Source organism: Streptomyces sp. NPDC014907 (assembly GCF_055562975.1).
In genome coordinates this window covers 113,514-169,560 of the sequence record NZ_JBVHEG010000012.1, presented here as the reverse complement: position 1 = coordinate 169,560, position 56,047 = coordinate 113,514, and the positions used below count along the sequence as shown (strand labels likewise).

The window sequence follows — 56,047 nt, the reverse complement described above, 5'->3', positions numbered from 1 at the left end:
TCCCGTGGCTGGGACCCCAGGAGCGGTCGGAGGTGGCCCGCGCCTTCGCGCGGGAGCACCTCGCCGTGCGGCGCCGGATGTTCGAGGACACCGTCGCGCGGGCGGGCGAACTCCGGCACGAGTACGCCCGCCGCTACGAACTCCTCCGCCGCCGGCTGGTCGCCGCCGCGCTGGGCGCGTGCGGAGCGGTGACGGTCGTGGTGTCGTTCCTGGCCCGGAGCGCGGTCTAGGAAGTGCGCCGGTGCGCGCCCCGGTCCGTCCGGTGCGCGCTCCGGTCCGTCCCGCGGCGGTCCGTCCACCAGACCGCCGCGGACAACAGGCTCAGGACCACCAGGACGCTCCCCATCACGATGTCGAGCGTGCGGGTCCCCGTGTCGAGGGCCGTGTCCTGGGCGTCGAGGGCGAACGGCGAGAGGAGCAGCCACACGCCCGCCAGGCCCACCAGCGCGTCGGACAGCACGCCTCCGCCGCGGTACACGCGCGTGCCCGCGGCGAAGGCGACGACGAGCCCCACGACCCACTCGTTCACCTGGGCGTCCTTGGGCCCGTCCTGCGTCGCCATGAGGAAGACCAGCAGGACGACCGACGCCAGCAGCATCAGCAGGCCCAGGATCTGGTCGTGGACGCCCTTGCGCGTCGCGTGCGCCCGGTCCGGGGCGCGGAAGGCCGTTCCCCGGTCGATGTCGATCGCCATGATCTCTCCTCTTCTCCCGATCGGAACAGGGGCCGCGTGCGACTACCCACGACGCCCGGCCCCGACTCCTCCCGGGGCGGCCGTCACGCGCGCACCGGGGCCCGCCTCACTCGGCGTTCTTCTGCAGGAGGCAGTCGTAACCGAGCTGCAGGGTGTCGGCGGCCGCCAGGACGGCGAGACCGCCCGTCACGGTCCGCGTGGCGCCCGGCCACAGCAGACGGGCACCCGTGAAGGTGGCCGTCAGCCAGACGCTCAGGCAGAACGGGCAGGTGGCCAGCTCGCCCACGGTCGACCTGAAGGCCCCTCCCCGGGGGCTCTCGCCCACCTCGGCGGGGCCCGTCGCCGACTCGTAGCGCGTGAAGGGCGCCCGGAGGGGGCTGGTGACGGACCCCTTGCTGAGCAGTCGCCCCAGCCGGAACACGGCCGCCGCCGTCATCAGGACGTCCAGGGGATCGTGGCGCTCCGGGAGCCGTGCCCCGCGCACGCGGGCCGCCACGCCCCACGCGGCGGTGTACGCGCCGAAGGCGGCGACGGCTCCCAGGTGCCCGCCGAGCCGGCGTTCCTCCTGCGGCGAGTAGGCCCTGCCCACACGCCGGAACGCCTCCCCGAACCGGCGCAGGGGGGCGGCTTTTCCAGGTGTTTCACGGTTCACGTGAGAGTCTCCGTCGAGTAGGGGTGAGGAGCGGGACCGTCCCGTACGGGCGGCCTCAGACCTCGTCGCGGGAGGAGGCGGACGGGTCCCCGGTCTCGGGGGAGCGCAGCCTCGCCTCGACCCGGCCGCCGGTGATCCGGGTGTCGAAGACGGGCTGGGGGGCCGTGGCGGGACCGCGCACGTTCCACCCGTCCTCCAGGCGGAAGGCGCTCCCGTGCCACGGGCAGCGCACGCAGCCGTCCTCGACCGTGCCCCCGGACAGGGGACCCGCGGCATGGCTGCACGCGTCCGCCAGGACGTGCACGCGGTCGGCGCTCTCACGGACGACCAGGACGGGCACGTCGCCGGCGTGCCGCCGGACCGCCCGCCCGAGGGGGAGGTCCCCGGCCTCGCCGATCTCGTGCCACCCCGGTTCCACCAGCTCCGGGACCGACGCCGCGTGGTTGACGCCGGAACCCTGCCGGTATGCCAGGTGGCCGCCGATCGCCCCGCCCAGGCCGACGGCGGTCAGCCCGGCGAACCCCAGGACCCTGCCCAGGGCGGCCCGGCCCCGCACCCGCGCGGCCAGGGAGCCCGCGTACAGCGCCACCCCCGTGGCGTTCGCCGCCGCGTGCACCAGCCCGACCCGTGCCTGACGGCGTTGCAGCTCCGCCCAGTCGACCCAGCCGGCGACGGCGGCGGGGAGCGCGGCCACGAGCCCCACGCCGATCAGCGTGCCGGCCGCCCGCCGCTGTCCCGGCACCGCGTCGAGCACGGCCGCCGAGAACCAGGCGCCGATCGGCACCTGCACCATCACCGGGTGGACGGGGTGGCCCAGCCAGCGCCCGTGCAGCACGTCCCTCCCGCGGCCCAGGGGGACCGAGCGGACCGCGTCGCGGAGCCGTCCGGCACAGGCGTCGAGGGCGGTGGCGCGTTCCAGGCGGTCCATGCCCCGGAGGACCCCGCCGGGGCCCGACGCCGACGGCAGGACGCGTTCCAGCACTCGTCGTACGGCGTCGCCCGCGGGGACACGGTCCTTGATGTCCGGTTCATGAGTCATGAACCGCCTCTAACCGTTCGGGCACCGGCGAAACGGTCCGGAGGCCGTTCCCCGTCGCGCGCCCGTCCGCCGCGCGCCCCCCGCCGTACGAGGAGCGCCGGACCCGCCGGAACCCGCCGGCCCGGACCCGGCCCGGACCCGGCTCGGACCCGGGCCGGCGCCGGGACGGACCGGCTCCGGCCCGCCGGACGGTACCGCTACGCGGTCCCCTCCTCGCTGTCCGGCTCGCGTTCTCCCTCGGCCTGCGACGGCGTCGTGCGCTCGGGTTCCGCGTCCCGGTGGCCCGCCTCCTCCGGGGGGTCGTCGTCGGGGCGCTCGCCCTCCGCCTGTGACGGGGTGCTCTCCCGCATGGTTCGCTCCTTTCCTCGGTGTGACGCGTACGGACGTGCGGCACCGCGCGTGTGCCCGGGGAACGTCTACCCGCCGGAGGCCATCGCGGACCGCACGAGGCGAAGACGCTCCCGAACGGGTCACCGCGCCGGGTTCTCCCCGGCGCGGTGACGGAACAGGAGCCGGGACGGTGCCTCCCGGAGCGCCTCAGGCGCCCGTCTCCTCCTTCGGCTCCGGGGTCCCCGCCGCCGGGTCCTGCGCGCCCGGGGTCCTCGCCCCCGGACGGCGGCGGCGCCGGGCCGCGACGGCGGCGAGGACCACCGCGAGGGCGAGCACCACCGAGCCGCGCAGCCAGACACCGGCCTCCACCTGGGTGGCGAGCAGGACGCAGGAGGCGGCTCCGAGGACCGGCAGCACGGTCGGAGCGCGGAAGTGGCCGGGTTCGCCCGGGTCGGAACGCAGGACGAGGACGGCCGTGTTGACGATCAGGAAGACCACCAGGAGCAGCAGCACCAGGGTGGACGCCAGCGTGGCGACGCTGCCGGTCAGGGCCAGCAGGAGGGCGGGGACGGTGGTGGCGGCGATCGCGGCCCAGGGGGTGCGGCGGCCGGGCAGGACCCGGGTCAGGGCGGTGGGCAGCAGCCCGTCGCGGGCCATTCCGTACGCCAGGCGCGACGCCATGATGCCGGTGAGCAGGGCTCCGTTGGCGACGGCGATCAGGGCGACGGCGCCGAACAGCCGCGGGGGGACGCCGCCGGCCTCGCGGACGACCTCCAGGAGGGGGCCGCTGGAGGAGGCGAGGACGCCGGTGGGCACGGTGGCCGAGGCGGCCACGCCGACCAGGACGTAGACGGCCCCGGCGGTGGCGAGCGCGGCGAACAGGGCACGCGGGTAGGAGCGCCGGGGATCCCGGGTCTCCTCCGCGACGTTCACCGACGTCTCGAAGCCGACGAAGGAGTAGAAGGCGAGGACGGAACCGCTGAGCACGGCCGCCGCGGCGCCCTTCCCGGGCGTGCCGAGCTGGACGAGGCGGCCCGGGTCGCCCTCCCCGCGCAGCAGCAGCCGGGCGCCCAGCACCACGATGACCACCAGGCCGCCGACCTCGATCAGGGTGGCGACCACGTTGGCGCGGGTGGACTCCCGGATGCCCCGGGCGTTGACGAGGGCGAGGAGGACGAGGAAGACCACGGCGACCGGGGCGACGGGCAGGGTGACGAAGGCGGCGAGGTAGTCGCCGGCGAAGCCGCGGGCGAGCGCGGCGACCGAGACGACGCCGGCCGCCAGCATGCAGAACCCCGCGACGAACCCGACCGCCGGGCCGAACGCCCGGGTGGCGTAGTGGGAGGCGCCGCCGGCCCTCGGGTACTTCGTCACCAGCTCGGCGTAGGAGGCGGCGGTCAGCAGGGCCAGCGCCAGTGCCACGGCGAGCGGCACCCACACCGCGCCCCCGGACGCGGCGGCGACCTGCCCCACCAGTACGTACACCCCGGCGCCCAGGACGTCACCGAGGATGAAGAAGTAGAGCAGGGGAGTGGTCAGGGCGCGCCGCAGTCCGGGCGGGGACGCGCCGTCGGTTCCGGCGCTCACCGCGCGCCCGGCCCGGATCGCAGCGGCGGGCGCGCCGGGCCGCCGCGGGCCGTCCCCGTCCCGGTGGCCGGGCCGCCGGCCGAGGGGCGTGCGCCGGCGCCGCGGCGCGATCGCGCGGGCACCGCTCCACGGGCGGCGATTTCGCCGGCCCGTTCCTTCCACTTCTGCATCGTCCTCCGCTTTCCGTGCCGGGCGACCGGTTCCGTCGCCTCCTCCTCGCCGGACACGGTCCGGGAGGGCCCCCGGGACGGTCCGGACGCCGAGGTCCGTGTTCCGGTGCGGGCCCTGCCCCTCTCACCCGTGGGCGCACGTATATGCAGAAACGTTCCTTCCGCCGGACGGCGCCCTCCCGGGGCGCCGGGGGCTTCCCCGGGGCCGGAGCGCAGTCGGGGCCGGGCGGGCCCGTCCGCGCGTCAGTAGCGCAGGACCGCCGCGACCCGCCCGCACGCGTCCAGCGTGCCGTCGGGGACGAAGCGGACCGAGGCGTCGGCGTCCAGGGCGTTCTCCACCAGGGTGTCGACCAGGTCGGTCACCACCCCGTCCGGGGCCTGCTCCCGGCCGGCGGTGCCGCCGTCGGTGATGCCGGGTTCGTCGGGCAGCGGGACCAGACGCAGACCGCGGCCGTCCTCCGCCACCGCGCCGGCGGCGCGCAGCCCCTCCTCGAGGACGAGGAGACGGACCCGGCGGTCGGCGACGGCGACCCACACGTCCTGCAGGCCGGCGGCGTACTGCTTGCGGCCGCGGGCGTCGTCGAGGTCCTGGAGCGCCTGCCGCGCCCTCCGTTCGCGGAACTCGGAGAGGACCGGTTCCAGGCGTTCGGCCAGGACGGCGGGGGAGACCTCGTCCAGGCCGGCCAGGTCGAGCCGGCCGTCCACCTGGCCGGTGTGCCGGCTCACGCCGTCGAACTCGGCCAGGAGCTTCGTGCCCCCGACGAGGAAGAGCGGCTGCCGCCGCGCGGCGAGGGGGGCGGACAGCTTCTCGTCCACGGCGCGCATGTACTGCTGGATGCGTTCGTCGCGGGCGGGTGACGGGAAGTCGGTGATCGGCCCGGGGATGGCGTCCTCGTGGTCCGGGATCGCGGGCTCCGCCGGGAAGCCGTACTCCTCGACCTCGAACAGGCGCCCGCCCGACCCCTGGTGGAGGCGGCAGGTGTCCAGGCCGAGGACCAGGACCCAGTAGGACGCCGAGCGTTCGCGGGCCGCCACCAGGTAGCGGGTCAGGAACGTCGGGGCGAACTCGACGCGGGTCGGGACGTCCTCCTGGCCGTCGAGCTCCCACACCTGCGTCTCCTCGCCGGGGGCGAGCAGGACCTGCAGGCCGTCCCCGGCGTGCAGGAACACGTCGTCCCGGCCGAGGACCTCGGTCTCCTCCAGCCTGGCCCGCAGCTCCAGCCGCTCCTCGCGGCCCACCCGCGGATCGGCGTCGAGCTGCGCGCGCGCCTCGGACAGCAGGTTCTTGAGCCGCACCCGGTCCTCGTCCACCCCCCGGCGCGGATGCGTCCGCATGACCAGGGAGATCGCCGGGTACGGACGCGGCCGCCGCAGATCGGCGAGGACGGCGGGAGTGAGTGCGCTGACGTGCATGATGCGGACCTTCCGGTGCGAAGGGGGATCGCCTACAGGAAATCAGTCACCGGGGAACCCCGCGAGTCCACGGGGAGTCCCCCGGGCGCGCGGGCCGGGGCACGCCCGCCCCCCTCCGCCCCGCCGGACGCCCGGGAGTTCCCCGGGCGCGGGCCGGGGCGTGCCGGCGCCGGAGCCGCCCCGGCCCGCCTGGGGGCCCGCCGGACGGGACGGGGGCGGGGTCACCCCCGGTCGAAGAGCGCCGCCAGGGCCGTCCGCAGGGCCGACCCGGGGTCCTCCGAGGGGCCCTCGGAACGCCAGGCGACGAAACCGTCCGGACGGACCAGGACCGCGCCGGCCGGTGTGACGCCGTGCGGCCCGGACCAGTCCGCGTCCCCCTCGGGGGACAGCTCGGCGCCGGGCCCCCCGCCGATCCGGTACGACACGAGGGGGATCCCCAGCTCCTCCGCGACGCGCACGGCGGCGTCGTGCCACGCGCCGGCGGCGCCCGCGGAACTCAGGAGCACCGGGGTCCGCTCGTACAGGTCCAGCGTGGAGATCCGGTCCCCGGCGCGCTCCAGCCACATGTGCGGGGCCCGGGTGCCGGGTTCGCCCGTCAGGCGCAGGCCGTCGGGCACGACCGGAAGCTCCCGGTCGGCGCCCAGGACCGCGCCCCGCGGATAGCGGTAGCCCAGGACCACGGACAGGATTCCGCCCTTCCTCCCGCGGCCCTCCGCCTCGGGACCGGGGGCGTAGCCGGGGTGGCTGTGCTCGACCGAACGCGACGAGGCGCGGGCGCTCGTCGCCTCCGCGACCGGGCGGCGCTCCGCGTCGTAGGACGCGAGCAGACCGGGCCCGGCCCAGCCGCCCAGGACGGCGGACAGCTTCCAGGCCAGGTTGTGCGCGTCCTGGATGCCGGTGTTGGAGCCGAACGCGCCGGTGGGCGGCATCTCGTGGGCCGCGTCGCCGACGAGGAACACCCGGCCGTCCGCGTACCGTTCGGCGATCCGCTCGGCCGCGTGCCAGGGGGCCCGGCCCGTGATCTCCACGTCGAGGTCCGGCACGCCCACGGCCCGCCGGATGTGCTCCCGGCACCGCTCGTCCGTGAAGTCCTCCAGGAGTTCGCCGCGCTCGGGGTGCCAGGGCGCGTGGAACACCCAGCGCTCCCGGTTGTCCACCGGGAGGAGCGCCCCGTCCCCGTCCGGGTCCGTCAGGTAGCAGACGATGAAGCGCCGGTCGCCGACGACGTCCGCGAGACCGCGCGAGACGAAGGTGACGCTCACGTTGTGGAACAGGTCGCCCGGGCCGGTCTGCCCGATGCCGAGCCGCTCGCGCACGGGGCTGCGCGGCCCGTCCGCCGCGACGAGGTAGTCCGCCCGGACGGTGGTGTGCTCGCCCGTCTCCCGGCTCTTGAGCCGGGCGGTCACTCCTTCGGAGTCCTGCTCGAACGACAGCATCTCCGTCGAGTACCGCAGGTCCCCGCCCAGCTCCCGGGCGCTCTCCAGGAGGACCGGTTCCAGGTCGTTCTGGCTGCACAGGCACCATTCCGCGGGGCTGAAGCGGGCGAGGCCGCCGCCGGGGTCGATCTCCCTGAACAGCCACTCGCCCGTGTCGCCGGTCAGCGCCGGAGCCTGGAGGATGCCGTTGTTGGACGACAGGACCGAGGCGGCCTCCCGGACGCGCTGCCGCACCCCGGCGGTGCGGAACAGCTCCATCGTGCGCACGTTGTTGCCGCGTCCGCGCGGATGGATCGAGGTGCCGGCGTGCCGCTCGACGAGCGTGTGCGGCACGCCGAGGCGACCGAGGAACAAAGAGGCCGAGAGGCCCACCAGAGAGCCGCCGACGATGAGGACGGGCGTACGGTGCTCGGCCTCGCCGGACCCTTCGAATCGGTTCATCGAGTGCCTCCAGCGTCACCTGTGACGCGAGTCGGGGGTGGGGTGGAGATCCATGCCCTCGGGGAACCGGTTCGCGTGTCCGGGGCACCCGAATGACGCGCAGTTCACTCATCCGCCCCGTGGGACTCGCGCGACCCGCGGGGACGCACCGACGATCGGCATATGACGACCCCTGCCCTCCGGCACGGCGGTCTCTTCCGCCTCCCACGAAGAAAGAAGAGGTGCGCCGGATGACCATCTCGGCACGTATCTCGCAGTCGGCGTTCGACGGCTCCAGACTGCGGGTGATCCTGCTGCTCGACCTGTACGAAGGAGCCCAGCAGCAGTTCCTGGAGGCGTACGAGCTCATGCGCAAGCAGGTCGCCTCGATCCCCGGACACATCAGCGACCAGCTCTGCCAGTCCATCGAGAACCCCTCGCAGTGGCTCATCACCAGCGAGTGGGAGAGCGCCCCGCCGTTCCTCGCCTGGGTGAACAGCGAGGAGCACGTCGAGACCGTCCGGCCCATGCACAGCTGCGTACGGGACACCCGGTCGATGCGCTACAGCATCCTCCGGGAGACGGGCACCCGGGCCGTGACCCCCGAGTTCACGGAGGTCGCGGCCCGCGTGGGCGACGGGGTGGCGCGCCACGCCCTCACCTTCACCGTCAAGCCCGGCAGCGAGTCGAAGGTCGCGGAGCTCCTGGCCGGGTACGACTCGCCCGAGGCCCGGGTCGACGAGACCACCCGGCTGCGCCGCACCTCGCTCTTCATGCACGGCAACCGCGTCGTGCGGGCCGTCGAGGTGGAGGGCGACCTCCTCGCCGCCCTGCGCCACGTCGCCCGCCAGCCGGAGGTGCGCGCGGTCGAGGAGGCCCTCAACCCGTACCTGGAGCAGGACCGGGACCTGACCGACCCCGACTCGGCGCGCGTCTTCTTCACCCGGGCCGCGCTCCCGGCCGTGCACCACGTGGTCGCCGACCGCCCCGCCCCGGCCGGCCTGCGGCGCCACGCCCTGTACTACCCGGCCAAGGAGGGCCGGGGGATGGAGCTCGCCCGGCTGCTCGCCCACCAGGACGAGGCCGCGGCGGAGGACCCGCGCAACCCCGTGCACAGCAGCACCGTATTCCACCGCGACGACCTCGTGGTGCGCCTGATCGACATCACGGGCGACATCGACCTCGACCCCGCCGCCTCCCTCGGCCTCAGCGGCCCCGGGAAGGCCGAGGAGCTCGAAAGCCTCCTCGACGGCGCCGCGATCGGCGTCGAGGGGTCCCTCACGACGGACCGCAACATCAACCGGCTCCTGTCGCACGCCGACATGCTGCCCGTCACCGACCGCACCTCGGCGGACTCCTGACGGACGGCCGAAACCCCGTCCGGACGCCCCCGCCACACCCGGAGGTATCAACCATGCTCAAGCAGCATCCCCGCATCGTGAGCCTGAACGAGACAGAGCCCAACCGCAGGCGCGGAGGTGACCTGCGGGCCATGCTCACGCCGGCCACCGTGGGTTCCACCAGCGGCTTCATGGGCCTGGCCATCGTCCAGCCCGGCGAGCGCATCGGGGAGCACTACCACCCGTACTCCGAGGAGTTCGTGTACGTCGTCTCCGGCACCCTCGAGGTGGACCTGGACGGAGAGACCCACACGCTCGGGACCGATCAGGGGCTCCTGATCCCCGTCGACATGCGGCACCGCTTCCGCAACGTCGGCGGCCAGGAGGCCCGCATGGTCTTCCACCTGGGTCCGCTCGCCCCGCACCCGAGTCTCGGCCACGTCGACACCGAGGTCACCGGGGACGCCGGGCCCGCCGCCGGACCCCAGCTGACCGTGGGCGGCCCCGGACAGGTCCCGGAACGAAGCGGGGCCATCGAGTGAACCGGCGAGTGGCCGTCACCGGGATCGGTGTGGTCGCTCCGGGCGGCACCGGAGCGGCGGCGTTCTGGGACCTCCTCGCCGAAGGCCGTACCGCGACCCGCGGCATCACCCTGTTCGATCCGGCCGGGCTGCGGTCGCGCATCGCCGCCGAGTGCGACTTCGACCCGTCGGACCACGGTCTCGACCCGGAACTGAGCCTGCACGCCGACCGGTACATCCAGTTCGCGGTGGTCGCCGCCGGGGAAGCGGTGCGCGACTCCGGGCTCGACACCGGCACGGAGGACCCGTGGCGCGTCGGCGTCTCCCTGGGCAGCGCCGTCGGCGGCACCACCCGGCTCGAACACGACTACGTCCTGGTCAGCGCGGGCGGACAGCGGTGGGACGTGGACCACCGCGCGGCCGAGCCGAAACTCCACCTGGCGTTCTCGCCGAGCACGCTCGCCTCGGTCGTGGCCGAGCGGTTCGGGGCCAGGGGTCCGGTGCAGACCGTCTCCACCGGCTGCACCTCCGGCCTCGACGCGGTCGGCTACGCCTTCCACACCGTCCAGGAGGGCCGGGCGGACGTCTGCATCGCGGGGGCGTCGGACTCGCCGATCTCACCGATCACCATGGCCTGCTTCGACGCCATCAAGGCGACGTCCCCCGACAACGACGACCCCGCGCACGCCTCCAAGCCCTTCGACAACCGCCGCAACGGCTTCGTCATGGGCGAGGGAGCGGCGGTCCTGGTCCTGGAGGAGTACGAGCACGCGCGGGCCCGCGGCGCGCACGTCTACTGCGAGATCGGGGGCTACGCCACCTACGGCAACGCCTACCACATGACCGGTCTGACGGCCGAGGGGATCGAGATGTCCCGGGCCATCGACGGCACGCTCGCACAGGCCCGCGTCGACCCCACGCTGATCGACTACGTCAACGCGCACGGCTCGGGCACCCGGCAGAACGACCGGCACGAGACCGCCGCCGTCAAGCGCTCCCTGGGCGCCCACGCCTACGACACCCCCATGAGCTCCATCAAGTCCATGGTGGGACATTCGCTCGGGGCGATCGGCGCCATAGAAGTGGCCGCGTGCGTCCTCGCGCTGAAGCACCAGGTGGTCCCCCCGACGGCGAACTACGAGGTCCCCGACCCCGAGTGCGACCTGGACTACGTGCCGCGCACCGCCCGCTCCCGGAAGCTGAGGAACGTGCTCTCCGTGGGCAGCGGCTTCGGGGGCTTCCAGTCCGCGGTGCTCCTGACGGAGCCGGCAGGGAGGACACGATGAGCACGGAGCAGCCGAGACGGGCCGCCGTCACCGGCATCGGGGTGATCGCCCCCAACGGCCTGAGCGCCGACACCTACTGGAAGTCCGTCCAGGAGGGCGTCGGCGTCCTGGACCGGATCACCCGCGAGGGGTGCGAACACCTCCCGCTGAAGGTGGCGGGCGAGGTCAGGTCCTTCGACGCCTCGGCCCTCATCGAGGACCGCTTCCTCGTCCAGACCGACCGGTTCAGCCACTACGCCATGGCGGCGGCCTCGCTCGCCCTCGACGACGCCGGCCTCGGCCGGGACGCCGCCGAGGACCCCTTCTCCATCGGGGTGGTCACCGCCGCCGGCTCCGGCGGCGGCGAGTTCGGCCAGCGCGAGCTGCAGAAGCTGTGGGGCCGGGGCTCGAAGTTCGTCGGCCCGTACCAGTCCATCGCCTGGTTCTACGCCGCCAGCACCGGCCAGATCTCCATCCGGGGCGGTTTCAAGGGTCCGTGCGGGGTCGTCGCCAGCGACGAGGCGGGAGGCCTGGACGCCCTCGCCCACGCGGCCCGCGCCGTACGGCGCGGGACCGGCGTGGTGGTCGCCGGGGCGGCGGAGGCACCCCTCGCCCCGTACTCGATGGTGTGCCAGCTCGGCTACCCCGAGCTCAGCACCGCCGGGGAACCGGACCGCGCCTACCGCCCCTTCACGGCGGGCGCCCGCGGCTTCGTGCCCGCCGAGGGCGGCGCGATGCTCGTCGTGGAGGACGAGGACCGCGCCCGGGACCGGGGGGCGGCCGTCCGGGCCGTCGTCGCCGGTCACGGCGCCACGTTCACCGGCGCCTCCCGCTGGGAGGAGTCCCGGGAGGGACTCGCCCGCGCGATCCGGGTCGCCCTGGACGAGGCGGGCTGCGCCCCGGAGGAGGTCGACGTGGTCTTCGCCGACGCCCTGGGCGTGCCGGAGGCGGACCGCGCCGAGGCGCTGGCGCTCGCCGACTCCCTCGGGGCCCACGCCGCCCGGGTGCCCGTCACGGCGCCCAAGACCGGCATCGGCCGCGCCTACTGCGGGGCACCCGTCCTGGACACCGCCGCCGCCGTGCTGGCGATGGAACACGGTCTGGTGCCCCCCACCCCCTATGTGTTCGACACCTGCCACGACCTCGATCTGGTGGTGTCCCGCGCCCGCCCCGCCGAACTGCGGACGGCCCTCGTCCTCAGCCGGGGCCTCATGGGTTCCAACGCCGCGCTGGTCGTGCGCCGCGGCGACGAAGCCGCCCGGTGAACGGGCGGGAAGGAGAGTACAGATGAGCACCACCGAACTGACCTTCGACGAGCTGGCCGCGCTGATGAAGCAGTCGGCCGGCGTCACCGTCGACCCCGGAGAGCTGGCCGCCGCGCCGGACGTGCCCTTCGGCTCCCTCGGCGTCGACTCGCTCGGTCTGCTGGGCATCGTCGGCGAACTGGAGAACCGCTACGGCGTGGCGCTCCCCCCCGACGCGGAGCGCAGCAAGACCCCGGCCGACTTCGTCGGCCTCGTCAACAGCACCCTCAAGGCCGGAGTCTGACATGACGGGACACACCGACAACAGCGTCGTCATCGACGCCCCCCTGGACCTCGTCTGGGACATGACCAACGACATCGAGAACTGGCCCCGCCTCTTCAGCGAGTACGCCTCCCTGGAGGTGCTCTCCCGCGAGGGCGACACGACCACCTTCCGCCTGACCATGCACCCGGACGAGGCCGGGAAGGTCTGGAGCTGGGTGTCGGAGCGGACCGTGGACCGCGACGGGCGGACCGTCCGGGCCCGCCGCGTCGAGACCGGGCCCTTCGCGCACATGGACATCCGCTGGGAGTACGTGGAGAAGCCGGACGGCGTCCACATGCGCTGGGTCCAGGACTTCGCGATGAAGCCCGACGCCCCGGTCGACGACGAGTGGATGACGGACAACATCAACCGCAACTCCCGCACGCAGATGGCCCTCATCCGCGACCGCATCGAGCAGGTCGCCCGCGAGCGCCGGCAGACGCCGGTCGTCCCCGGCTGATCGCGGAACCAGGAAGGACACCCGATGCACCACGCCCTGATCGTCGCCCGCATGGCGCCCGGTTCGGCGCCGGCGATCGCCGACGTGTTCGCCGCCTCCGACCGCGGCGAACTGCCCCACCTGGTGGGCGTCTCCCGGCGCAGCCTCTTCCAGTTCGGCGACGTCTACCTGCACCTCATCGAGTCCGAGCGGGACCCGGCGCCCGCCATCGCGAAGCTGACCGGGCACCCGGAGTTCCGGAGCGTCAGCGAGCGCCTCTCGGCGTACGTCAGCGCGTACGACCCGGAGACGTGGCGCGGGCCCAAGGACGCCATGGCGCAGTGCTTCTACCGCTGGGACCGGGACGCCGGCTCCTGAACGGGCACGACGAAAGACCCGAGGCCGCCGGCCCCGCGACGAAGCGGGGCCGGCGGCCTCGGGTTCCGGCCCTTCTCCGGGCCTTCCGGTCGGACGGGTCCCCGGGCCTCCGGTCAGGCGGGTCCCCGGGGCCCCGGGCCTCCGGTCAGACGGGAACGGTGCACTCGAAGGCGTGCAGGTAGGCGTTGACGGGGTGGACCCCGCCGATGACCAGTCCCGCGTCCTCGAGCCGTTCCGTCATGCTCCGCCGGGTGTGCTTCGCCCCCCCGACGTTGAGGAGCAGCAGCAGGTCCATGGCCGTCGTGAACCTCATCGACGGGGTGTCGTCCACCAGGTTCTCGATCACGACGACGCGGGCGCCGGGCCGCGCCGCCCTCCGGACGGCGGCCAGCGCCCTGCGGGTGCTGTCGTCGTCCCACTCCAGGATGTTCTTGAGGACGTACACGTCGGCCTCGACCGGGATGTCCTCGCGGCAGTCCCCGGCCACGACCCGGGCCCGGGAGGCCAGCGCGCCGCCCGGACGCAGCCTCGGGTCGGGGTTCTCCACCACGCCCGGCAGGTCGAGCAGCGTGCCGTGCAGGGCGGGGTGCCGCTCCAGCAGGCTCGCCAGGACGCGGCCCTGGCCGCCGCCGATGTCCGCGACCGTCGACGCGCCCTCCAGGTCCAGCAGGTCGGCGACGTCCCGCGCGGACTGCTCGCTCGACGTCGTCATGGCCCGGTTGAACACGTACGCGGACTCCGGCGCGTCCTCGTTGAGGTAGGGGAAGAACTCCTTGCCGAACACGTCCTCGAAGACGTTGCCGCCGGAGCGCACGGCCTCGTCGAGCTTCGGCCAGACCTCCCACGTCCACGGCTCGGTGCACCACAGCGCGATGTACCGCAGGCTGTGCGGGTCGTCCTCGCGCAGCAGCCGGGACATCTCCGTGTGCCCGAACGTGCCGTCGGGGAGTTCCGTGAAGACCCCCTGGGAGGACAGGGCGCGCAGCAGCCGCCGCAGGGTGTGCGGCGGGGTCTTCACGGCCGCCGCCAGGTCCTCGACGGCCGCGGGCGCGTCGCCCAGGGCGTCGGCCACGCCGAGGCGGGCGGCCGCGCGGACGGCGGCGGCGCACGCCGCGCCGAAGACGAGCTCCCGCAGCCGCATGGGCGGCGGGGGAGCGGTGTCGGCGGTCCTCACCGGGTCAACGGTCGTCATGTGTCGCTCTGCCTTCTCTGTCGTGCCGGGGGTGGGGGTCGTGCGGGAGGAGGGGTCGTGAGGGAGGGGCGGCGGTCCGTTCAGCACATCCCCGCGGGCTCCGAGACCCCGCAGGTGTTGCCGCGGAAGGTGTTGCCCGTGCCGGTGTCGCGGACGGCCAGGTCGGCCGCGCCGTTGCGGAGCACGACGTTGTCGCGGATCTCGTTGCGCTCGTTGAGGGCGCCCACGAAGCTCTTGAACAGCACGATGCCGCCCGACAGCGGGGAGGTGCCCCTGTTGTCCTCGATCCGGTTCCCCGTCACCAGCGTCTCCTCGGCGCCGGTGAGGACGAGCCCGGAGCCCTGGAGGAAGGGCAGCCGGGGAGTCTTGGGGCAGTACGTGTTGTTGGCGTGGAGGTGGTTGCGGCGCAGGCTCATCGCCCCGGCGCGCGGCGTGGACTCGTCGCCCACCACGAACACCCCGGCGCAGTTGCCGGTCGCCTCGTTGCGGTCGACGGTCAGGTTCCGGAGGCGCCGCACGGTGAGGCCGATCCGGTTGCCGGACAGACGGTTGTCGCTGATCACGGTCCCCCCGGTGTCGACGGCCCCCTGCTCCGTGTCGGTGGTGTTGGACACGAAGAGGCCGGCGTCGCCGTTGTCCCGGGCGGTGTTGCGGCTCAGTACGCTCCGGGTCGAGCGCTCCTGGGCGATGCCCCAGTTGCCGTTCTTCTCGGCGGTCACCCCCTGGACCCGCAGCCGGTCGGTCCGCGACGCCCACAGGCCGTTCCTGGCGAAGCCCCTGAGGGTCAGGGAGCGGACGGTGACGCGTTCGACGGGCCGCCCCTCCGTGCCGGTCACGCAGATGCCGTGGCCCGCCCCGGCGCACGCGCCGCCCGCTTTCGCGCCGGGCACGAGGACGGTGGGGAAGACGCTCGAACCCCGCAGGGTCAGGCCCGGCGTCGTGAGGGTGACGCTTTCGCGGTAGGTGCCGGGGGAGAGGACGACGGTGTCCCCGGGCCTCGCGGCGTCCAGGGCCTTCTGGATGGATTCGCCGGGCTTCACCCGGTGCACGGTGGGGCCGGCGGCCGACGGGGCGGCGGCCGACGGGGCGGCGGCGCCCAGGCCGGCGACCAGGAGCGCCGCGGCGCACGCCAGGGGGGCGATCTGTCGTTGGGTCATGTGCCGAAGCTATGAGCGGGTCACCCGGCCCGCCACCGTTGATCCCCCGGCCGGGCGGGCTGTCCCCCGGATGATCCCCCCGCCCGTCCCGGCGGGTCGCCGGAGGGGAACCGGAATGATGAATTCCGCACGTCGCGCATGTCCGTGGACCCCCGTGGGTAGCGGCCGCCCCGAAAGCCCCACCCCGAGGCAGGAGCACCATGACGACGACCGATCGGTTCCCGCCCGCGCCGCACGGAACGCGGACGTCCGCTGCCGCAGGGACGGTGCGGGTCGCCTCGGTGCCCGCCGGACACGTCTACGTACGGCACTGCTCGGACGACTCGGAGCCGGACGGCGTCGTCCGGCTCGCGGACCCCCGGCCCAACGGGGCGCCCAGCACCTCCCAGCGCTGGTGGCCGCCCGTCATGCTCGACCCCGGCTGGGTCCGTGCCCACCACGTCGACTTCGACGTGTTCCACCTGCACTTCGGGTTCGACGCGCAGTCCCCGGAGGACCTCGCCTCGCTCGTACGGACCCTGCGGCGGTACGGCAAACCGCTGGTGTACACCGTGCACGACCTGCGCAACCCCCACCAGCCCGACCCCGCGCCCCACGACGCCGCGCTGGACGTCCTGGTCCCGGCCGCCGACCACCTGATCACGCTCACCCCCGGCGCCGCCGCCGAGATCCGGCGGCGCTGGAACCGCGCGGCGACGGTCCTGCCCCACCCGCACGTCGTCGAGGAACCCCGCCTCTCCCGGCCGCGCCCGCCGCGCGACGGGTTCCGCGTGGGAGTGCACGCCAAGAGCCTCCGCCCGAACATGGCCCTCCTGCCCGTCGTCCGCACCGCGGCGGCGGCCGTCGCCGGCCTGCCGGGGGCGGAGCTGCACGTGAACATCCACCGCGAGGTGGGCGACCCCGGCGCGCGCGCCCACGCGCCCGACGTGCTCGCGGAGCTGCGGACGCTCTCCGGCGCGGGCCGGCTGCGCCTCCACGTGCACGACTACTTCGACGACGACCAGCTGTGGGACTACCTCACGGGACTCGACCTGTCCGTGCTGCCCTACGCCTTCGGGACCCACTCGGGATGGCTGGAGGCCTGCCACGACCTCGGCACCCCCGTGGCCGCCCCCACCTGCGGCTTCTACGCCGAACAGCGCCCGTGCCTGTCCTACGGCCACACCGTGGGGGACGGCCTCGACGAGACGTCCCTGTACGAGGCCGTGCGCGAGGCGCACCGCACCCGTCCGGGATGGCGCGCCGCCCCGGCGGACCGGGCCGCCGAACGCGCCGGGGTGGCCGCCGCCCACCGCGCGATCTACCGGGGACTCCTGGGATGAACGGACCCCTGCGCGTCGCCCTGGTCGCGTCCGCCCGCTTCCCGATCAGGGAACCCTTCGCCGGGGGCCTCGAAGCGCACACCTGGTCGCTCGCCCGCGTCCTGAAGGCACGCGGCCACCACGTCGAACTCTTCGCCGCGCCCGGCTCCGACCCGGCCCTCGGCGTCACGGAACTCCCGGTCCACCGGCCGGCGCTGAGCAGGGCGGCCCGGTCCGACGCCAGCATGCCGGCGAGGGTGTGGATGGACGAGCACCACGCCTACCTCCGCCTCATGCTGGACCTGGCGCGGGACGGCGGGGACCGCTTCGACCTCGTCCACAACAACAGCCTCCACCACCTGCCCGTCGCCATGGCCCCGGTCGTCCGGACACCGGTGGTGACCACCCTGCACACGCCCCCCACCCCGTGGCTGGAGTCCGCCGTCCAGGCCGACCCGCGCTGCCCGGTGACCTTCACCGCCGTCAGCGAGCACACCGCGGCCGTCTGGCGCCCGCTCGTCCCCGACGCCCGCGTGATCCGCAACGGCGTCGACACCGCCCGGTGGCCGGAGGGACCGGGCGGCCCCTACCTCGTGTGGTTCGGCCGCGTCGTGCCCGAGAAGGGACCGCACCTCGCCGCCGAGGCCGCCCGCAAGGCGGGACACCGCCTCCTGCTGGCCGGGCCCGTCGGCGACGCGGACTACTTCACGACCTGCCTGGCGCCGCTCCTGGACGACGACATCGCCTACGTCGGCCACCTCGACCACCGCGACCTGGCCCGCCTGGTGGGCGGCGCCGCCGCCGCCCTGGTCACGCCGTGCTGGGACGAGCCGTACGGCCTGGTCGTCGCCGAGGCCCTGTCCTGCGGGACGCCGGTGTGCGGCTTCGACCGGGGCGCCCTGGGCGAGATCCTCGACCCGGAGTGCGGCTCGCTCGCCCCGCCGGACGACGTCGGCGCCCTCGCCGGACTCGTCGACGCCACGACACGGCTGGACCGCCGCGCCGCCCGGCGGCGCGCGGAACGCTTCTGCTCCCTGGACGCCATGGCGGACGGCTACACGGCCCTGTACGGGGAGCTGACGGCGTGATCGGCTACTACGTCCACCACCAGGGGCGCGGCCATCTGCACCGCGCCGTGTGCGTCGCCCGGCACACGCGGGCCCCCGTCACCGGCTTCTCCTCCCTGCCCCGGCCGGACGGCTGGACGGGGGAGTGGCTGCGCCTGCCGATGGACGACCGCGCCGGCGCGGGCCCCGGCGAACCCGATCCGGACCCGACGGCCGGTGGAAGGCTCCACTGGGTGCCCCGCCACCATCCCGGCCTGCGGGGCCGCATGGGCACGGTCGCGGACTGGATCGCCCGGACCGGGCCCCGCCTCTTCGTGAGCGACGTCTCCGTCGAAGTGGCCCTGCTCGCACGGCTCATGGGCGTCCCCGTGGTCGTCGCGGCGATGCGCGGCGACCGCTCCGACCCCGCCCACCGCCTGGCGTACGACATGGCCGACGCGCTGCTCGCCCCCTGGCCCGGGACGGCGCCGGAACCGGACTGGCCCCGCCGCTGGCTCGACAAGACCCTGCACACGGGAGCCTTCTCCCGGTACGACGGCCGGTCCCGCCCCCCGGCGCGCCCCCGGACGGGCACCAGGGAGGCCGTCGTCATGCTGGGCGCCGGCGGCACCGGGATCGGCGCCGCCGACCTGCGGCGCGCCGCCGGGGCCACCCCCGGCTGGTCCTGGACGTTCCTGGGCGGCCCGGACGGCGGCCGGTGGACCGACGACCCGTGGCCGCTGCTGTGCCGGGCCGACGTGGTCGTCACCCACGCCGGACAGAACGCCGTCGCCGAGTGCGCCGCCGCCCGCACGCCCGCCGTGGTCGTCCCGCAGGACCGGCCCCACGACGAGCAGCGGGCGACCGCCCGGGCCCTGCGGGCGGCCGGCCTGGCGACCGTCCGCCCCGACTGGCCCCGCCCGGGAGAGTGGAAGGACCTCCTCGACCGCGCGGCGGAGCGGCCCGGGGAGCGCTGGTCCGTCTGGGCCCCCGGGGACGGCGCCCGGCGCGCGGCCCGGCTGCTCGACGAGCTGTCCGGGGCGGTACCGGGGGAACGGGAGGCGCCGTGCGCGTCGCGGTGATCACCCTGGTCGCCGGCCGGCACCGGCACCTCCGTCTGCAGCAGGACGGGCTGGCGGCCGGGACGCGGCGGCCGGACCTCTACCTGGTCGTCTCCATGGGCGACGAGGGCGCCGGAAGGGCGGTCGCGGGCAGACGGCCCGCCGCCGGGACGGTCGGGGTCGCCACGGGCGCGGACGGACGCCTGCCCCTCGCCGCCGCCCGCAACGCCGGCGCCGCCCGGGCGCTGGCCGCCGGGGCCGACCTGCTGGTGTTCCTCGACGTGGACTGCGTCCCCGGTGAGAACCTGCTGGCGCGCTACGCCGAGACGGCCGCGGACGGCGCGCTGCTGTGCGGCACGGTCGCCCACCTGCCGCCCCCGCCGCCCGGGGGCTACCGCCTCGGCGACCTGCCCCGGCTCGCGCCGCCCCACCCCGCGCGGCCGGTGCCGGAGGACACCGAGGTGCTGCGCGGCGGCGACCACCGGCTCTTCTGGTCCCTCTCGTTCGCGCTCACCGCCGCCACCTGGCGCACCGTCGGGGGATTCTGCGAGGAGTACACCGGGTACGGCGGCGAGGACACCGACTTCGCCCGCACCGCGGCCGCGCGCGGCGTCGGCCTCTGGTGGGTCGGCGGAGCCCCCGCCCACCACCAGTACCACCCGGTGAGCAGACCGCCCGTGGAGCACCTGGACGACATCCTGCGCAACGGCGCGGTCTTCAGGGAGCGCTGGGGGACGTGGCCGATGGAGGGCTGGCTGCGCGACTTCGAGGCCCTGGGCCTCGTCGTCCACGACCCGCGCACCGACACCTGGCGGAAGGCGCGGGCCACCGGTTAGGGCCGTCCACGGGCCCGTTCCGCACCGCGGGGCCACCGGGGTCGCGTTCCGCGGCGCCGCGCGCGGACCGGACCCCGGGCTCCGGGCCCGGGGCCGTCGCGCGGGGACCGGCTCCGGCCCCCGCGCGCGGGCCGGCCTCCTCAGGCGGGGTGGTCCGGCTGCTGCTCGGGAGGCGTGCCGCCGCCCTTCCCGCCGCCCTTGTTCCCGCGGTCGGTGCCGTGGGCGCGGCCACCGCTCCCGGTGGGCTCGGCGGCCTTGCGGGCCTGACTGTCCTGCGGGGTGCCCGCCCCCTTGTCGCTGCGTCGCAGTTCGGGCTGTTGCGGATTCGACATCGGTGCCGCTCCTTCCTCGGGTGCGCGCCGAAACGCCGGTCGAACAGGCGACTAACCGCCCGGGCCCACGGGAAACGTCCGTGTCGTCCCGTTTCGGGCGAATGTCTTGCCCCCTCGCGCGACCCTCGCGCCGGCCCCGCCGTCCGGGGGTCCCCGACCACCGTCCGGCGGCGGTCCCGGCCCCCCGGATCGCGGAGGGCGGGGATGTGGGGGAGGCTCGTGGGGCAGAGCGCCCGGACCCCGGGCACCCCGCGCGCTCCCGCCCGTTCCCCGACGCACCGGAGGTCAGCCCGTGCCGGCAACGAAGCACTCCAGGGTCCATCTGGTCGGCGGTGGCCTCGCCTCCCTCGCCGCGGCCGTCCTCCTCGTGCGGGACGCGGGCGTCCCGGGGGAGAACGTGCGCGTCCTGGAACAGCTGCCGGTCCTCGGCGGTTCCCTGGACGGCGTCCCCGCCCCGACGCGCGCGGGCGGACGCGTCGCCCGGGGCGGCCGGATGGTCGAGGAGGCGCACCACGTCTGCCTGTGGAACCTCCTGGAGACGATCCCCTCCCTGGACGACCCGGCGGTCCCGGTGCGCCGGGAGGTGCTCGCCTTCGCCGCCGAACGCCCCACGTACGCCAGGGCCCGGATCATCGAGGACGGCCGCACGGTCGCCGACGCCTCGGAGTTCGGCCTGGACGCCGGTGACCGGACCGACCTGGCCCGCCTGCTCGCCCTGCCCGAACGCCTCATCGGGACCCGGTGCGTCGAGGACTTCTTCCGGCCGCACTTCTTCACGACCCGCTTCTGGTGCCTGTGGCGCACGACCTTCGCCTTCCACACCTGGCACTCGGCCGTCGAGTTCAAGCGGTACCTCCTCGCCTTCGCCCACGAGTTCACCGGCCTCCACACCCTGTCCGGGCTCCGGCGCGGCCGGTACAACCCGTACGACTCCGTCGTCCGCCCGATCCACGCGTGGCTCACCGAACGGGGCGTGCGGACCGAGTTCGGGACCACCGTCACCGACGCCGACTTCTCGGGCCCCGCCGCCCGCCGCCTCTCCCGCCTGCACCTGCGGCGCGACGGGACCGGGGCGGGGACGATCGAACTGGGCGAGGACGACTACGCGTTCCTCACCCTCGGCTCGGCGGCCGCCGACACCACCTACGGCGACGACACCACCGTGCCCGAACCCGTCCGCGACAGACGGGACGGCTCCTGGCGGCTGTGGGAGTCGATCGCCGGGAACGCCCCCGACTTCGGCCGCCCCCACGCCTTCTGCGGCAACATCGACGAGACCGTGCGGGAGTCCTTCACCCTCACCACGACCTGCCGCGCGCTCCTCGACCGCATCCAGAAGCACACCGGCAACATCCCCGGCGAGGGCGCCCTGACGACCTGGAAGGACTCCCGCTGGCTGCTCTCCCTGGAGGTGCCCGCCCAGCCCCACTTCCCCGGCCAGGGGGAGGACACGTACACGCTGTGGGGGTACGCCCTCTTCGGGGACGTCCCCGGCGACCACGTGCCGAAGAGGATGGGGGACTGCACCGGCGCCGAGGTCCTGGACGAACTCCTCGGCCACCTCGGCTTCGACGACATCGCCGACGAGGTCCGGGCCACCACCGCGGTCACCACCGTCCGGATGCCCTACGCCGGTGCCCCGTTCCAGCGCCGCGCCGCCTCCGACCGCCCTCTCGTCGTCCCGGACGGAGCGCGGAACTTCGCCTTCCTCGGCCAGTTCGTCGAGATCCCCGAGGGCGCCGCCTCCACCGCCGAGTACGCGGTCCGCTCCGCGATGCTGGCCGTGCACCACCACTTCGGCGTCGACAGGGAGATCCCGCCGGTGCACCACGGCCTCTCCGACCCGGAGACCGCCCGGTCCGCCCTGAGCACCGTCTTCGCCTGACGGGGGGAGAGCGCATGAACACGGCCACCGGCAGGTCCCCGGAGCCCCACGAGCCGGAACCCTGGGACGAGGCGGTCCTGGACGCCGTCTTCACCCAGTCCGACATCGGCCTCCACGTCCTCGACACCGACCTGCGCGTCGTCCGCGTGAACACGGTCGCCGTCGGCGTCCACGGCGTCCCCGCCGAACGGATCGTCGGCCTGCCGGCGGTGGAGGCGTACGCCCCCCTCGGCGTCGGCGTCGACGAGGAGATGCTGCGGGAGGTCCTCACCACGGGCCGTCCGGTGATCGACCACCTCGTCACGGGACGGCCGCTCACCGACCCGCGCGGCGAGTACGTCTTCTCCGTCTCCGCGCACCGCCTCCAGGACGGCGGGGGACGCGTGCTGGGAATGGTCCTCACCAGCACCGACGTCACCGAACGGGAACGGGCGCAGGCCCGCCTCCGGCTGCTGCACGAAGCCCGCGAACGGATCGGCTCCAGCCTCGACGTGGAGCGCACGGCCCGGGAACTGGTCGACGTCACCGTGCCGGGGTTCGCCGACGCGGTGGTGGTCGCCCTCACCGACGCCGTACTGAGGGGACGGGAGCCCGGCCTCCGCTCCCGGGACCCGTCCCCGCTGCTGCGCTGCGCCGCGACCGGCGGGAGGGACGACGGCCCGCGCATCCCGACGGCCGGCTCCTTCCTGCTCCCCGGCGTCTTCGGGCGGGAGCTGCCGGCGGAGCCCCGGCTGCTCCCGCCGGAACGGGAGGACGGCTCCGGCGGCACGCGGCTCGTGGCGCCGCTGACGGTGCGCGGCCAGGTCTTCGGGGCCGTCGTCTTCCAGCGCGCGGACGGCACCGAACCGTACGGGGACGAGGACCTCGACCTGGCCGAGAGCATCGCGACCCGCACGGCGACCTGCCTGGAGAACGCCCTGCGGTTCACCCGCGAGCACATCGTCATGACGGCGCTCCAGAGCTGGCCGCTGCGCCAGGAGGAGGCCACTCAGCGAGCCGTCGACGCCGCCGAACGGAACCAGCCGGACGGCAGCGGGGCCGGCGCCTGGTACGACGTCATCCCCCTGCCGGGAGCCCGCGTCGCGCTCGTCGTCGGACAGGTCGAGAACGCCGGGCTCAGCGCCGTCGCCACCATGAGCCGGCTGCGGACCGCCGTCCACAGCCTCACCACCCTCGACCTCGACCCGCACGAACTGCTCGCCCGCCTCCACGCCACGACCCTCCGCCTCGCCGCCGAGCCGGGCGGTTCGCGCGGCGAGGACAGCGCGACGGCGAGCTGCACGATCGCCGTGCACGACCCGACCGACGGGCGGCTCGACGTCGCGCGCGCCGGGACCTCGCTGTTCGCCGTCGTCCGCCCGGACGGCTCGGTGGACACGCGGCCGGTCGACGACGGCCCGCTGCTGGGCGCCGAGGGACCCCCCTTCGCCTGCGCCTCCATGGTCCTTCCCGAGGGCAGCACCCTCTGCATGGCGTCCGGCGAGGGCGACGTGCGGACGGAGGAGCTGGTGAACGCCCTCGCGCACCCGGGGCGTTCCCCGGAGGCGATGGCCGACGACACGGCCCGGCTCCTCGCCCCCGACCGCGTCCTGCTGCTCGCCCGCACCCGGTACCTGTCGCCGGGCGAACTGGCCGAGTGGCCCATCCCCTTCGACTTCTCCGCCGTCGGCATCGCGCGGGCCCACGTCGAGGAACAGCTCCGGGAGTGGGACCACCCCGTCGACCCGTTCACGGCGGCGCTCCTCGTCAGCGAACTCGTCACCAACGCCATCCGCTACGGCGCCGAACCGGTCACCCTGCGGCTCGTCGCGGACTCCACCACCCTGATCTGCGAGGTGAAGGACGCCGGGCAGGCCGCGCCCCACCTGCGGCACGCCAAGGCGGCCGACGAGAGCGGCCGGGGACTGCTCATCTGCGCCGCCCTCGCGGAGAACTGGGGCGTGCGCCACACCGAGGACGGCAAGACGGTGTGGGCCGAGATCGAGGCGGAGGAGACGGACGAGGCGGAGAGGACGGACGAGGCGAACAAGGCGGACGGGACGGAGGGGACGGACGAGACGGAGGGGACCGGCGGGGCGGACGGAAGGGACGGGACGGACCGAGGGAGATCCCGGCCCGGCGCCCCCGCGGCGGAGGAACCCGCCCGGGGCACCGGCCCGGCGGGGCCCCGGAGCGAGCCGTGACGCCGTCCCCCGGGCCGACGAACGCGTTCGTTACGATCGGGGCGTGACTGCGAAGCGAGAACCGATCAGCCGGCGCGAACGCCCCGCCAAGCCCGCCCTGACGCGGCGGGGGATCGTCGACGCGGCGGTGCGGGTCATGAGGTCCGAGGGGCTGGAGAAGGTGACCATGCGGCGCCTGGCCCAGGAGCTGGACACCGGCCCGGCCTCGCTCTACGTCTACGTGGCCAACACCGCCGAGCTGCACGCGGCGGTGCTGGACGCGCTCCTGGGCGAGGTGGACCTGTCCGCCGGCCGGTCCGGGGCCGGCTGGCGCGAGGACCTCGTCGCGGTCCTGACCTCCTACACCCGCCTGCTCTTCGAGCACCCGCAGCTGGCCCGCTCCGCCCTGGTCGCACGCCCCAGCGGCGCGCACTACCTCGACCTGGTCGAACGCCTCCTGCTGCTGCTCTCCCGCGGCGGCGCTCCCCGGGAGCAGGTCGCCTGGGGCGTGGACAACCTCCTGCAGTACGCGACCGCGGTCGCGGCGGAGCACGGCGCCCAGGAGAGCGACCCGGCGAGCCGGGACGACTGGGACGCGCTCACCCGCGCCGTGCACGGGGTGGACGAGGCCGAGCACCCGATGATCAGGGCGCACCTGCCGGCGCTGCTGTCCGGCACCCGGGACGCACGGCTGTCCTGGGGCTTCGACCTCGTGATCAACGGCATCCTCCACACCCCCGTACCGGGCGCCACCGGTTGAACCCCGTGCGGCCCCGAGCACTGCGGCCCTCCTGTTCCCGACGGCCGCCTCTCCCTTCGGCCCGTGCCGGGGCCGCACGGGCGGGGCACGGCACACCCATGAACGAACTTGTTCGCTACGAACATGTTCGTTACGGTGAGGGGGCGAGCCGGCGAAGACGGCCGCAGCGGCATCCCCCGCACCCCAGGGAGGGCTCCATGAACACGCACCACCCCGTCGCGATCATCGGCGGAGGCCTCGGCGGCCTCACCGCCGCCCGCGTCCTCCACGTCCACGGCATCGAGGCGGCCGTCTTCGAACGGGAGGCGTCGAGGGAGGCCCGCACCCAGGGCGGCATGCTCGACATCCACGAGGAGAACGGCCAGAAGGCCCTGCGCGCCGCCGGCCTCCACGACGGCTTCCTCGAGATCGTCCACCAGGGCGGCCAGGCCGTGCGCCTGCTCGGCCCCGACGGCACCGTCCACGTCTCGGAGGAGGACGACGGCACCGGCGGCCGGCCCGAGGTCGACCGCGGCGACCTGCGCGACCTGCTCCTCGACTCCCTCCCCGACGGCACGGTCCACTGGGGGAAGACGGCCACCGGAGTCCGCGCCCTGGACGGCGGCCGCCACGAAGTGACCTTCGCCGACGGCTCCGCCCTCACCACCGACCTGCTGATCGGCGCCGACGGCGCCTGGTCGCGCGTGCGCCCCCTGCTCTCCGGCGCCGAGCCCGCCTACACCGGCGTCTCCTTCGTGGAGACGGACCTGCTGGAGGCCGGGACCCGGCACCCGCGCAGCGCCGCCGTCGTCGGCGGAGGGTTCTTCGTCTGCCTCGGCGACGAGCGCGGCTTCCTCGCCCACCGGGAGACCGACGGCAGCCTGCACGTCTACGCCGCGCTCAAAGCGGACGAGGGATGGCTGGACACGGTCGACTTCACCGACCCGCCGGCGGCCAAGCGGGCCGTGCTCGCCCGCTTCGAGGGCTGGGACGAGGCCCTGCGCGGCCTGATCGCCGACGCGGACACCATGACCCCGCGCCGCGTCCACGCCCTGCCGGTGGGCCACCGCTGGGACCGGGTGCCGGGCGTGACCCTGCTCGGCGACGCCGCCCACGTGATGTCGCCCTTCGCCGGCGAGGGCGCGAACCTCGCCATGCTCGACGGCGCCGAACTCGCCCTGGCCCTCGCCGCCCACCCCGGTGACACCGAGGCGGCCCTGACCGCCTACGAGGAAGCCCTCTTCCCGCGCGGCGAAGCCTCCGCCGCCGACTCCGCCCGGAGCCTGGACACGATGTTCGGCCCGCGGGGACTGGAGCGGATGACGGCGTTCTTCACCACCGGACCGGCGGCCCGGTGACCCCCGCCCCGGAAACCCCTGTCCTCCGACACGCGATCCTGACTGATTGACGGGTGGGTTTGGCCGGTCGGCCCAGGGCGTCAGTACCGTGCGGGCCGGGCTGCCGGGGGAGCAGCGGTGGCCGGTCGACGGGCTCTCGGCACCGAGCCGCGCAGGCGCCGGATCGTCCGCAGGAGTTCTTCCCGGTGCTTGGCCGACTTCATCCATGCCGGCAGCCGCTCGACCAGGCTCATCGAGCCGGAGACCGCACCGCGCTCGCGCAGGCCGGCGCCGATGTAGCCCTCCAGCAGATCGAGGTGGGCGGGGTTGTACGCCCAGAACTGCCGTCCGCGGCCGTCCGCGGCGAGCCGGAGCGGCAGCCGGAAGTAGGGGTCGACCGGGCCGCCGAGCGCCCGGGAGTCCTGGAACTCGTCCTTGGTGTACCCGCAGCCGCACCGCGGTCTGCGGCGGCTGTACTGCCGGCCCCTGACCCAACGGCGCTCACATCCGCCCAGGCTCGCCAGGACAAGAGCGCAGTCCCCGCACACGGGGCAGCGGACCAGTATCTCGTCGGCGAAGACGCACACCGTGGAGCCCGGGTCGGTGAAACGCCCCTCCATCACGTCCTCCACACCGCCGGCCCCCGCATGCGCCCCGATCATCTCGTCGGCGAAGGGGGCAGCGGGTACGCACCAGCGACCGGACCCGCGGTCAGGATCACGTGGCAATCGGTCGAGATCACGCGTCAGCGGCCTTCGACGGCTACGCCATCACCCGCCGGGTGCCGGAGCGGACCTCGGCCCGGCCCACCGGTTCGAACGCCGTGGACCCGCTGCGACCTGCGCGCCGGCCCCGGCCCGCTCCGGTCACCTGTCCCCGCTCGGCAGGTTCTCCTTGATCTTGGCGATGGCGAAGCCCCATCCCTGGGAGACGGTCGGCTTGCCCGGGACGGCGACCTCCTGGGGATTGGTCAGCACGTCGAGGAGGACGGGCCCGGGGGTCTCGAAGGCCCGGCGCACGGCCCCGTCCAGGTCGCCGGGGTCGGTGACGCGGATGCCGGTCAGGCCCAGGGCCTCGGCGACGGCGGCGAAGTCCGGATTGTCGAGGACGGTGCCGAACTCCGGCAGGCCGGCCTGCTCCTGCTCCAGCTTGACCATGCCGAGGCGCCGGTTGTCGAAGACGACGAGCTTGACCGGGAGCCGTTCGGAGCGGAGCGTCATCAGGTCGCCGAGGAGCATGCTCAGCCCGCCGTCGCCGCAGAACGCCACGACCTGCCGGTCGCGGTCCCACAGCTGGGCGCCGAGGGCCTGCGGCATGGCGTTGGCCATGGAGCCCAGGTTGTACGAGCCGAGCAGGCGGCGGCCGCCCCGCATGCGGACGAAACGCGACAGCCAGACGGTGGCCATGCCGGTGTCGGAGGTGAAGACCGCGTCCTCGGCCGCGTGCCGGTCCACGGCCCTGGCCAGCGCCTCGGGACGGATCTCGTGGTCCCGGTTGTCGAACGCCGCCCGCACCCGTCCCAGGAACTTCCTGTCGTGGCCCGGGTCGGCGAGGGCGGCCTGCTCCTCCTCCCACTTCAGGAACCGTTCGCGGGCGTCGTCGAGGTGGGAGCGGTCCTCGACCGGCGCGAGCAGCGGCAGCAGGGCCCGCAGCGTGGCGCCGACGTCCCCGGCGAGGCCGACGTCCACCGGGACGCGCCGGCCCAGGTGTTCCTCCCGCAGGTCGATCTGCACCACGCGCCGTCCCTCCGGGTACCAGTCGCGGTACGGGAAGTCGGTGCCCAGCATGAGCAGGGTGTCGCACGTGTCCATGGCGTGGGCGGCGGCCGGGTTGCCGATCAGGCCGGTCTGCCCGACCTCGTAGGGGTTGTCCTCCTCGAAGCCCTCCTTGGCCTTGAGGGTGAGCACCATCGGCGCCGCGAGGCGGTCGGCCAGGCGCAGCACCTCCTCGCGGGCGTCCCGGGCGCCGCGCCCCACGAGCAGGGTGACCCGGGAGGCGTCGCGGAGCGCCTCGGCGGCCTCCGCCAGGGCCGGGTCGTCGGGGCGGGTGACGGCGGGGCGGGGGAGGGCGAACCGCGGCGGGCGGTCGTCCCCGACCTCCTGGTCCCCGAGGTCCCCGGGCACGGTGAGCACCGCCACCCCGCCGCGGGTCACGGCAGCCCGGACGGCCGTCTCCAGGAGCCTCGGCATCTGGGAGGGGGAGGCGACGGTGGCCCGGTACACGGCCACGTCCCGGAACAGCAGGTCGTTGTCCACCTCCTGGAAGTAGTCGCCGCCGGCCTCGGACAGCGGCACCTGGCCGCAGACGGCGAGGACCGGCGCCCCGCTCTTGGCCGCGTCGTACAGCCCGTTCAGGAGGTGGACCGAACCCGGCCCCACCGTGCCCATGCAGACGCCGAGGCGGCCCGAGAGCTGGGCCTGCGCCCCGGCGGCGAAGGCGGCGGCCTCCTCGTGCCGGCAGCTCACCCAGTCGATGCCGTCCGTGGTGCGGATGGCGTCGGTGAGGGGGTTGAGGGCGTCGCCGACCACGCCGAAGACGTGGCCGACACCGAGGTCCGCGAGGGACTCGACGATCACCCGGGCGACGGTACGTGTCACAGGAGTTCCTTTCACGGGGCCAGGACCACGGGCCGCGCGTCGCGCGGAGGCCGTGGGTCCCACGGAGCGGTGGAGCGGTCGGGACCGGCCGCGTCCCGGTCCGTCTGCCCAGGAGGGCGGCGCCGATGCGGGGGCCGTCCGGAAACGGGCCGTCCGGGCGCTTCCGGGGGAGACCGGACGGTGCGGGCGCCGCACCGGGTCCCCGGCGCCCCGGGACGCGGCGGGCGTGGAGCGGTGTCCGGCGGGCAGACGGGCGGGGACATCGGTCCCGAAGGGGAGGAGGCGGCCGTGGAGATCTCGGGCGTCGTCAGCGCTCTGGTCGTCGGAGCGGTCATCGGCGCGCTGGGGCGGCTCGCCGTCCCGGGGCGGGAGCACATCGGAGCACCGTGGACCGTCGTGGTCGGCGTCGCGGCCGCCCTGGCGGGCACGGGCCTCGCCCACCTGGCGGGGATCGCCGACACCTCCGGACCGGACTGGACCGAGTGGCTGGCGCAGATCCTGTTCGCGGCCCTCGGCGTCGCGGCGCTGTCCCGGGTGAAGGGCCTGGACTGATCCCGGTCCCGCCGGCCGCCCGGACCGGAACCCGGGGGTTTGCCCCGGCGAGGTCCGGCTAGACGGTGGGCATGAGCGCATCGGAGAAGAACGACGACAGCCGCGGGCCCGCCCGGTCCGGTTCACGGACCGCCCCCCGGGGCGCCGGGCTCCGTCTCGTCACGGATCGCGATGCCGACGCGGCGGTGTCCGGAGGGACGGCCGCCGGAGTCCCGTTCGCGCCCCCCGCCGGGAGGAGCCGCACGGCCGTGCACGCCGTGCGGGACGCGGGCGAACGGCTGTGGACCGCGGCGCGAGGCCACGGGCCGGCGGCCGTGGGCGCCGCGGCCGCGGTCACCGGTGCGTACGCCCTGGGCCGCCGGTCGGCGCTGCGTTCCCGGGGCCCGCTCACCCGCCTCACCGGCGGTCGTATCTGACACGGGGGCACGGGAGCGCGAGCCCTTCCGCACGGCGGAGCGGCCCCCTTCCGGGATATCTCGGGCAGAACAACCCTTTTCTTATCTTTTTCCTTCTTTTCTTATCAGTTCGCGTAAAATACCCGTCATCACGGGTGCGTGACATACCGGAGGTCGATCACGATGGTTCCCCTTCTCCTTGTTCTCCTGCTCGCACTGATCCTCTTCGGCGCCGGTTTCGCGGTGAAGGCCCTCTGGTGGATCGCCGTGATCGTGCTCGTCGTGTGGCTGGTGGGCTTCGTGGCCCGTCCGAAGGGTGGATCGGGCCGCTGGTACCGCTGGTGACCCCACCCCTGCCGCGCCCGGCCGCGCCCGCCACCCCACCAGGTGGCGGGCGCGGCCGTGCGGTCCGCCCCGGGCGTCGTACGTCCCACCGGAAACGGAGCCCCGTCCCACCGGAAACGGGGCCCGGCACGGTTCCGGAAACGCCGGAAACGGCCGAACCCGGCCCCACCCGTGAAGGGCGTGCCGGGTTCGAGGCATCCGCGGTCTCAGGCCATCAGCACCGAGTCGTCCCCGGGGCGCGCGCCGGGCAGACGGTGACGGGCGGCGACCAGCGCCGTCTCCACGTCGCGCGTACCGGTGGAGACGCACAGCGTGTACGCGATGTCGTCCATGCGCCGGCGCACCTCGGCGCCTCCGTTCTCCGCGTGCAGCATCCTCAGCGTCTCGTACTGCTCGATCAGGTTGCTCAGTACCGCGGGATGGGCCATCAGCACAGTGGGTCTCCCCTCGTGGACAGGGCGCCGGCCGCCCGGCTCGACCCGCCGCGTACCCCTGTTCCCCGGTTGCATGCGGACCGCGCGGGCAGGAGGGGGCGGTGCCCCTCCGGGGGCACGGACCCGGGGGACCCCGCGACGGCCCGCTCCGGCCGTGTGATTCCCCACCGCTCCGCTCGGGAGGATCACGGGGGGAGTAGGGTCGCCTTTATTGTCGTACGGCAACGGTCCGCACCGGGACCGTACGGGAGGGGCGGCGGTCCGACCGGGACCGCGGCCGTGCTCAGGCCCGCGGTGGCGCCTGGCGAGCGAACGAGGATGAGGCATGTCTGAGACGACGATCGAAGGCTCCTCGGCCGTACGGCGGCCGGGCCCGGCCGCCGTGGGAGAGGCCGAGCTGCGCCAGCTCCTGGCCGGTCTCACCGCCGTGCGCGACGGGGACTTCGGCACCCGCCTGCCCGGCGAGACGGGCGGGCTGATGGGGGAGATCTCCACCGTCTTCAACGGCATGGTCGACCAGCTGTCCCTCTTCACCTCCGAAGTGACGCGCGTCGCGCGCGAGGTCGGCACGGAGGGAACCCTGGGCGGCCAGGCCGAGGTCCCCGGGGTGTCCGGCACCTGGGCGGACCTCACCGACTCGGTGAACGCCATGGCCGGCAACCTCACCACCCAGGTCCGCGACATCGCCCAGGTCGCCACCGCCGTCGCCAAGGGCGACCTCTCCCAGAAGATCGACGTGGACGCCCGCGGCGAGATCCTGGAACTGAAGAACACCATCAACACGATGGTCGACCAGCTCTCCTCCTTCGCCGACGAGGTCACCCGCATGGCCCGGGACGTCGGCACGGAGGGCATCCTCGGCGGCCAGGCGGACGTGAAGGGGGTCTCCGGCACCTGGCGGGACCTCACCGACTCCGTCAACTCCATGGCCGGCAACCTCACCGCGCAGGTGCGCTCCATCGCGCACGTCGCCACCGCCGTGGCCAGGGGCGACCTCTCCCAGAAGGTCGACGTGGACGCCCGCGGCGAGATCCGGGAGCTGAAGAACACCATCAACACGATGGTCGACCAGCTCTCCGCGTTCGCCGACGAGGTGACGCGCGTCGCCCGCGAGGTCGGCACCGAGGGCAACCTGGGCGGCCAGGCCACCGTGCGCGGTGCCTCCGGCACCTGGAAGGACCTCACCGACAACGTCAACGTGATGGCGTCCAACCTCACCGGACAGGTGAGGTCCATCGCCCAGGTCGCCACCGCCGTGGCCCGCGGCGACCTCTCCCGCCGGATCACCGTGGAGGCCAAGGGCGAGGTCGCCGCGCTCGCCGACACCATCAACACCATGGTGGACACCCTGTCGGCGTTCGCCGACGAGGTGACGCGCGTCGCCCGCGAGGTCGGCACCGAGGGCCGCCTCGGCGGCCAGGCGCGGGTGCCGAACGTGGCCGGCACCTGGAAGGACCTCACCGACAACGTCAACTCGATGGCGAACAACCTGACCGGGCAGGTCCGCAACATCGCCCAGGTCACCACCGCCGTCGCCAACGGCGACCTGTCGAAGAAGATCGACGTCGACGCCCGCGGCGAGATCCTGGAACTGAAGACCACCATCAACACGATGGTCGACCAGCTCTCCTCGTTCGCCGCCGAGGTGACGCGCGTCGCCCGCGAGGTCGGCAGCGAGGGCCGCCTCGGCGGCCAGGCCGAGGTCGAGGGCGTCTCCGGCACCTGGAAGCGCCTCACCGAGAACGTCAACGAACTCGCCGGGAACCTCACCCGTCAGGTCCGCGCCATCGCCGAGGTCGCGAGCGCGGTCGCCGAGGGCGACCTCACCCGCTCGATCACCGTCGACGCCTCGGGCGAGGTGGCCGAACTCAAGGACAACATCAACGCGATGGTCGGCTCGCTCCGCGAGACCACCCGGGCCAACCAGGAACAGGACTGGCTCAAGTCCAGCCTCGCCCGGATCTCCGAGCTGATGCAGGGCCACCGCGACCTCGCCGTCGTCGCCGAACTCGTCATGGACGAGCTGACCCCGCTCGTGTCCGCCCAGTACGGCGCCTTCTACCTGGCGGAGGACGGCACGCGGGGCATCGAGCTCAAGCTCGTCGGCTCCTACGGACGTCCCGCCGACAGCCCCGGCCGCGACCGGTTCCGGCTGGGGGAGTCCCTCGTCGGCCAGGCCGCCCGCAGCCGCCGCACCATCGCCGTCGACAACCTGCCCGGCGACTACGTGTACATCTCCTCCGGACTCGGACGGACCGCCGGGGGGAGCCTGATCGTGCTGCCGATCGTGGTCGAGGACCAGGTCCTGGGCGTCATCGAACTGGTCTCCGTCACCCCCTTCACCTCCGTGCACCGGGACTTCCTGGGACAGCTCATGGAGACCGTCGGCGTCAACGTCAGCACGATCGTCGCCAACGCCCGCACCGACGAGCTCCTGGAGGAGTCCCAGCGGCTGGCCGACGAGCTGCGCGCCCGCTCCGAGGAACTCCAGGTGCAGCAGGAGGAACTCCAGCGCTCCAACGCCGAACTGGAGGAGAAGGCCGCCCTGCTCGTCTCGCAGAACCGCGACATCGAGGCCAAGAACCTCCAGATCGAGCAGGCCCGGCAGGAGCTGGAGGACCGCGCCCAGCAGCTCTCGCTGGCCTCCAAGTACAAGTCCGAGTTCCTGGCCAACATGAGCCACGAGCTGCGCACCCCGCTCAACAGCCTGCTGATCCTCGCCCAGCTCCTCGCCCAGAACCCCACCCGCAACCTGACGGCCAAGCAGGTCGAGTACGCCGGCATCATCCACTCGGCCGGATCGGACCTGCTCCAGCTGATCAACGACATCCTCGACCTGTCCAAGGTCGAGGCCGGGAAGATGGACCTCAACCCGGAACGGGTGGCGCTGCGCCGCCTCCTCGACTACGTCGAGGCGACGTTCCGGCCGCTCACCTCGCAGAAGAGCCTCGCCTTCACCGTCTCCACCGCCGCCGGCGTGCCCGTGGACCTGGTCACCGACGACTCCCGGCTGCGGCAGGTGCTGCGCAACCTGCTCTCCAACGCCGTCAAGTTCACCGAGCGCGGCAGCGTCGAGCTGTCCATCGAGCCCGCCTCGGACGAGGAGCTGCCCGACACGGTCCACCGCGGCGGCCCCGTCGTGGCCTTCCGGGTCAAGGACACCGGCATCGGCATCGCCTCCCAGCACCTGGAGGCCATCTTCGGAGCCTTCCAGCAGGCGGACGGGACGACCAACCGCAAGTACGGCGGCACCGGCCTCGGCCTGTCCATCAGCCGGGAGATCGCCTACCTCCTCGGCGGCGCCCTCACGGTCGCCAGCGAGCCCGGGGAGGGCAGCACCTTCACCCTCTACCTGCCCGTCGCCCGCGCCGACTTCAAGGAGCAGTCCACCCACGTCCAGGCCGTCCGGCCCGAAGAGGACCGGGACACCGCGGAACTCTCCGACGGCGCGCCCGCCGGCCGGCCCGCCCTGCCCGCCGCTCCGGCGCCCCGGCAGACCAGACGCCTGCTCGTGATCGAGGAGCGTCCGCGCGGACTGCTCTCGCTCGTCGCCGAGAACGCCGTCGCCGAACTGACCGACGGCCGCGTCCGCGCGGACCGGGAGGACATCGAGCTGATCACGGCCGTGGGCCCCCAGGAGGCCGCCACCGCCCTCGCCACCCAGCCGTTCCACTGCGTCGTCCTCGAGGTCGACATGGCCCACGGCGAGGCCCTGGACTTCCTGGACGCCATGGACGGGGACGAGGCCCTGCGCAACGTCCCGGTCCTCGCCCACAACAACCGCAGGCTCACCGCCGAACACGAGCGGGCCCTCCAGACGCGCGCCCGCCGGCGCCCCCTGGAACTGCTCTCCAGCCTCGACGAGCTGCGCGAGCGGATCGCCCTGCACCTCTCCGCCGACCAGCCGGGCGACGTCGTCCCCCTGGTGCGCGGCGAGCACCGGCCGCCGGCGCCCCAGACCATCGACACCGCCCTCCAGGGCCGCACGGTCCTCGTGGTCGACGACGACGCCCGCAACCTCTACGCCCTGAGCGGCATCCTGGAGCTGCACGGCATCAAGGTCCTGCACGCCGAGAACGGCCGGAAGGGGATCGAGGCGCTCACCGCGCACCCCGAGATCGACCTGGTCCTGATGGACGTCATGATGCCGGAGATGGACGGCTACACCGCCACCGCCAAGATCAGGCAGATGCCCGCCCACGCCGGACTCCCCGTGATCGCGGTCACCGCCAAGGCCATGCCGGGGGACCGGGAGAAGAGCCTCGCCTCGGGTGCCAGCGACTACGTCACCAAGCCGGTCGACGCCGACGACCTCATCGCCTGCATCCGCCGGTGGCTGAACGACGGATAGCCGTCTCCTCCCGCCGGCCCGCACCCCCGCCGGCCGGCGGGACCCCCGCCCCCGGCCCCGCGCCCCCCTTCCCGCCCGTCCTCCCGCCCGCCCCGCGGCCCCAGGCCGCCGTCTCCGAGGAGTCCGCGACATGAGCGCTCCCCCCCACCACGGCGGGGACCCCGCCGTCGGTCCCCACGGAGACGCCGCTCCGCATCCGGCCGGGGCCCCGCGCGACCCGGCTCCCGGCCATCCGTACCCCGCGCCCGACGCCCTCCCGGACGAGGACCGGCGCCCGCGGGAACAGCACTCCGCCGTCGGCCGGCTGGCCGCCACGGTGGAACGGCTGCGCGAGGAGGTCCGCGCCGCGCACGCCGCCGCCGAGGGGCGCGCCCTGATCGAACTCGCCAAGGGCGTCATCGTCGAACGGCTCGGGTGCGGCCCGGCGCAGGCGGCCCGGCAGCTCGCCGCGCTGGCCGACCGCGCCGGCCTCTCGCAGCTCGAACTGGCGACGGACATCATCAACCAGGCCGCCCACGACCGGGTCGCCGAGGTCGCCGACGACTTCGTCCGCCGCGCCGTGGACGCGGCGGACGGACCGGACGGGGGCACGGAGGCCGGCACGGCGGTCGCCGTGCGGCTGCGCACGGCCGAGAGCGCCGCGCTCAACGCGGGGGACAGCCAGGCCGTCGCGGAGTCCCTGCTCGAACACGCCCTCACCCCCCTGGGGGCCACCGCCGTCGCCATCTGGACCACCGGCCCCGACGCCTCCCTGACCCTCTGCGGCCACGCCGGCTTCGGCGCCGACGAACCCGCCCGCTGGCACTACGTGCCCCCGGGGGTGGCCACGGTGGCCCGGCAGGCGCTCACCGGCCGCCGCACCGTCTGGTTCCCCTCGCTCGAAGCCGCCGGACTCCCCTCGATCGGCCACACCCGCCATCCCGCGGGCGGCCGGGTGGCGGTGCCCGCGGGCACCGGCGGCCGCATCCACGGCGTCCTGGAGATCTGCTGGCCCCGGCCGCTGGAACCCCAGCCCCGGGCCGTGGAACGCCAGATCGAGGCCCTGGCCGAACTGTGCGCCCACACGCTCGAAACCCTCCCCGTCCAGCCGGTGCGGGTGCCGGCGTTCCCGTCCCAGCCCGCCGGGGAGTCGGACCTGCTGGAGATCGCCGACGGCCTCTACGACCCCGCCCTGGTCCTGACGCCGCACCTGGACGAGGACGGCGGCCTGCGGGACTTCCGCATCCGCCACGCCAACGAACACTTCCAGGACCCGGCGGGCCGCTCCCGGAGCGCCGTCGACGGAGCCCTGCTCCTGGAGGCGTACCCGACGATGGTCGGCGACAACGAACTCTTCGAGCGGATCGAGCGCGTCTACGCCACCGGTGAGCCCTTCCGCGCCCGGCGGGCCCGGCTGACCGCCCTCGTCGACCAGGTGCCGCTCGCGTCCGCCGCCGACATCAGCATCAGCCGGCACGGTGACAGCGTGCTGCTCATCTGGCGCATCGAGGACGAGACGGCCCGGCTCGCCAGCCTGCTGCAGCACGCCCAGCGCCTCGGCCGCATCGGCGGCTTCGAGGAGGACGTGCCGACCGGGGAGATCACCTGGAACGGGCAGCTCTTCGACCTCTTCGGACGGGACATCACCGAGGGGCCGGTGCCCCTGCGCGACCTCGCCTCCCACGCCCACCCCGACGACGCGGACGCCCTCGGCCGTTTCCTCCAGGCCGTGCTGCACCAGCGGCGGGCGAGCTCGACGGCGTTCCGCATGCTGCGCGGGGACGGGGTGACCCGTCACATCCGGGTGGTCGCCGAGCCCTCCCTCGACCCCGTCGGGCGGCTCCTCGCCGTGCGGGGCGCCTACCAGGACATCTCCGCCCAGCACTGGACGGAGGTCGCCCTGGCCGCCACGCGCGACCAGCTCGCCATGACGGAGCAGGAGTCGGCGGAACGCAACCGCCTCGCCCTCCAGCTGCAGCACGCCATCATGCCGCCGACCACGGCCCCGCTCGACGCGCCGGGACTCGACGTCGCCGTGCGCTACCGGCCGGCCGAGACCGAGTCCCTGGTCGGCGGCGACTGGTACGACGCCGTCGTGCTGCCGTCCAAGAAGATCCTGCTGTGCGTCGGGGACATCGCCGGCCACGGCATCGAGGCCGCCACCGGCATGGTCGTCCTGCGCAACGCCCTGCGCGGCCTCGCCGTGACCGGGGCGGGCCCCGCCCAGCTCCTGTCCTGGCTCAACGACGTGGCGCACCACCTCACCGCGCAGGTCACGGCCACCGCCGTCTGCGGCGTCTTCGACCCCGAGACCCGCACCCTGCGCTGGGCCAGGGCGGGCCACCTGCCGCCGGTGCTCGTGCGGGGCGCCGAGGCCAGCACGCTGCCGCTGCTCCAGGGACTGCTCCTCGGGGCCCTCGCCGAGGCCGAGTACGAGGAGGCGGAGATCCAGCTGGAGCCGGAGGACACCGTCCTGATGTACACCGACGGCCTCGTCGAACGCCGGGACACCTCCGTGCACGACTCCCTGACCCAGCTGCTGGTCACGGCCCGGGCGCCCGCCGACAGCCTCGAACGGCGGCTCGACGTGCTCCTGACGCACAGCAAGTCCGACACCGACGACGACACCTGTCTGATCGGCGTGCGGGTCTCCTGACCGCACGCCCGGACGCACCTTCCCCATCCGCGGAAAGCAGGGAGCACACCCGTGAGAGAAGCGAACCTGGACGTCGAGGCGAAGGTCCGCGACGCCGGTACGGCGGTCCTGTCCGTGGAGGGCGAGCTCGACATCGAGACGGCCGGCCTCCTCCGGGAGCGCCTGGCCGACCAGCTCCGGCAGGGCCGGCGCCACCTCGTCCTGAACCTCTCCTCCCTGGACTTCATGGACTCGTCCGGCCTGAACGTCCTCATCGGGGCGGGGCGCGACGCCAGGGCGGCCGGGGGCGACCTCCACCTCGCCGCACCGACCTCGGCCGTACGGCGCATCCTGGAGATCACCGGTCTGACGATGACGACGCCCCTGCACGCCGGTGTGACGGAGGCGCTCGCCGCGGCGGACCGCACGGCCTAGACGAAGGGGGTGGGGTTCCGCGACGGGCGGGACCGCACCCGGGCAGAAGGGAAGAAGAGGACACGTGGACGGGATCACCGGTGTCGAGCGGGCGCTGCGGCGTGCCGCTCCGCACGCGCTGGTCGGCGTCGTGGCGGACGCGCTGCGCGAGCGCCACGACGTCCGGCGGGTGGAACTGCGGCTCGCCGACTACGCCCTGCGGACGCTCCAGCTCGTCGAGCGCGTCCCCGGCTCCACCCCGCCGGTCCCGGTCCACGGCAGCCCGCAGGGGCGTGCCTTCGGCGCCCAGGAGCCGTACGTCACCCAGGAGGCCGACTCCCTCTCCGCGCACCTGCCGGTCACCGTCCGGGGGGAGCGGATGGGCGTCCTCACGGTGACGGTGCCGGACGACAGCGACCTGGTGTCCCTGCTCACCGACCTGCGGTACGTCTGCGAGGCGCTCGGCCACGAGATCCTGGTGGCCGAGCGGGACACGGACCTCTACGACAGGGCCCGCCGGGCCACCCGGCTGACCCTGGCGGCCGAGATGCAGTGGCAGCTCCTCCCGGGGCGCTCCTGCGCCCGCCGCGAGTTCGCCCTCGGCGCGCACCTGGAACCCGCCTACGCGATCTTCGGGGACAACTACGACTGGTCGGTCTCCGCCGACCACCTGACCCTGACCGTCACCAACGGGATGGGGGAGGGGGTCGAGGCCGCCCTCCTGACGAACCTCGCCATCAGCGCCCTCCGCAACGCCCGCCGCGCGGGCCTCGGCCTGGCGGACCAGGCGGCCCTCGCCGACCAGGCGGTGTACGCGCGGTACGGCGGCGCCGCCTTCGTCTCCGTCCTCCTGCTGCGCTTCGACCTCGCCACCGGGGAGGTCGAGGTCGTGGACGCCGGGTCCCCGCGCCTGTGGCGTCTGCGGGAGCGTTCCGTCGAGCCCGTGCCGTTCGAGGCGCAGCTCCCCCTGGGGATGTTCGAGGACTCCGTCTACACCCCGCAGCGTTTCGCGGTGCGCCCGGGCGACCGGCTGCTGTTCGGCAGCGACGGCGTGTACGACGCCGCCTCCCCCGGCGGGGAGAGCTACGGGGAGCGGGCGCTGGCCCGCGCGCTCCTCGCCACGATGCTGCTGCCACCCACGCAGGTTCCGGGCGCGGTCCTGCGCGAACTCGCCACGCACCACGGCGAAAGCCCGCTGGAGGACGACGCGCTCGTCGTCTGCCTCGACTGGTACGGGCGGCACGGGCGGCCGGACCCCGACTCCCCGGAGACCGGCGGCTCCTGACGCGTACTCACCGGTACGGCCCGGGCAACAGTTGCCGTGACGCAACTGTATCCTTGGGGCGGCACCTGGCTCGCGCCCGGAGCGGACACGTCGTGGGCGAGCGGGGGTGACGGGTGGAGCGGGGGACGTGCGGACCGGCGAAGAGCGCGGTACGCGGGGATCAGGCGGACCGGACGCCCTTGAGGGACGGGCTCCCGCGCGACGGGGAGGCCGGGGGTCTCTCCTTCTCCAGGGCCTCCTGGAACCCGGTGAGCCCGCGCAGCAGCGCCCTGCGGCTGGCCGGCGTCATGGCGGAGATGACGGAGAGCAGGGCTTCCTCCCGCTGGACCCGGAGGTCCCGCAGGTACGTTTTCCCCCGGGGGGTCAGGTGGAGTTCGAGCTGCCGGCGGCTCACGGGACTGGGCAGCCGCTGCACGAACCCCAGAGCCTCCAGACGGTCGCACATGCGGCTCACCGAGGGCGGCGCGGAGCCGAGCAGCTCGCCCAGCGCGCGGAGGTTGATCCCCTCCTCGCGGTCGAGGCTGTAGAGCACGCGGAGCTGGGACGCCGACACCGGTGTCGACGACACCATGTCCCGGCCGCGCTCCCACAGCACTTCGAGGAGCTCGATGAGCTCCCGGGCGGCCTGTGTCGTCTCCTGCGGTTCCCGTCGGGACGGGGCGGGGTTCGTGTCCATGGCTACCGACACTCCTCAGGCGTCCGGGGCCGAGGGCGTCGGCCTCGCGACGCACCGGTCATCTCCACATCTCTCCAGAAGACGGTACGGATTCGGTGGCTCGGGGCGTGACGGCGGAACGCGCTCCGCGCGGGGCGTCGCCACACCGCCCTCCGGACTCCCTCCGTATCACTTCGGCGCAGCGCGCGCCGTGCTCTCCGTCGCTCTCCTGCTCGCCGGTCGCGGACCCGCGTCGCCGGTGTCCCGCCGGGCCCGTACGGGTTCCGGCGGGGATGCGGCGAGTGGCCGTGGGGCCGGGGCCCACAGGTCGCGCTTCCTCCACACCGCAACCATATCTTTTCGGTGGTGACGGGCCCACGGTGACCGCGTACCTTCGTGTGGCGGTTCGAGGAGAACGCTGTGTCGTCCTTGTGTTCGTCCTTCCCGTCGGCGGACGCTCTCCCGGACGGCCGGAAGCGCACCGTCCGCCCCGGGGCGCGCGGGCCCGGCGAGGGACCCCCGGCGAACCGCCGGACGGCGTTCTCGTACTCTGCCTGGACCGGCACGGACCGCATCCCGCCGACGGGGACGCGGTCACAGGAGAGGGCCACGGGCACGAGCCCGCCTCTCCACCGGCAAGGATCACGGCCTTGTCCGCATTTCCGGCCCCGCGCGGTGTGGAAACCGCAGAGGGGGGAAGGGGCGCAGGATGAGGTACGAAGCGCGGCACGGGGCCGTGTGACGGGAGGCAGGCCGATGACGGAGACGATCGCCGCGGAGCGGGCGACACGGGAGCCCGTGCTGTCCGCGAGTGCCGACTACGACGGCGTGGACACCGACGGTGGCATGGTCGCGTCCGCCCGCGACTTCACCGCCGACTTCCTCACGGCCTCCCCGTCCGCGGGCCACGGACCGCTGACCCGCGAGCGGATCGACCTCGCGCGCCTGGTGGTCAGCGAGCTGGTGACCAACGCGGTGCGGCACGCCCCCGGCCCCTGCCGGCTCCTCCTCGACCTGTTCGAGGACGCCCTGGAGATCTCGGTGTTCGACGGACTGGAGACCTCGCCCGTCCCCCGGGGACACGACCCGGGCCGCATCGGCCAGCACGGGGTGGAGATCGTCGTCGCCGTGTGCGAGAGCGTGAGCGTGGAACCGCACCCCACGGGAAAGCGGGTCAGGGCGCGCCTCTCCCTCCGCTGAACCCGCCCGGGAGGGGACCGGAACGGCCGGGAAAAAATTTCTGGAACCGGTGCGCATGCTCCGTGGGACCCGGGGTATGCGGGCCGTCCGGGGGAAATACGGGTTGTCTACGATAGAGGGGGTCATCGGAATGCCGAGCGTGACGCTGGCGGGGACGAAGACCGGTACCGAAAAGACTGTGGGGGGCCTTCCCGTACTCGAAGCCCCCCAGAAGGTGGCGCCGAAGGACGCGCGCGAACTGTCGAAGGTGTTCTTCGACAGGCTGGCGGTACTGGAGGAGGGCACCCCCGAGTACCAGTACGCGCGCAACACGCTCATCGAGATGAACATGTCGCTCGTGCGCTACGCGGCCGGCCGGTTCCGTGCCCGGGGCGACGACATGGAGGACATCGTCCAGGTCGGCACCATAGGACTGATCAAGGCCATCGACCGGTTCGACATCTCCCGCGAGGTGGAGTTCACCACCTTCGCCGTCCCGTGCATCGTGGGGGAGATCAAGAGGTTCTTCCGCGACACGTCCTGGGCCGTCCACGTCCCGCGCCGGCTGCAGGAGGCGCGCGTGGAACTGGCCAAGGCGACGGAGGAGCTGAGCTCCCGTCTCGGACGCTCGCCCAGCGTGGCGGAGCTGTCCGCCCTGATGAACCTCTCGGAGGAAGAGGTCATCGAGGCGCGGATCGCCTCCAACGGATACAACTCCACCTCGCTCGACGCCACGATCGGCGGCGAGGGCGAGGAGGGCGGCGCCATGCTCTCCGACCTCATGGGCGAGGAGGACCCGGCGCTCGAACTCTTCGAGGACTTCCACTCCCTGGCACCCCTCCTGGTCGAACTCGGCGAGCGCGACCGGCTGCTGATCCACCTGCGGTTCGTCGAGGAGCTGACGCAGTCGGAGATCGGCAAGCGGCTCGGCATCTCGCAGATGCAGGTGTCACGACTGCTGTCGCGCAACCTGGCGCGGCTGCGGAAGGGCATGCTGGACCCGATGGACGTGTGACCCCCTCTCCCCAGGACCGAACGGCCTCACCGCTCCCCTTCCGGTGAGGCCGTTTTCCTGTCCCGGGCCCCGTCGTGACCGGCACGGCCCCCCGGAGCGGCGCCCCGCGCTCAGCGCGCGCCGAAGGCCTGGGTCCAGTACCGGCCCTCGGCGTGCAGGCCGACGCCCATCTCCGTGAAGGAGCAGTTCAGTATGTTCGCGCGGTGGCCGGGGCTGTCCATCCAGGCCTTCATCACCTCCTCGGCCGTCCGCTGGCCCCTCGCGATGTTCTCGCCGTAGGTGGACCATCCGTAGCCGGCGGCCGTGAAGCGCTCGCCCGGACCGGCCCCGTCGGGGTTGGTGTGGTCGAAGAAGCCGCGCGCGGCCATGTCGTCGGAGTGCCCCAGCGCGGCCCGGGCGAGGAGGGAGTTGCCCGTCACGGGCCCGCAGCCCGCCCGGGCGCGCTCCGCGTTCACCAGCTCGATCACCCGCTGCTCGACGGAGGCGGAACCGGAGTCCTCCTTCGGGGGCGCGGTCGTGCGCGGAGGAGAGGGGGAGGACGTGGCGGTGGGCCTGACCGTGTCCTTCGGGACGGGCGCCCGCGTGGCCGTGCGGTCCGGCCGGGGCGGTGCGGACTCCGGGGTGCGCGGGGTGGCCTTCGTCGCGGTGGTCGAGGGCGAGGGGGAGACGGGCGGGGTGCTCGCGCGGGGGCCGGAGGGCGCGGCCGTGCCCGAAGGCAGGGCGGTGGCACTCGCCAGGGCCGCGGACGGTTCCGGCGGGGTGAGCGGCAGGTCTCCGGCCGTCGCGGCGCGCAGGCCGCCGGAGCCGGCCGGGTCGCCCGGCCCGGAACCGTCGCTCAGGGCGAAGGCCCCTCCGGCGACGGCGACCACCGCCATCCCCGCGGCGACCGCGTGCTGTCGTACGCGCCGTTGCTGCCGCCTGCGGCGCCGCGCGTTCCGGGCGCCGCGGGCACCCGGGACGAGGGACGGGCCGGTGCCGGACGCCCCCACCGGTTCGTCCCCGGCGAACGTTCCCGCCGTCCCGTACTCCGGGAACGGCCCCGTCGGCCCGTGTTCCGGGAGCGTTTCCGCCGGCCCGTACGCGGAGAACGACCCCGCCGTCCCGTACCCGGGCGCGCCGTGGGGAGCGGTCGCGGCAGCCGGGACGAGGCCCGCCGCCTCGCGGACGGTCGTGAGCAGTGATTCCGCCGGGGGCACCAGGAGCAGTCCCGCGAGCAGCTCCCCGGCCGGGCGCAGGCCGTCGGCCAGCGGGAGGCAGCGGAGGCACCCGTGGGCGTGACGGGCCACGCGCTTGCGCCAGAAAGCGGAGGGACGCCCGTCCCATCCGTCGAGCTCGTACCACAGGGCGGGGCACGGCGGGTCCTCCCGGAGCGCCCGGACGACGACCCTCGCCGCGTCCAGACGCGTCCCCGTCCGCCGGAGGTGCGCCGCCGTGTGCTCGGGGGAGAGACGGAGGGCCGACACCACCTCGTGGCGGGCCAGGTCGCCGGTGCACTCCAGCCACCACAGGGAGAGCGGGACGCCGTGCTCCGGTTCCAGCCAGCGGGTCGCCTCCGCGATCTCCCGCCGGGGCCCGGACAGGTGCAGCCGGGCCACGGCCAGGTCCACGAAGTCGGGGTCCGCCCCGCCCCCGGCACGGGCACCGGAGGGATGCGCGTGCCACCGCCGCGCGTGGTCGCGGACGACGTCCGCCGCGATGGCCACCAGCCAGGACCGGAAACCGTCCGGGGCGCGCAGCCCGCCGAGCCCGTCGAGTGCCCGCAGCATGGTCTCCCGCACGGCGTCGTCGGCGTCGGGGTGGCCGTTCGCCGCCCGGCCCACGAGGTTGTGGACCAGGGGCAGGTAATGGGCGAGGAGCCGGTCCCGCGCCCCGGGGTCCCCTCCCTGTGCCGCCCTGACCAGCTCCGTGCCGTGCTGTACGTCCATGCTCACCTTCACCCTGCCCGTTCCGGCCGTTTCCGGCGCCTGTACATGGGAGAGCGCCGGGCGTCGCGCCGACAACGGAAATCCGCCGTATTTTCCGAACGGGTCCGAACGGGTCCGGACGCACCGCCGGGCCGCCGCGGCCGACGGCCGCCGGACGCGCGTCGGCCCCGTCCCCGGTTCTCGCCGGGGGCGGGGCCGTACGGAGGCCGGGTGGCCGGGTGTCACACCGTTACGCGCGACGCGAGCGGCCACCGGTGAAGAGGCGGTAGAGCAGCAGCAGGATGACCGAGCCGATGATGGCGGCTATCCAGGTGGACAGCTCGAAGAAGCCGTCGACGGAGTCGACCCCGAAGATGACCTTGCCGAGCCATCCGCCGAGGAGGCCGCCCGCGATGCCCAGCAGCGTGGTGATGATGAGGCCGCCCGGGTCGCGGCCCGGCGTCAGGGCCTTGGCGATGAGACCGGCCAGCAGTCCGATGATGATCCAGGCGATGATTCCCATGGTCCCGTCTCCTTGGGTGCGTCGTTCCGTTCCTTATCTTGCGCTTACACCGCATCGGGCGTCTCAAACGTCGCCGGCCGCGTTCCGTGCGGACCCGGTGCGCGAGGAGTCCGGCCGCACGGCCGGGAGAGCCCGGTCGTGCGGCCGGAAAGGCCCGGTCGGGCGGTCGGAAGGGCCCGGTCGTGCGGCCGGAAAGGTCCGGTCGGGTGGTCGGAAGGGCCCGGTCAGGCGGTCGGGGTGGACTTCCGCGAACTCTCCGCGCCCGAGGCCGCCCCCGCCGTCGACAGGGGCTCCGCGATGTCCTCCAGGGAGCGGCGTTCGGCGTTGACCGCCAGGAAGGCGGCGACGAGACCGGCCGCGCACATCAGCGCGGCGCCGATCTGGAAGGCGAGGACCGTGTCGCCGACGACGCCCGACTCGGTGAGGTCGGCGAAGATCAACGGGCCGCTGATGCCGCCCGCCGCCGTGCCGAGGGCGTAGAAGAAGGCGATGGCCATCGCGCGGGTCTCCATGGGGAAGATCTCGGAGACGGTCAGATAGGCGCTGGACGCGCCCGCCGACGCGAAGAACAGCACCACGCACCAGCACGCCGTCATCGTCGTGGCCGTCAGCGAACCGCGGTCGAAGAGCCAGGCGGTGCCGAACAGGAGGAGGCCGGAGATCAGGTACGTCGACGAGATCATGATCCGGCGGCCCACCGTGTCGAAGAGCTTGCCGAGCAGCAGCGGCCCCAGGAAGTTGCCCCCGGCGATCACGGCGAAGTAGTAGCCGGTGTGACCCGTGGGCACGTCGAAGAACGTGATGAGGATGGCGCCGAAGCCGAACGTGATGGCGTTGTAGAGGAACGCCTGGCCGATGAAGAGGGAGAGCCCGAGGACCGCCCGGCGCGGGTAGGACCGGAACACCGTCCTGGCGATCAGGCCGAAGCCGATGCTCTTGCGCTGGTGGATGGTGATCTCACGGTCCGGAGGGGGCAGCCGCACGCCCTTCTCCTCCTCGATCTCCTTCTCGACGGAGCCGACGAGCTCGTCGGCCTCGTCGCCGTAGCCGTGGATGAACTGCCATCGCGGACTCTCCGGGACGTGCCGGCGCACGAGGAGGACGACCAGGCCGAGGACGACGCCGAGGGCGAAGCTGAGCCGCCAGCCGAGGTCCTTCGGGAAGATGTCGGTGTCCAGCATCACGACGGACAGCAGGGAACCGCCGACCGCGCCCAGCCAGTAGCTTCCGTTGATGATGAGGTCGACCCGGCCGCGGTAGTGCGACGGGATCAGCTCGTCGATGGCGGAGTTGACGGCCGCGTACTCGCCGCCGATGCCGAAACCGGTGAGGAAGCGGAAGAGGAAGAACCACCAGGACTCGAACGACAGCGCCGTCAGCGCGGTCGCGGCCAGGTAGACGACCAGCGTCACCATGAACAGGCGTTTGCGGCCGTAGCGGTCGGTCAGCCAGCCGAAGAACAGCGCGCCGGAGCAGGCGCCCGCCACGTAGAGGGCGGCGGCGATGCCGGTGATCTGGGCCGAGGTGATGTCCAGGCCGCTGCCGTCCTCGGCGATGCGTCCCGCGACGTTGCCGACGATCGTGACCTCGAGACCGTCCAGGATCCAGACGGTGCCGAGACCGATCACGATCATCCAGTGCCACCTGGACCAGGGGAGACGGTCGAGGCGGGCGGGTACGGCGGTGGTGACCGTCGATTCCCCGGGGCCCGAAGCAGAGGCCCGTGACACTTCAGAAGCCATGTCTCACTCTCCGTCGTGCGCCCCCCGGACATCCCCCTCGGCCGAGTTCCCGCAACCCCGAATTCCATGCGGGCGGTCGACCGTCCGTGGCCGGGCGGATTCCCGGAGTGAGGGGACCTGCCCGCGGGCCGGAGTCCCGGAGGGCGTCAGACGGCCCCGGCCCGGGTGAGCAGGGCGAGGGAGGCGACGTGGCCGTCGAACGGCGGCAGGTCGACGAGCCGGACCCCGGGGACCGGGGCCGGGCGGGCGGCCATGCCCACGTACGGCTCGGCGGCCCCCAGGGCCAGGCCCGTGCCCGTGGCCTTGAGGACGGCTTCCTTGCGGGACCAGCAGCGGGCGAACGCGGCCGGGCGCGCGCCGGCCGGCAGGGCGTCCAGCTCCGCCCGCTCGCGCGGATGGAGGACGCTCGCCACGTCCCGCACGACGGAGTCCGCCGGAACGGTCTCGACGTCCACGCCGACCGGCGCCGGGGCGACCGCTAGCAGGGCGCGGTCGCCGGAGTGGGAGAGCGAGAAGTGCACGTCGTGGCCCCGGAGGTAGGGCTTGCCGTGCGGGCCGCCGCAACCGGCGCACGGCCGCCGGAGGAGGACGAGCCGCTCGGGCCGCTCGTCCACGTGGCGGCCGAGCGCGAGCCGGAGCAGCACATGGGCGACCCGGTACCGGTCCGCGTCCGCCGGGGACCGGAAGTGGGCGGCCCGGTCGCGTTCCTCGTCGTCGAGCACGGACGCGAGCGCGCGTGCGGAGGCCGCGGCCTCCGACACCGTGGCCGTCACCACTCCCGGATGACCTGGGACTTCTTCGTACCGCACGATCGGTCAGAATACCCGGCCGGTGGCCGTGGCGACGGCGCGGTGTCCGGTCGTCCGCCGGGGCACCGCGCCGCCGTCCGCCGGGGCGGTCCCGTTCCGCGCCCGTTCTTCTCCCGGATGACGCGTCACGTTTATTTAGGTAAGCCTCACCTAAATTACTATCGTGGGGTCGGGTGGACGCCGCGAGCCGCGGCGGTCCGCTCCCCGCCGACCACCGGAGCGTGAGAAGACGTTGAGCACCACCCTGCCCGGCCCGGAGTGGCCGCCGGCCTCCGTCGCCGTCGTCCGGGCCGCCGCGAGCGGCGACGCCGGCGCCGTCCACCGGCTGTCCCTGCCGTTCGTCCGCGAGGGAACGCTGCGGGAGCGTCCGCGCGCCGAACTGGCCCGTGACACGGCGGACTTCCTGGTCGCGGAGGCCGGCACGGGGGACCTGGCGGGGTGCGTGGGGCTCCGCCCCCGCGCCGACGCGCTCGGGCGTCCCGCCGCCGTGCTCTACAACTTCTGCGTGGCGCCGGGACACCAGGGGCGGGGCATCGGCTCCGCCCTCCTCGACGCCGCCCTCGCCGGGGCCGTCGCGCGGGGAGCCGTACGGGTGTTCACGGCGACCACCGGCAGCGGACTGCTGTTCCTGCGGTACGGGTTCCGCGCCGGCGGCGACGAGGAGGCGCCGCCGGAGTGGCGCGCCTCGCTCGACCCCGCGCGCGGCTCCCGCGTCCTGACCCGGGCCCTCGGCTGACGGCCGCCGGCCGCCGGCCCGGAACGACCGGCCGTCCCCGGCGCGAGACCGTACGGACCCGGCGCGAGACCGTACGGACCCGGTGTGCGGCCGGCGCGGACCCGGCGCGGGCCCCCGGGAGGAACGAAACCCCTTCCGGCACTCGCCTGTTACCCGCGGGTACGCGATGATGGCGACCGACCCATCACACGGCGCGGGGACTGAGGCAGCGGTGACGACTTTCGACGAACGGACCACGGTGCACGCCTTCCGGGACGACGCCCTGGGGGAACACGACGCGGTGGGTCTCGCGGCGGCGATCCGGCGGGGCGAGGTGAGCGCCGCCGAGGCGGCCCGCGACGCGGCCGAACGGGTGCGGACCGTCGAGCGGCGGCTCCACGCCGTCCAGGTGCACGCCGAACGTCCGGAGCCCGGGCCGGCGACGGGCCTCCTCGCCGGGGTGCCGGCCTTCGTCAAGGACAACACCGACTACCGGGGACTGCCCACCGGCCACGGCAGCGCGGCCTTCACCCCCCGGCCCGCCCGCCGGCACGCCGCCTTCACCCGGCAGTTCCTCAGCAGCGGCGTCACCGTCCTCGGCAAGACCAGACTGCCCGAGTTCGGGTTCAGCCCGTCCACGGAGTACGAGGGCGCCGAGCCCGTCCGCAATCCCTGGAACACCGCCCACTCGGCGGGCGGTTCGTCGGGCGGCAGCGCGGCGCTCGTGGCCGCCGGGGCGGTGCCGCTCGCGCACGCCAACGACGGCGGCGGCTCCATCCGCATCCCCGCCGCCTGCTGCGGGCTCGTCGGCCTCAAGCCGAGCCGGGGCCGGGTCGTGCCCAACGCCCAGGGCGCCCGGCTTCCGCTCGACATCGTCTCCGACGGCGTCGTCACCCGCTCCGTACGGGACACCGCCGCCTTCCTCGCCGCCGCCGAGAGGCACTGGCGCAACCCGGGTCTGCCGCCCCTCGGCCTGGTGGAGGGCCCCTCGGACCGCCGGCTGCGCGTCGGGCTCCTCCTGGACTCGCCGACCGGTGTCCCCTCCGACGACGCGACCCGGGCCGCCGTCACGGAGACCGCGGCGCGGCTCGAAGGGCTCGGCCACGCCGTGGACCCGGTGGAGGTCCCGGTGGACCCCCGTTTCACCGACGACTTCCTCACCTACTGGGGGTTCCTGTCGTTCCTCATCGGCACCACGGGCCGCACCCTCGGCGCCGACTTCGACCGGCGCCGCATGGACGGCCTCAGCCGGGGGCTGCGCGCCGCGTACCTGGAGAACTGGCGCCGCACCCCGGGCGTCCTGCGGAGGCTGAAGCGCACGAGGGAGGCGTACGCGGCGGCGTTCCGCGGCCTCGACCTGGTGCTCTCGCCCGTCCTCGCCCACACCACGCCCCGGATCGGCCACCTCGGCCCGGACGTCCCGTACCCGACGCTGATCGAGCGCATCCTCGCGTACGTCGCGTTCACGCCGGTCGACAACGTCGTCGGCACCCCGTCGATCTCGCTCCCCCTGGGCGCGACGCGGGACGGGCTGCCCGTGGGCGTCATGTTCGCCGGGCGCCCCGGGAGCGAACGGACGCTCCTGGAGGTCGCGTTCGCCCTGGAGGCGGACCGTCCCTTCCGGCGCGTCCAGGACGTGTGACCCCGTCGGCGGGGGAGGGGCGGCGCGGCCCGTACGGGACCGGCGGGGGCCGCTCCGCCCGCCGCGCGGGGCCGTTCACCCGGGCCCTGGGGGACCGACCGGAAGCCCGGCGGTGTGCGCCGCCTCGGCCAGCACCTCGCGCAGCATGCCCGGGGTGAGCCGGCCGGTGAACACGTTGCGCTGGCTCACGTGGTAGCAGCCGAACACCGTGAGCGCGGCGCCCGTCCCGTCCGCCGGTGCCAGGACCGTCCGCACGCCGTGCCCGAACTTCGGGCGCGGCACGGGCGCGATCCAGCCCGCCCGGACGAGGGCCGGCAGCGCGGCCTGCCAGCCGAAGCCGCCCAGGACGACGACGGACCGCAGCGTCGGGCGCAGCAGCCGCGCCTCCCGTGCCAGCCACGGACGGCAGGCGTCGCGCTCGGCGGGCGTGGGACTGTTGCCGGGCGGCGCGCAGTGCACGGGCGCCGTGACCCGGACCCCGTACAGTTCGAGGCCGTCCTCCCGCCCCGTGACCGTCTCCCGCGAGGCCAGGCCGAGTCCGTACAGCGTCGCGTACAGCAGGTCCCCGGCCCGGTCGCCGGTGAACATCCGGCCGGTCCGGTTCCCGCCGTGCGCGGCGGGGGCGAGGCCCGTGATCAGCATCCCGGCGTCCGGGGGGCCGTACCCGGGCACCGGCCGTCCCCAGTACTCCTGGTCCCGGAACGCGGCCCGTTTCACGCGGGCGGTCTCCTCCCGCCACGCCACGAGGCGCGGGCAGGCCGCGCACCGTACGAGACGCGCGTCGAGCCCGGCCACGGTGCGCGCCCCGGGCGCGGTGCGGGCGGGGTAGTCCTCGGCAGTGCACATGGTCGGTCCGCTCCGTCCGGAAGGCAGCGTTCTCCCGGATGCTCCTACCCCCTGCGGCTGCAATGCCGTCAGAATGGCCGATTATCGCCTTGATTGCTGAGCCATGGCCTCTGTTTTACCTAACACTTAGGGTAGGCTAACCTACGGCTGTGCGAGCTGGTGAAGAGAAGACCGAGGCCGGGGAACCCCGCGGCCATGAACTGTCGGCCACGGGAGTCACCGTGGCGTACGACGGCGTCGACGTCGTCCACGACGCGTCCCTGACGCTGCGGCCCGGCCACGTCACCGTCCTGGTCGGCCCCAACGGCAGCGGGAAGTCGACGCTCCTGCGGACGGTCTCGCGCCTCCAGCGGCCCCGGACCGCCACGCTCGTCATCGACGGCGACACGGACGGCCTCGCGCTGTCCCCCCGCGAGTTCTCCCGCCGCGTCGCCCTGCTCACCCAGGGACGCCCCACCCCCGGCGGGCTGACCGTACGGGACGTCGTGGAGTTCGGCCGCTACCCGCACCGGGGCCGCTGGGGGAGGACGGACCCGGGAGGGACGGCCGCCGTGGACCGCGCGCTCGCCCTCACCGGAGTCGCCGAGTTCGCCGACCGGGGCGCCGAGCACCTGTCCGGCGGACAGCTCCAGCGGGTCTGGCTCGCCGGCTGCCTCGCCCAGGAGACCGGCGTGCTCCTCCTGGACGAGCCCACCACCTACCTCGACCTGCGCTACCAGGTCGAACTCCTGGACCTGATCCGCGACCTGGCGGACGACCACGGCATCGCCGTCGGCGCCGTCCTGCACGACCTCGACCAGGCTGCGGCCGTCGCCGACCGGATCGTCCTGCTCCACGCGGGGCGGGTCGTCGCCGACGGCCCCCCGCAGGACGTCCTGACGGGCCCGCGCCTGACCGAGACGTACGGCATCCGCATCGAAGTCGACACCGACCCCCTGACCGGCCGGCTGCGCACCCGCGCCCTCGGCCGGCACCACACGCGAAGCGAAAGGCTCCCCAGCCCCTCATGAAGCGCCTCCTCCTCACCGCGGCCACCGCCACCGCCGCGGCCCTCGCCCTGAGCGCCTGCGGCACCACCGAGCCCGCCGCCGGCAAGAAGACGGACAAGGCCGCCGAGCGCATCACCCTCACCGACTCCAAGGGCGCCGAAGTCGTCCTCGACGGCCCCGCCAAGAAGGTCGTGGGCACCGAGTGGAACGTCGTGGAGAGCCTGATCTCCCTCGGCGTCGACCCCGTCGGCGTCGCGGACGTCAAGGGCTACAAGACCTGGAACACCGCCGTCCCGCTGAAGAACGACCCCAAGGACATCGGCACCCGCGGCGAGCCGAGCGTGGAGACCGTCGCCGGCCTCGCGCCGGACCTCGTCGTCGCCACCAGCGACCTGCCGCCGGCCGCCGTGCAGCAGCTCCGCAAGATCGCGCCCGTCCTGGAGCTGAAGGCCGCCGACGCCTCCGACCCGATCGGCCGGATGACGGAGAACCTGAACCTCATCGCCCGGGCCACCGGCACCACCGAGCGGGCCGGCACGCTCACGAAGGACCTCGACGCCAAGATCGAGGACGGCAGGAAGAAGCTCGCCGCCGCCGGTCTCGCCGGCGCGAAGTACGCCTTCGCCGACGGCTACCTCGTCTCCCACCAGGTCTCCATCCGGCCCTTCACCGGCGGCTCGCTCATCGGCGCCGTCAACGAGCGGCTCGGCCTGAAGAACGCCTGGACCGTCAAGGGCGACCCGGCCTACGGCCTCGGCAAGACCGACGTCGAGGGCCTCACCCGGCTCGGCGACGTGCACTTCGCCTACGTCGGCAACGAGCAGGACCCGAACAGCACCCCCTTCACCGGCGTCCTCGCCAAGGACAAGGTGTGGACCTCGCTGCCGTTCGTCAAGAAGGGCGACGTCCACCGCCTGCCCGACGGCATCTGGATGTTCGGCGGCCCCGCGTCGATGGGCAAGTACGTCGACGCCGTGGTCGGGGAGCTGACGAAGTAACACCATGGCCGTCACCGCAACCACCCCCTCCCCCCGTCCGACGGCGGCCGCGTCCCGGGCGGGCGCGGCCGCGGTGACGGCCGTGCTGGTCCTCCTCGTCGCGGGCCTCGCCCTCGTCGACATCACCCAGGGCACGGCCGCCGTCGGCGCCGCCGAGATCGGGAAGGCGCTCACCGGCCGGGCCGACCGGGCCGACGCGTCCGTCGTCGTCGCCTCGCGGCTGCCGAGGGCGGTCGCCGGACTGCTCGTCGGAGCCGCCCTCGGCACGGCGGGCTCCGCCCTGCAGGCCGTCAGCCGCAACGTCATCGCCTCGCCGGACACCCTCGCGGTGAACGCCGGCTCCTACCTGGCCCTCGGCCTGGCCGCCGTCACCGGCGTCTCGCTCCCGCTCTTCGCCACCTCCGGAGTCGCCCTCGCCGGCGGCCTGCTCGCGGCGGCCGTCGTCCTCGGCCTCTCCGGGCTCGGCGCGGGCACCGTCCGGCTCGTCCTCGCCGGCAGCGCCCTCACCCTCGGCCTCACCGCCGTCACCGAGGGACTGCTCCTGCTGTTCCCGAAGGAGACGGAGGGCCTCTACCAGTGGAACCAGGGCAGCGTCTCGCAGAACGGCTTCGACGCCGTCCTGCGGATGGCGCCCGTCGTCCTCGCCGGCCTCGCCGGACTGCTCCTCGTCGCCCGCCGGGTCGACGCCCTCGCCCTCGGCGACGACGCGGCCCGCGGCCTCGGCGTCCCGGTCCGCGCCACCCGGATCACCACCGTCGTCCTCGCCGCGCTCCTCTCGGCGGCGGCGGTCACGCTCGCCGGACCGATCGGCTTCGTCGGCCTGTGCGCCCCCGCACTCGTCCGCGGCCTCGCGCGCCGGACACGAGGACTCCACCGGACCCGCGCGAGCCTGCCGGTCACGGGCCTCACCGGCGCCGCCCTCGTCCTCGGCTCGGACGTGCTGCTGCGCGCCGCCGTCCCCGCGGACGTCGCCGTCGCCGTGCCGACCGGCGTCGTCACCAGCCTCGTCGGCGCCGTCTTCCTCGTCGTGATGGCCGCCAGGGTCCGCGACACCGCCGGAGCCGCGGCGCCCGACCGGCTGCGCGTCAGGAGCCGCACCGTCTTCCTCGTCACCACGGGCGTCCTCGTCGCCGTGGTGGCCGGCGTCGTCGTCGCCGCCGTCCTGCTCGGCGACTCCGGACTGCTCCTGGGCGACGTCGTGAACTGGGCCCGGGGCCGGGCGGGCCGGACCGTCTCCTTCGTGCTCGACACGCGGGTGCCCCGGGTCCTCGCGGCGCTCCTCGCGGGCGCGGCGCTCGCCCTGGCCGGCACGCTCGTCCAGGCCGTGACCCGCAACCCGCTCGCGGAACCCGGCATCCTCGGCGTCTCCGGCGGCGCCGCGCTCGGCGCCGTCCTCCTCGTCACCACCGTGCCCCTGGCGGGCACCTGGGGCGTGGCGGGTGCCGCGTTCGCGGGCGCCGCCCTCAGCTCCGCCCTCGTCTTCGGCCTGGCCGCGCGCGACGGGTTCCAGCAGAACCGGCTCGTCCTCGTCGGGTTCGGCGTCGCCACCGCGACCGCCGCGCTGATCAGCCTGCTCATCGTGCTCACCGACCCGTTCAACGCGACGAAGGCGCTCACCTGGCTGTCGGGCTCCACCTACGGGCGGACCCTGCCCGACGTGGTGCCCCTCGCGGTGGTCCTGACGGCGGGTCTGGCCGTCGCCGTCCTGCGGCGCACCGAACTCGACCTGGTCTCGCTCGACGAGGACACCCCCCGTCTCCTCGGGCTCGACCTCGGGCGCGGGCGCCTGGGGTTCCTGGTGCTGGGCGTCCTGCTCAGCGCCACCGCCGTGGCCGCCGCCGGCACGATCGGCTTCGTCGGGCTCGTCGCCCCGCACGCCGCCCGCGCCCTGGTGGGCCGCCGCCACGTCCGGGTGGTACCGGTCGCGGTGCTCCTCGGCGCGGCGCTCGTCTGCGCCGCGGACCTGGTGGGCCGGACGGTGATCGCCCCCGCCCAGCTCGGCGCCGGCCTGATGACGGCGGTCATCGGCACGCCCTACTTCCTCCACCTGCTGGTCCGCAGCCGCCGCTGAGGAGCCGCCGGACGGACGGAGACGGCCGCGGACCCCTGTCGGGGGTCCGCGGCCGTCTCCGTCCGTCCCGGGGACCGGCCCCGGAACGGCGTCGCCGGCCCGCCCCGGGACCGTCCGGGGCGGGCCGGCGTCGCCGTCCGTCCGTCAGGGACGGGCGGTCAGATAGCCCCCCATGGAGGTGAAGTACTCCGACGCGGGCAGTTCCCGGCCGTCCTCGGTGCGGACGCGGGTGATCGCGAGACCGTGGTTGAGCCCGGTGCGGGCGTCGGCACCGGCGACGATCACCACGCCCTCGCCCTCCCGGTAGAAGATCCGGCCGGGGGTGCCGCCGTAGCGCCCCTCGGACACGACGGCGGAGACCACTTCGAGGCGCTTGCCCCGGTGGAAGGTGAAGGCGCTCGGGTACGGCGCGGACTGGGCGCGGACCAGGCGCTCCAGGACCTCGGCGGGCCAGGTCCAGTCGATCCGGATGTCCTCCTCGGACCGCTTGTGGAAGAAGGTGGCCCGGGACCGGTCCTGGGGGGTGAACTCCGTTCGGCCGGAGGCGATCAGGTCGAGCGCGCCGATGGTGACCGGGGCGATGAGGTCGACGGTCTTGTGGAAGAGGTCGGTGGCCGTGTCCGCGGGGCCGACCTCGACGGCCCGCTGCATCACGATGTCGCCGGCGTCGAGCACCTCGTCCATCAGGTGGGCCGTGACGCCGACTTCGGGCTCGCCGTTGATGAGCGCCCAGATCAGCGGGGAGAAGCCGGCGTACTTGGGCAGCAGCGAGTCGTGGACGTTCAGCGTGCCGTGCCGGGGGAGGGTGTAGACCCGCGGCGGTATCCACGTGCGCCAGTTGTTGGCGACGATGATGTCCGGGTCCGCCTCCTTGAGCAGCCGGAACAGCTCCTCGTCGTCGGGCCTGTTGCGGATGACCACGGGAACGCCGTGCTCCTCGGCCAGATCGGCGACGGAGTCGCTCCAGATCTTCTCGTAGGCGTGCTCGCTCTTCGGATGCGTCACTACCGTCACGACGTCGTGCTCGGATTCCAGGAGCGCCTTCAGGGTGCGATGGCCCCAGGTCTGATAACCGAACATGACGACCCGCATGGGCAGTTCCTCCTCGAGAGAGCGATGGACCGCTAGAGTAAAGCAAGCCTAACCTAAGAAATCAACGAAGCTTTTCTGTCTCCGAGTTGATCCGATCGGCGGGCCCTTGTCCGTTTCGTCCCGTCGACAGTCCTTCCAGATCAGGTTAGCTTTACCTAAGTTCGATTCGGGTGGTGCCGCGACGCCGGCACGCCCGGCATCCCCGTACCCCACGCCGTACCCCGCGCCTGACAGCACGCCTGGCAGGCGGCTGTCCCCGCACGATGGGAGTGACATGTCGCAGGCTCCACCCGATGACGCACCACTGGTCCACGACCTCATAGGAATCGGCTTCGGGCCGTCCAACGTGGCCATGGCGATCGCGCTCAGCGAGCACAACGCGGGCGTCGGGAGGCAGGAGGCGGTCACCGCCCACTTCTTCGAGCGCCAGCCCCGCTTCGGCTGGCACCGGGGCATGCTCATCGACGACGCGACGATGCAGGTCTCCTTCCTCAAGGACCTGGTCACCCTGCGGAACCCGAGCAGCGAGTACACCTTCCTCCGGTACCTCCAGAGCAAGGGACGGCTGGTCGACTTCGT

At 74.2% G+C, this 56,047-nt stretch carries 51 protein-coding genes (2 of these 51 only partly in view); 31 read left to right on the top strand and 20 right to left on the bottom strand.

The window, feature by feature from the left end:
- Window positions 1-230: the 3' portion of a hypothetical protein gene (locus ACZ3IL_RS25880; protein WP_467393946.1), read on the top strand. 205 nt of this gene lie to the left of the window's left edge; 230 of the gene's 435 nt are visible here — the last part of the coding sequence; its start codon lies off the left edge, out of view; the stop codon is at window positions 228-230.
- Here ACZ3IL_RS25880 and ACZ3IL_RS25875 read toward each other — a convergent pair.
- From ACZ3IL_RS25875 to ACZ3IL_RS25845, 7 genes are all read right to left on the bottom strand, one after another.
- Entirely contained in the window at window positions 227-694 is a 468-nt protein-coding gene (locus ACZ3IL_RS25875) for an SPW repeat domain-containing protein (RefSeq protein WP_467393944.1), read from the bottom strand. The genes ACZ3IL_RS25880 and ACZ3IL_RS25875 overlap by 4 nt on opposite strands.
- Window positions 695-800: 106 nt before the next feature.
- A complete protein-coding gene (locus ACZ3IL_RS25870) occupies window positions 801-1,346 on the bottom strand; it encodes a DUF1360 domain-containing protein (protein ID WP_467393942.1) in 546 nt (181 codons plus the stop codon).
- A 55-nt stretch (window positions 1,347-1,401) separates the two neighbouring features.
- Complete coding sequence (locus tag ACZ3IL_RS25865; protein WP_467393940.1) at window positions 1,402-2,385, bottom strand: Rieske (2Fe-2S) protein; 984 nt, start codon at window positions 2,383-2,385, stop codon at window positions 1,402-1,404.
- A gap of 197 nt (window positions 2,386-2,582) precedes the next feature.
- Window positions 2,583-2,735, bottom strand: a complete 153-nt coding sequence (locus tag ACZ3IL_RS25860; RefSeq protein ID WP_467393938.1) for a hypothetical protein — start codon at window positions 2,733-2,735, stop codon at window positions 2,583-2,585.
- Window positions 2,736-2,922: 187 nt separating this feature from the next.
- Window positions 2,923-4,302: an APC family permease gene (locus tag ACZ3IL_RS25855; protein WP_467393936.1), complete on the bottom strand. Its 1,380-nt coding sequence runs from the start codon at window positions 4,300-4,302 to the stop codon at window positions 2,923-2,925.
- Between the two features lie 413 nt (window positions 4,303-4,715).
- Window positions 4,716-5,885: a baeRF3 domain-containing protein gene (locus tag ACZ3IL_RS25850; RefSeq protein WP_467393934.1), complete on the bottom strand. Its 1,170-nt coding sequence runs from the start codon at window positions 5,883-5,885 to the stop codon at window positions 4,716-4,718.
- 221 nt (window positions 5,886-6,106) lie between these two features.
- Window positions 6,107-7,762: an FAD-dependent oxidoreductase gene (locus ACZ3IL_RS25845; RefSeq protein WP_467393932.1), complete on the bottom strand. Its 1,656-nt coding sequence runs from the start codon at window positions 7,760-7,762 to the stop codon at window positions 6,107-6,109.
- A gap of 230 nt (window positions 7,763-7,992) precedes the next feature.
- Here ACZ3IL_RS25845 and ACZ3IL_RS25840 point away from each other — a divergent pair, with 230 nt between their 5' ends.
- The 7 genes from ACZ3IL_RS25840 to ACZ3IL_RS25810 are packed head-to-tail and all read left to right on the top strand — an operon-like array spanning window position 7,993 to window position 13,253.
- Window positions 7,993-9,102 (top strand): SchA/CurD-like domain-containing protein, encoded by a 1,110-nt coding sequence (locus ACZ3IL_RS25840; RefSeq protein ID WP_467393930.1) that lies wholly within the window; start codon window positions 7,993-7,995, stop codon window positions 9,100-9,102.
- 53 nt (window positions 9,103-9,155) lie between these two features.
- Entirely contained in the window at window positions 9,156-9,623 is a 468-nt protein-coding gene (locus tag ACZ3IL_RS25835; RefSeq protein WP_467393928.1) for a cupin domain-containing protein, read from the top strand.
- A complete protein-coding gene (locus ACZ3IL_RS25830) occupies window positions 9,620-10,888 on the top strand; it encodes a beta-ketoacyl-[acyl-carrier-protein] synthase family protein (protein ID WP_467393926.1) in 1,269 nt (422 codons plus the stop codon). Before ACZ3IL_RS25835 ends, ACZ3IL_RS25830 begins: the two co-directional genes overlap by 4 nt.
- On the top strand, window positions 10,885-12,132 hold the full coding sequence (locus ACZ3IL_RS25825) for a ketosynthase chain-length factor (RefSeq protein ID WP_467393924.1): 1,248 nt from the start codon (window positions 10,885-10,887) through the stop codon (window positions 12,130-12,132). Before ACZ3IL_RS25830 ends, ACZ3IL_RS25825 begins: the two co-directional genes overlap by 4 nt.
- Window positions 12,133-12,154: 22 nt before the next feature.
- Window positions 12,155-12,415, top strand: coding sequence for an acyl carrier protein (locus ACZ3IL_RS25820; protein ID WP_467393923.1), 261 nt, complete (start codon window positions 12,155-12,157; stop codon window positions 12,413-12,415).
- Between the two features lies 1 nt (window position 12,416).
- Window positions 12,417-12,896 carry an SRPBCC family protein gene (locus ACZ3IL_RS25815; protein ID WP_467393921.1) on the top strand — a complete coding sequence of 160 codons (480 nt, stop codon included), beginning with the start codon at window positions 12,417-12,419 and terminating at the stop codon, window positions 12,894-12,896.
- Window positions 12,897-12,920: 24 nt separating this feature from the next.
- Window positions 12,921-13,253 carry a TcmI family type II polyketide cyclase gene (locus ACZ3IL_RS25810; protein ID WP_467393919.1) on the top strand — a complete coding sequence of 111 codons (333 nt, stop codon included), beginning with the start codon at window positions 12,921-12,923 and terminating at the stop codon, window positions 13,251-13,253.
- Between the two features lie 145 nt (window positions 13,254-13,398).
- Here ACZ3IL_RS25810 and ACZ3IL_RS25805 read toward each other — a convergent pair whose 3' ends face one another.
- Window positions 13,399-14,445, bottom strand: coding sequence for a methyltransferase (locus ACZ3IL_RS25805; RefSeq protein ID WP_467393917.1), 1,047 nt, complete (start codon window positions 14,443-14,445; stop codon window positions 13,399-13,401).
- 80 nt (window positions 14,446-14,525) lie between these two features.
- Window positions 14,526-15,602: a right-handed parallel beta-helix repeat-containing protein gene (locus ACZ3IL_RS25800; protein WP_467393915.1), complete on the bottom strand. Its 1,077-nt coding sequence runs from the start codon at window positions 15,600-15,602 to the stop codon at window positions 14,526-14,528.
- A 200-nt stretch (window positions 15,603-15,802) separates the two neighbouring features.
- On the opposite strand from ACZ3IL_RS25800, the gene ACZ3IL_RS25795 reads away from it, so the two are divergent.
- Genes ACZ3IL_RS25795 through ACZ3IL_RS25780 form a run of 4 tightly spaced genes read left to right on the top strand, consistent with a single transcriptional unit; the run spans window position 15,803 to window position 19,846 of the window.
- Window positions 15,803-16,924, top strand: a complete 1,122-nt coding sequence (locus tag ACZ3IL_RS25795) for a glycosyltransferase (RefSeq protein WP_467393913.1) — start codon at window positions 15,803-15,805, stop codon at window positions 16,922-16,924.
- Window positions 16,921-17,991 (top strand): glycosyltransferase, encoded by a 1,071-nt coding sequence (locus tag ACZ3IL_RS25790; RefSeq protein WP_467393911.1) that lies wholly within the window; start codon window positions 16,921-16,923, stop codon window positions 17,989-17,991. Before ACZ3IL_RS25795 ends, ACZ3IL_RS25790 begins: the two co-directional genes overlap by 4 nt.
- The gene (locus ACZ3IL_RS25785; RefSeq protein WP_467393909.1) at window positions 17,988-19,031 is read left to right on the top strand and encodes a glycosyltransferase; all 1,044 of its coding nucleotides are present in this window, start codon (window positions 17,988-17,990) and stop codon (window positions 19,029-19,031) included. The genes ACZ3IL_RS25790 and ACZ3IL_RS25785 overlap by 4 nt, the downstream gene beginning before the upstream one ends.
- A complete protein-coding gene (locus ACZ3IL_RS25780) occupies window positions 19,016-19,846 on the top strand; it encodes a glycosyltransferase family 2 protein (RefSeq protein WP_467393907.1) in 831 nt (276 codons plus the stop codon). Before ACZ3IL_RS25785 ends, ACZ3IL_RS25780 begins: the two co-directional genes overlap by 16 nt.
- Window positions 19,847-19,986: 140 nt before the next feature.
- Here ACZ3IL_RS25780 and ACZ3IL_RS25775 read toward each other — a convergent pair whose 3' ends face one another.
- Window positions 19,987-20,178 carry a hypothetical protein gene (locus ACZ3IL_RS25775; protein WP_467393905.1) on the bottom strand — a complete coding sequence of 64 codons (192 nt, stop codon included), beginning with the start codon at window positions 20,176-20,178 and terminating at the stop codon, window positions 19,987-19,989.
- Window positions 20,179-20,470: 292 nt separating this feature from the next.
- On the opposite strand from ACZ3IL_RS25775, the gene ACZ3IL_RS25770 reads away from it, so the two are divergent.
- The 4 genes from ACZ3IL_RS25770 to ACZ3IL_RS25755 all read left to right on the top strand — a co-directional run bounded on the left by ACZ3IL_RS25770 (window position 20,471) and on the right by ACZ3IL_RS25755 (window position 26,322).
- A complete protein-coding gene (locus ACZ3IL_RS25770) occupies window positions 20,471-22,063 on the top strand; it encodes an oleate hydratase (RefSeq protein ID WP_467393903.1) in 1,593 nt (530 codons plus the stop codon).
- Window positions 22,064-22,077: 14 nt separating this feature from the next.
- Window positions 22,078-24,246, top strand: a complete 2,169-nt coding sequence (locus tag ACZ3IL_RS25765; protein ID WP_467393901.1) for a SpoIIE family protein phosphatase — start codon at window positions 22,078-22,080, stop codon at window positions 24,244-24,246.
- A gap of 43 nt (window positions 24,247-24,289) precedes the next feature.
- Window positions 24,290-24,985, top strand: a complete 696-nt coding sequence (locus tag ACZ3IL_RS25760) for a TetR/AcrR family transcriptional regulator (RefSeq protein WP_467393899.1) — start codon at window positions 24,290-24,292, stop codon at window positions 24,983-24,985.
- 197 nt (window positions 24,986-25,182) lie between these two features.
- On the top strand, window positions 25,183-26,322 hold the full coding sequence (locus tag ACZ3IL_RS25755) for an FAD-dependent oxidoreductase (RefSeq protein WP_467393897.1): 1,140 nt from the start codon (window positions 25,183-25,185) through the stop codon (window positions 26,320-26,322).
- Between the two features lie 80 nt (window positions 26,323-26,402).
- Here the strand turns inward: ACZ3IL_RS25755 and ACZ3IL_RS25750 are convergent, their stop codons facing one another.
- Window positions 26,403-26,963 (bottom strand): hypothetical protein, encoded by a 561-nt coding sequence (locus tag ACZ3IL_RS25750; RefSeq protein WP_467393895.1) that lies wholly within the window; start codon window positions 26,961-26,963, stop codon window positions 26,403-26,405.
- Window positions 26,964-27,167: 204 nt separating this feature from the next.
- The gene (locus ACZ3IL_RS25745; RefSeq protein WP_467393893.1) at window positions 27,168-28,898 is read right to left on the bottom strand and encodes a thiamine pyrophosphate-dependent enzyme; all 1,731 of its coding nucleotides are present in this window, start codon (window positions 28,896-28,898) and stop codon (window positions 27,168-27,170) included.
- Window positions 28,899-29,186: 288 nt separating this feature from the next.
- Between ACZ3IL_RS25745 and ACZ3IL_RS25740 the strand changes: the two genes are divergently transcribed.
- The 3 genes from ACZ3IL_RS25740 to ACZ3IL_RS25730 all read left to right on the top strand — a co-directional run bounded on the left by ACZ3IL_RS25740 (window position 29,187) and on the right by ACZ3IL_RS25730 (window position 30,190).
- Window positions 29,187-29,450 (top strand): GlsB/YeaQ/YmgE family stress response membrane protein, encoded by a 264-nt coding sequence (locus ACZ3IL_RS25740; RefSeq protein ID WP_467393970.1) that lies wholly within the window; start codon window positions 29,187-29,189, stop codon window positions 29,448-29,450.
- 248 nt (window positions 29,451-29,698) lie between these two features.
- Window positions 29,699-29,866, top strand: a complete 168-nt coding sequence (locus tag ACZ3IL_RS25735; protein WP_467393891.1) for a hypothetical protein — start codon at window positions 29,699-29,701, stop codon at window positions 29,864-29,866.
- 162 nt (window positions 29,867-30,028) lie between these two features.
- Window positions 30,029-30,190 carry a DUF5670 family protein gene (locus ACZ3IL_RS25730; protein ID WP_467393889.1) on the top strand — a complete coding sequence of 54 codons (162 nt, stop codon included), beginning with the start codon at window positions 30,029-30,031 and terminating at the stop codon, window positions 30,188-30,190.
- Window positions 30,191-30,396: 206 nt separating this feature from the next.
- Here the strand turns inward: ACZ3IL_RS25730 and ACZ3IL_RS25725 are convergent, their stop codons facing one another.
- Entirely contained in the window at window positions 30,397-30,624 is a 228-nt protein-coding gene (locus ACZ3IL_RS25725; protein ID WP_467393887.1) for a DUF5133 domain-containing protein, read from the bottom strand.
- Window positions 30,625-30,949: 325 nt separating this feature from the next.
- On the opposite strand from ACZ3IL_RS25725, the gene ACZ3IL_RS25720 reads away from it, so the two are divergent.
- The 4 genes from ACZ3IL_RS25720 (at window position 30,950) to ACZ3IL_RS25705 (ending at window position 39,288) form a co-directional block, all read left to right on the top strand.
- Entirely contained in the window at window positions 30,950-34,975 is a 4,026-nt protein-coding gene (locus ACZ3IL_RS25720) for a HAMP domain-containing protein (RefSeq protein WP_467393885.1), read from the top strand.
- 130 nt (window positions 34,976-35,105) lie between these two features.
- Window positions 35,106-37,610 carry a GAF domain-containing SpoIIE family protein phosphatase gene (locus ACZ3IL_RS25715; protein ID WP_467393883.1) on the top strand — a complete coding sequence of 835 codons (2,505 nt, stop codon included), beginning with the start codon at window positions 35,106-35,108 and terminating at the stop codon, window positions 37,608-37,610.
- A 51-nt stretch (window positions 37,611-37,661) separates the two neighbouring features.
- The gene (locus tag ACZ3IL_RS25710; protein ID WP_467393881.1) at window positions 37,662-38,024 is read left to right on the top strand and encodes an STAS domain-containing protein; all 363 of its coding nucleotides are present in this window, start codon (window positions 37,662-37,664) and stop codon (window positions 38,022-38,024) included.
- Window positions 38,025-38,088: 64 nt separating this feature from the next.
- Window positions 38,089-39,288 carry a PP2C family protein-serine/threonine phosphatase gene (locus ACZ3IL_RS25705; protein WP_467393880.1) on the top strand — a complete coding sequence of 400 codons (1,200 nt, stop codon included), beginning with the start codon at window positions 38,089-38,091 and terminating at the stop codon, window positions 39,286-39,288.
- 160 nt (window positions 39,289-39,448) lie between these two features.
- Here the strand turns inward: ACZ3IL_RS25705 and ACZ3IL_RS25700 are convergent, their stop codons facing one another.
- Window positions 39,449-39,964 (bottom strand): MarR family winged helix-turn-helix transcriptional regulator, encoded by a 516-nt coding sequence (locus ACZ3IL_RS25700; protein WP_467393878.1) that lies wholly within the window; start codon window positions 39,962-39,964, stop codon window positions 39,449-39,451.
- 735 nt (window positions 39,965-40,699) lie between these two features.
- Here ACZ3IL_RS25700 and ACZ3IL_RS25695 point away from each other — a divergent pair.
- Window positions 40,700-41,143, top strand: coding sequence for an ATP-binding protein (locus tag ACZ3IL_RS25695; RefSeq protein WP_467393876.1), 444 nt, complete (start codon window positions 40,700-40,702; stop codon window positions 41,141-41,143).
- 130 nt (window positions 41,144-41,273) lie between these two features.
- Entirely contained in the window at window positions 41,274-42,137 is an 864-nt protein-coding gene (locus tag ACZ3IL_RS25690; protein WP_467393874.1) for an RNA polymerase sigma factor SigF, read from the top strand.
- A 110-nt stretch (window positions 42,138-42,247) separates the two neighbouring features.
- On the opposite strand, the gene ACZ3IL_RS25685 is transcribed toward ACZ3IL_RS25690, so the two are convergent.
- The 4 genes from ACZ3IL_RS25685 to ACZ3IL_RS25670 form a co-directional block, all read right to left on the bottom strand.
- A complete protein-coding gene (locus ACZ3IL_RS25685; protein WP_467393872.1) occupies window positions 42,248-44,062 on the bottom strand; it encodes a CAP domain-containing protein in 1,815 nt (604 codons plus the stop codon).
- A 229-nt stretch (window positions 44,063-44,291) separates the two neighbouring features.
- Window positions 44,292-44,564 carry a GlsB/YeaQ/YmgE family stress response membrane protein gene (locus ACZ3IL_RS25680; RefSeq protein ID WP_467393869.1) on the bottom strand — a complete coding sequence of 91 codons (273 nt, stop codon included), beginning with the start codon at window positions 44,562-44,564 and terminating at the stop codon, window positions 44,292-44,294.
- A gap of 224 nt (window positions 44,565-44,788) precedes the next feature.
- Window positions 44,789-46,306: an MFS transporter gene (locus tag ACZ3IL_RS25675; protein WP_467393867.1), complete on the bottom strand. Its 1,518-nt coding sequence runs from the start codon at window positions 46,304-46,306 to the stop codon at window positions 44,789-44,791.
- Window positions 46,307-46,452: 146 nt separating this feature from the next.
- On the bottom strand, window positions 46,453-47,115 hold the full coding sequence (locus tag ACZ3IL_RS25670; protein WP_467393865.1) for a 4'-phosphopantetheinyl transferase family protein: 663 nt from the start codon (window positions 47,113-47,115) through the stop codon (window positions 46,453-46,455).
- A gap of 232 nt (window positions 47,116-47,347) precedes the next feature.
- On the opposite strand from ACZ3IL_RS25670, the gene ACZ3IL_RS25665 reads away from it, so the two are divergent.
- Together ACZ3IL_RS25665 and ACZ3IL_RS25660 are read left to right on the top strand one after the other, a co-directional pair.
- On the top strand, window positions 47,348-47,851 hold the full coding sequence (locus ACZ3IL_RS25665) for a GNAT family N-acetyltransferase (RefSeq protein ID WP_467393863.1): 504 nt from the start codon (window positions 47,348-47,350) through the stop codon (window positions 47,849-47,851).
- Between the two features lie 211 nt (window positions 47,852-48,062).
- Window positions 48,063-49,472: an amidase gene (locus ACZ3IL_RS25660; protein WP_467393861.1), complete on the top strand. Its 1,410-nt coding sequence runs from the start codon at window positions 48,063-48,065 to the stop codon at window positions 49,470-49,472.
- Between the two features lie 75 nt (window positions 49,473-49,547).
- Here the strand turns inward: ACZ3IL_RS25660 and ACZ3IL_RS25655 are convergent, their stop codons facing one another.
- The gene (locus ACZ3IL_RS25655; RefSeq protein ID WP_467393859.1) at window positions 49,548-50,318 is read right to left on the bottom strand and encodes a uracil-DNA glycosylase; all 771 of its coding nucleotides are present in this window, start codon (window positions 50,316-50,318) and stop codon (window positions 49,548-49,550) included.
- A gap of 149 nt (window positions 50,319-50,467) precedes the next feature.
- Here ACZ3IL_RS25655 and ACZ3IL_RS25650 point away from each other — a divergent pair, with 149 nt between their 5' ends.
- From ACZ3IL_RS25650 to ACZ3IL_RS25640, 3 genes are read left to right on the top strand one after another with little or no spacing between them, the layout of a single operon-like run.
- Window positions 50,468-51,328, top strand: a complete 861-nt coding sequence (locus tag ACZ3IL_RS25650) for an ABC transporter ATP-binding protein (RefSeq protein ID WP_467393857.1) — start codon at window positions 50,468-50,470, stop codon at window positions 51,326-51,328.
- The gene (locus ACZ3IL_RS25645; protein WP_467393855.1) at window positions 51,325-52,305 is read left to right on the top strand and encodes an iron-siderophore ABC transporter substrate-binding protein; all 981 of its coding nucleotides are present in this window, start codon (window positions 51,325-51,327) and stop codon (window positions 52,303-52,305) included. Before ACZ3IL_RS25650 ends, ACZ3IL_RS25645 begins: the two co-directional genes overlap by 4 nt.
- 4 nt (window positions 52,306-52,309) lie before the next feature.
- Window positions 52,310-54,376, top strand: a complete 2,067-nt coding sequence (locus tag ACZ3IL_RS25640) for an iron ABC transporter permease (RefSeq protein WP_467393853.1) — start codon at window positions 52,310-52,312, stop codon at window positions 54,374-54,376.
- Between the two features lie 144 nt (window positions 54,377-54,520).
- On the opposite strand, the gene ACZ3IL_RS25635 is transcribed toward ACZ3IL_RS25640, so the two are convergent.
- Entirely contained in the window at window positions 54,521-55,468 is a 948-nt protein-coding gene (locus tag ACZ3IL_RS25635) for a methionyl-tRNA formyltransferase (RefSeq protein ID WP_467393851.1), read from the bottom strand.
- A gap of 274 nt (window positions 55,469-55,742) precedes the next feature.
- On the opposite strand from ACZ3IL_RS25635, the gene ACZ3IL_RS25630 reads away from it, so the two are divergent.
- On the top strand, window positions 55,743-56,047 hold the 5' end (the start) of the coding sequence (locus ACZ3IL_RS25630) for a lysine N(6)-hydroxylase/L-ornithine N(5)-oxygenase family protein (RefSeq protein ID WP_467393849.1). It continues 1,048 nt past the right edge of the window; 305 of the gene's 1,353 nt are visible here — the first part of the coding sequence; its start codon is at window positions 55,743-55,745; the stop codon falls past the right edge of the window.

What these genes read in the sequence shown, in the direction of transcription:
- ACZ3IL_RS25750 (WP_467393895.1), bottom strand. Translation starts at nt 26,963, where the DNA reads ATGATCGGGGCGCATGCGGGGGCCGGCGGTGTGGAGGACGTGATGGAG.
- ACZ3IL_RS25685 (WP_467393872.1), bottom strand. Translation starts at nt 44,062, where the DNA reads ATGGACGTACAGCACGGCACGGAGCTGGTCAGGGCGGCACAGGGAGGG.
- ACZ3IL_RS25645 (WP_467393855.1), top strand. Translation starts at nt 51,325, where the DNA reads ATGAAGCGCCTCCTCCTCACCGCGGCCACCGCCACCGCCGCGGCCCTC.
- ACZ3IL_RS25700 (WP_467393878.1), bottom strand. Translation starts at nt 39,964, where the DNA reads ATGGACACGAACCCCGCCCCGTCCCGACGGGAACCGCAGGAGACGACA.
- ACZ3IL_RS25690 (WP_467393874.1), top strand. Translation starts at nt 41,274, where the DNA reads ATGCCGAGCGTGACGCTGGCGGGGACGAAGACCGGTACCGAAAAGACT.
- ACZ3IL_RS25795 (WP_467393913.1), top strand. Translation starts at nt 15,803, where the DNA reads ATGACGACGACCGATCGGTTCCCGCCCGCGCCGCACGGAACGCGGACG.
- ACZ3IL_RS25865 (WP_467393940.1), bottom strand. Translation starts at nt 2,385, where the DNA reads ATGACTCATGAACCGGACATCAAGGACCGTGTCCCCGCGGGCGACGCC.
- ACZ3IL_RS25635 (WP_467393851.1), bottom strand. Translation starts at nt 55,468, where the DNA reads ATGCGGGTCGTCATGTTCGGTTATCAGACCTGGGGCCATCGCACCCTG.
- ACZ3IL_RS25640 (WP_467393853.1), top strand. Translation starts at nt 52,310, where the DNA reads ATGGCCGTCACCGCAACCACCCCCTCCCCCCGTCCGACGGCGGCCGCG.
- ACZ3IL_RS25715 (WP_467393883.1), top strand. Translation starts at nt 35,106, where the DNA reads ATGAGCGCTCCCCCCCACCACGGCGGGGACCCCGCCGTCGGTCCCCAC.
- ACZ3IL_RS25815 (WP_467393921.1), top strand. Translation starts at nt 12,417, where the DNA reads ATGACGGGACACACCGACAACAGCGTCGTCATCGACGCCCCCCTGGAC.
- ACZ3IL_RS25860 (WP_467393938.1), bottom strand. Translation starts at nt 2,735, where the DNA reads ATGCGGGAGAGCACCCCGTCACAGGCGGAGGGCGAGCGCCCCGACGAC.
- ACZ3IL_RS25810 (WP_467393919.1), top strand. Translation starts at nt 12,921, where the DNA reads ATGCACCACGCCCTGATCGTCGCCCGCATGGCGCCCGGTTCGGCGCCG.
- ACZ3IL_RS25675 (WP_467393867.1), bottom strand. Translation starts at nt 46,306, where the DNA reads ATGGCTTCTGAAGTGTCACGGGCCTCTGCTTCGGGCCCCGGGGAATCG.
- ACZ3IL_RS25800 (WP_467393915.1), bottom strand. Translation starts at nt 15,602, where the DNA reads ATGACCCAACGACAGATCGCCCCCCTGGCGTGCGCCGCGGCGCTCCTG.
- ACZ3IL_RS25790 (WP_467393911.1), top strand. Translation starts at nt 16,921, where the DNA reads ATGAACGGACCCCTGCGCGTCGCCCTGGTCGCGTCCGCCCGCTTCCCG.
- ACZ3IL_RS25875 (WP_467393944.1), bottom strand. Translation starts at nt 694, where the DNA reads ATGGCGATCGACATCGACCGGGGAACGGCCTTCCGCGCCCCGGACCGG.
- ACZ3IL_RS25820 (WP_467393923.1), top strand. Translation starts at nt 12,155, where the DNA reads ATGAGCACCACCGAACTGACCTTCGACGAGCTGGCCGCGCTGATGAAG.
- ACZ3IL_RS25755 (WP_467393897.1), top strand. Translation starts at nt 25,183, where the DNA reads ATGAACACGCACCACCCCGTCGCGATCATCGGCGGAGGCCTCGGCGGC.
- ACZ3IL_RS25835 (WP_467393928.1), top strand. Translation starts at nt 9,156, where the DNA reads ATGCTCAAGCAGCATCCCCGCATCGTGAGCCTGAACGAGACAGAGCCC.
- ACZ3IL_RS25825 (WP_467393924.1), top strand. Translation starts at nt 10,885, where the DNA reads ATGAGCACGGAGCAGCCGAGACGGGCCGCCGTCACCGGCATCGGGGTG.
- ACZ3IL_RS25655 (WP_467393859.1), bottom strand. Translation starts at nt 50,318, where the DNA reads ATGTGCACTGCCGAGGACTACCCCGCCCGCACCGCGCCCGGGGCGCGC.
- ACZ3IL_RS25850 (WP_467393934.1), bottom strand. Translation starts at nt 5,885, where the DNA reads ATGCACGTCAGCGCACTCACTCCCGCCGTCCTCGCCGATCTGCGGCGG.
- ACZ3IL_RS25765 (WP_467393901.1), top strand. Translation starts at nt 22,078, where the DNA reads ATGAACACGGCCACCGGCAGGTCCCCGGAGCCCCACGAGCCGGAACCC.
- ACZ3IL_RS25840 (WP_467393930.1), top strand. Translation starts at nt 7,993, where the DNA reads ATGACCATCTCGGCACGTATCTCGCAGTCGGCGTTCGACGGCTCCAGA.
- ACZ3IL_RS25720 (WP_467393885.1), top strand. Translation starts at nt 30,950, where the DNA reads ATGTCTGAGACGACGATCGAAGGCTCCTCGGCCGTACGGCGGCCGGGC.
- ACZ3IL_RS25775 (WP_467393905.1), bottom strand. Translation starts at nt 20,178, where the DNA reads ATGTCGAATCCGCAACAGCCCGAACTGCGACGCAGCGACAAGGGGGCG.
- ACZ3IL_RS25730 (WP_467393889.1), top strand. Translation starts at nt 30,029, where the DNA reads ATGGTTCCCCTTCTCCTTGTTCTCCTGCTCGCACTGATCCTCTTCGGC.
- ACZ3IL_RS25805 (WP_467393917.1), bottom strand. Translation starts at nt 14,445, where the DNA reads ATGACGACCGTTGACCCGGTGAGGACCGCCGACACCGCTCCCCCGCCG.
- ACZ3IL_RS25680 (WP_467393869.1), bottom strand. Translation starts at nt 44,564, where the DNA reads ATGGGAATCATCGCCTGGATCATCATCGGACTGCTGGCCGGTCTCATC.
- ACZ3IL_RS25695 (WP_467393876.1), top strand. Translation starts at nt 40,700, where the DNA reads ATGACGGAGACGATCGCCGCGGAGCGGGCGACACGGGAGCCCGTGCTG.
- ACZ3IL_RS25845 (WP_467393932.1), bottom strand. Translation starts at nt 7,762, where the DNA reads ATGAACCGATTCGAAGGGTCCGGCGAGGCCGAGCACCGTACGCCCGTC.